General features: G+C 48.1%; 58 protein-coding genes (2 of these 58 cut by a window edge). 11 read left to right on the top strand and 47 right to left on the bottom strand.

Features of this window, described 5'->3' with window-relative positions; translation table 11 throughout:
• On the bottom strand, window positions 1–3,019 hold the 5' portion of the coding sequence (gene smc / locus AC3ZFK_RS01320) for a chromosome segregation protein SMC (RefSeq protein ID WP_487505976.1). It extends 500 nt beyond the left edge of the window; the window shows 3,019 of its 3,519 coding nt (coding positions 1–3,019); the start codon lies at window positions 3,017–3,019; its stop codon lies beyond the left edge, outside the window.
• Window positions 3,020–3,201: 182 nt separating this feature from the next.
• Here smc and queF point away from each other — a divergent pair, with 182 nt between their 5' ends.
• Together queF and AC3ZFK_RS01310 are read left to right on the top strand one after the other, a co-directional pair.
• Window positions 3,202–3,612 (top strand): preQ(1) synthase, encoded by a 411-nt coding sequence (gene queF, locus AC3ZFK_RS01315; RefSeq protein ID WP_487505975.1) that lies wholly within the window; start codon window positions 3,202–3,204, stop codon window positions 3,610–3,612.
• Between the two features lie 13 nt (window positions 3,613–3,625).
• Entirely contained in the window at window positions 3,626–4,921 is a 1,296-nt protein-coding gene (locus AC3ZFK_RS01310; protein WP_487505974.1) for an FGGY-family carbohydrate kinase, read from the top strand.
• 16 nt (window positions 4,922–4,937) lie between these two features.
• On the opposite strand, the gene AC3ZFK_RS01305 is transcribed toward AC3ZFK_RS01310, so the two are convergent.
• The 3 genes from AC3ZFK_RS01305 to AC3ZFK_RS01295 are packed head-to-tail and all read right to left on the bottom strand — an operon-like array spanning window position 4,938 to window position 7,167.
• A complete protein-coding gene (locus tag AC3ZFK_RS01305; RefSeq protein WP_487505973.1) occupies window positions 4,938–5,237 on the bottom strand; it encodes a hypothetical protein in 300 nt (99 codons plus the stop codon).
• A complete protein-coding gene (locus AC3ZFK_RS01300; protein ID WP_487505972.1) occupies window positions 5,234–6,418 on the bottom strand; it encodes an aminotransferase class I/II-fold pyridoxal phosphate-dependent enzyme in 1,185 nt (394 codons plus the stop codon). Before AC3ZFK_RS01300 ends, AC3ZFK_RS01305 begins: the two co-directional genes overlap by 4 nt.
• Window positions 6,415–7,167, bottom strand: coding sequence for an HAD family hydrolase (locus AC3ZFK_RS01295; protein WP_487505971.1), 753 nt, complete (start codon window positions 7,165–7,167; stop codon window positions 6,415–6,417). The genes AC3ZFK_RS01300 and AC3ZFK_RS01295 overlap by 4 nt, the downstream gene beginning before the upstream one ends.
• 216 nt (window positions 7,168–7,383) lie before the next feature.
• On the opposite strand from AC3ZFK_RS01295, the gene dksA reads away from it, so the two are divergent.
• A complete protein-coding gene (gene dksA / locus AC3ZFK_RS01290) occupies window positions 7,384–7,818 on the top strand; it encodes an RNA polymerase-binding protein DksA (RefSeq protein ID WP_487505970.1) in 435 nt (144 codons plus the stop codon).
• Window positions 7,819–7,877: 59 nt separating this feature from the next.
• Here the strand turns inward: dksA and AC3ZFK_RS01285 are convergent, their stop codons facing one another.
• Window positions 7,878–8,186 (bottom strand): DUF3579 domain-containing protein, encoded by a 309-nt coding sequence (locus AC3ZFK_RS01285; protein ID WP_487505969.1) that lies wholly within the window; start codon window positions 8,184–8,186, stop codon window positions 7,878–7,880.
• 77 nt (window positions 8,187–8,263) lie between these two features.
• Between AC3ZFK_RS01285 and gluQRS the strand changes: the two genes are divergently transcribed.
• The 3 genes from gluQRS to AC3ZFK_RS01270 are packed head-to-tail and all read left to right on the top strand — an operon-like array spanning window position 8,264 to window position 10,172.
• The gene (gluQRS, locus tag AC3ZFK_RS01280; protein ID WP_487505968.1) at window positions 8,264–9,151 is read left to right on the top strand and encodes a tRNA glutamyl-Q(34) synthetase GluQRS; all 888 of its coding nucleotides are present in this window, start codon (window positions 8,264–8,266) and stop codon (window positions 9,149–9,151) included.
• An 8-nt stretch (window positions 9,152–9,159) separates the two neighbouring features.
• The gene (locus AC3ZFK_RS01275) at window positions 9,160–9,597 is read left to right on the top strand and encodes a hypothetical protein (RefSeq protein WP_487505967.1); all 438 of its coding nucleotides are present in this window, start codon (window positions 9,160–9,162) and stop codon (window positions 9,595–9,597) included.
• Window positions 9,594–10,172, top strand: coding sequence for a Smr/MutS family protein (locus tag AC3ZFK_RS01270; protein ID WP_487505966.1), 579 nt, complete (start codon window positions 9,594–9,596; stop codon window positions 10,170–10,172). The genes AC3ZFK_RS01275 and AC3ZFK_RS01270 overlap by 4 nt, the downstream gene beginning before the upstream one ends.
• Here AC3ZFK_RS01270 and truD read toward each other — a convergent pair.
• The 25 genes from truD to rpsB form a co-directional block, all read right to left on the bottom strand.
• Window positions 10,149–11,198, bottom strand: a complete 1,050-nt coding sequence (truD, locus tag AC3ZFK_RS01265; RefSeq protein ID WP_487505965.1) for a tRNA pseudouridine(13) synthase TruD — start codon at window positions 11,196–11,198, stop codon at window positions 10,149–10,151. The genes AC3ZFK_RS01270 and truD overlap by 24 nt on opposite strands.
• Window position 11,199: 1 nt before the next feature.
• On the bottom strand, window positions 11,200–11,673 hold the full coding sequence (gene ispF, locus AC3ZFK_RS01260) for a 2-C-methyl-D-erythritol 2,4-cyclodiphosphate synthase (protein WP_487505964.1): 474 nt from the start codon (window positions 11,671–11,673) through the stop codon (window positions 11,200–11,202).
• Window positions 11,673–12,392, bottom strand: coding sequence for a 2-C-methyl-D-erythritol 4-phosphate cytidylyltransferase (gene ispD / locus AC3ZFK_RS01255; RefSeq protein WP_487505963.1), 720 nt, complete (start codon window positions 12,390–12,392; stop codon window positions 11,673–11,675). Before ispD ends, ispF begins: the two co-directional genes overlap by 1 nt.
• The gene (ftsB, locus tag AC3ZFK_RS01250) at window positions 12,371–12,706 is read right to left on the bottom strand and encodes a cell division protein FtsB (RefSeq protein ID WP_487505962.1); all 336 of its coding nucleotides are present in this window, start codon (window positions 12,704–12,706) and stop codon (window positions 12,371–12,373) included. The genes ispD and ftsB overlap by 22 nt, the downstream gene beginning before the upstream one ends.
• A gap of 21 nt (window positions 12,707–12,727) precedes the next feature.
• Window positions 12,728–14,011: a phosphopyruvate hydratase gene (gene eno, locus AC3ZFK_RS01245; RefSeq protein WP_487505961.1), complete on the bottom strand. Its 1,284-nt coding sequence runs from the start codon at window positions 14,009–14,011 to the stop codon at window positions 12,728–12,730.
• Window positions 14,012–14,111: 100 nt separating this feature from the next.
• The gene (gene kdsA / locus AC3ZFK_RS01240) at window positions 14,112–14,942 is read right to left on the bottom strand and encodes a 3-deoxy-8-phosphooctulonate synthase (RefSeq protein WP_487505960.1); all 831 of its coding nucleotides are present in this window, start codon (window positions 14,940–14,942) and stop codon (window positions 14,112–14,114) included.
• 70 nt (window positions 14,943–15,012) lie between these two features.
• Window positions 15,013–16,665, bottom strand: coding sequence for a CTP synthase (gene pyrG, locus AC3ZFK_RS01235; protein ID WP_487505959.1), 1,653 nt, complete (start codon window positions 16,663–16,665; stop codon window positions 15,013–15,015).
• Between the two features lie 167 nt (window positions 16,666–16,832).
• Window positions 16,833–18,254 carry a tRNA lysidine(34) synthetase TilS gene (tilS, locus tag AC3ZFK_RS01230; protein ID WP_487505958.1) on the bottom strand — a complete coding sequence of 474 codons (1,422 nt, stop codon included), beginning with the start codon at window positions 18,252–18,254 and terminating at the stop codon, window positions 16,833–16,835.
• Entirely contained in the window at window positions 18,232–19,191 is a 960-nt protein-coding gene (gene accA / locus AC3ZFK_RS01225) for an acetyl-CoA carboxylase carboxyl transferase subunit alpha (RefSeq protein ID WP_487505957.1), read from the bottom strand. Before accA ends, tilS begins: the two co-directional genes overlap by 23 nt.
• 116 nt (window positions 19,192–19,307) lie before the next feature.
• Window positions 19,308–22,805 carry a DNA polymerase III subunit alpha gene (gene dnaE, locus AC3ZFK_RS01220; RefSeq protein ID WP_487505956.1) on the bottom strand — a complete coding sequence of 1,166 codons (3,498 nt, stop codon included), beginning with the start codon at window positions 22,803–22,805 and terminating at the stop codon, window positions 19,308–19,310.
• On the bottom strand, window positions 22,805–23,389 hold the full coding sequence (rnhB, locus tag AC3ZFK_RS01215) for a ribonuclease HII (RefSeq protein WP_487505955.1): 585 nt from the start codon (window positions 23,387–23,389) through the stop codon (window positions 22,805–22,807). The genes dnaE and rnhB overlap by 1 nt, the downstream gene beginning before the upstream one ends.
• Window positions 23,379–24,521, bottom strand: coding sequence for a lipid-A-disaccharide synthase (gene lpxB, locus AC3ZFK_RS01210; RefSeq protein ID WP_487505954.1), 1,143 nt, complete (start codon window positions 24,519–24,521; stop codon window positions 23,379–23,381). Before lpxB ends, rnhB begins: the two co-directional genes overlap by 11 nt.
• Window positions 24,521–25,300 (bottom strand): acyl-ACP--UDP-N-acetylglucosamine O-acyltransferase, encoded by a 780-nt coding sequence (gene lpxA / locus AC3ZFK_RS01205; protein WP_487505953.1) that lies wholly within the window; start codon window positions 25,298–25,300, stop codon window positions 24,521–24,523. The genes lpxB and lpxA overlap by 1 nt, the downstream gene beginning before the upstream one ends.
• Window positions 25,297–25,746 (bottom strand): 3-hydroxyacyl-ACP dehydratase FabZ, encoded by a 450-nt coding sequence (gene fabZ / locus AC3ZFK_RS01200; RefSeq protein ID WP_487505952.1) that lies wholly within the window; start codon window positions 25,744–25,746, stop codon window positions 25,297–25,299. Before fabZ ends, lpxA begins: the two co-directional genes overlap by 4 nt.
• On the bottom strand, window positions 25,743–26,801 hold the full coding sequence (lpxD, locus tag AC3ZFK_RS01195; protein WP_487505951.1) for a UDP-3-O-(3-hydroxymyristoyl)glucosamine N-acyltransferase: 1,059 nt from the start codon (window positions 26,799–26,801) through the stop codon (window positions 25,743–25,745). The genes fabZ and lpxD overlap by 4 nt, the downstream gene beginning before the upstream one ends.
• Before the next feature lie 14 nt (window positions 26,802–26,815).
• Window positions 26,816–27,361 (bottom strand): OmpH/Skp family outer membrane protein, encoded by a 546-nt coding sequence (locus AC3ZFK_RS01190; RefSeq protein WP_487505950.1) that lies wholly within the window; start codon window positions 27,359–27,361, stop codon window positions 26,816–26,818.
• A 21-nt stretch (window positions 27,362–27,382) separates the two neighbouring features.
• Window positions 27,383–29,656, bottom strand: coding sequence for an outer membrane protein assembly factor BamA (bamA, locus tag AC3ZFK_RS01185; protein WP_487505949.1), 2,274 nt, complete (start codon window positions 29,654–29,656; stop codon window positions 27,383–27,385).
• A gap of 35 nt (window positions 29,657–29,691) precedes the next feature.
• Window positions 29,692–31,053 (bottom strand): RIP metalloprotease RseP, encoded by a 1,362-nt coding sequence (rseP, locus tag AC3ZFK_RS01180; protein ID WP_487505948.1) that lies wholly within the window; start codon window positions 31,051–31,053, stop codon window positions 29,692–29,694.
• 2 nt (window positions 31,054–31,055) lie between these two features.
• Window positions 31,056–32,273 carry a 1-deoxy-D-xylulose-5-phosphate reductoisomerase gene (ispC, locus tag AC3ZFK_RS01175; RefSeq protein WP_487505947.1) on the bottom strand — a complete coding sequence of 406 codons (1,218 nt, stop codon included), beginning with the start codon at window positions 32,271–32,273 and terminating at the stop codon, window positions 31,056–31,058.
• Window positions 32,273–33,082 (bottom strand): phosphatidate cytidylyltransferase, encoded by an 810-nt coding sequence (locus AC3ZFK_RS01170; protein WP_487505946.1) that lies wholly within the window; start codon window positions 33,080–33,082, stop codon window positions 32,273–32,275. Before AC3ZFK_RS01170 ends, ispC begins: the two co-directional genes overlap by 1 nt.
• On the bottom strand, window positions 33,079–33,816 hold the full coding sequence (gene uppS, locus AC3ZFK_RS01165) for an undecaprenyl pyrophosphate synthase (protein ID WP_487505945.1): 738 nt from the start codon (window positions 33,814–33,816) through the stop codon (window positions 33,079–33,081). Before uppS ends, AC3ZFK_RS01170 begins: the two co-directional genes overlap by 4 nt.
• Before the next feature lie 32 nt (window positions 33,817–33,848).
• On the bottom strand, window positions 33,849–34,406 hold the full coding sequence (gene frr / locus AC3ZFK_RS01160) for a ribosome recycling factor (protein ID WP_487505944.1): 558 nt from the start codon (window positions 34,404–34,406) through the stop codon (window positions 33,849–33,851).
• Window positions 34,407–34,438: 32 nt separating this feature from the next.
• Entirely contained in the window at window positions 34,439–35,170 is a 732-nt protein-coding gene (gene pyrH / locus AC3ZFK_RS01155; protein WP_487505991.1) for a UMP kinase, read from the bottom strand.
• Between the two features lie 122 nt (window positions 35,171–35,292).
• A complete protein-coding gene (gene tsf, locus AC3ZFK_RS01150) occupies window positions 35,293–36,174 on the bottom strand; it encodes a translation elongation factor Ts (RefSeq protein ID WP_487505943.1) in 882 nt (293 codons plus the stop codon).
• A gap of 11 nt (window positions 36,175–36,185) precedes the next feature.
• Window positions 36,186–37,001: a 30S ribosomal protein S2 gene (rpsB, locus tag AC3ZFK_RS01145; RefSeq protein ID WP_487505942.1), complete on the bottom strand. Its 816-nt coding sequence runs from the start codon at window positions 36,999–37,001 to the stop codon at window positions 36,186–36,188.
• A 233-nt stretch (window positions 37,002–37,234) separates the two neighbouring features.
• Between rpsB and map the strand changes: the two genes are divergently transcribed.
• The 4 genes from map (at window position 37,235) to AC3ZFK_RS01125 (ending at window position 42,345) form a co-directional block, all read left to right on the top strand.
• The gene (gene map, locus AC3ZFK_RS01140; protein WP_487505941.1) at window positions 37,235–38,008 is read left to right on the top strand and encodes a type I methionyl aminopeptidase; all 774 of its coding nucleotides are present in this window, start codon (window positions 37,235–37,237) and stop codon (window positions 38,006–38,008) included.
• The gene (gene glnD / locus AC3ZFK_RS01135) at window positions 37,998–40,685 is read left to right on the top strand and encodes a [protein-PII] uridylyltransferase (RefSeq protein WP_487541251.1); all 2,688 of its coding nucleotides are present in this window, start codon (window positions 37,998–38,000) and stop codon (window positions 40,683–40,685) included. The genes map and glnD overlap by 11 nt, the downstream gene beginning before the upstream one ends.
• Complete coding sequence (locus AC3ZFK_RS01130) at window positions 40,685–41,032, top strand: hypothetical protein (protein WP_487505939.1); 348 nt, start codon at window positions 40,685–40,687, stop codon at window positions 41,030–41,032. Before glnD ends, AC3ZFK_RS01130 begins: the two co-directional genes overlap by 1 nt.
• Before the next feature lie 74 nt (window positions 41,033–41,106).
• Entirely contained in the window at window positions 41,107–42,345 is a 1,239-nt protein-coding gene (locus tag AC3ZFK_RS01125; RefSeq protein ID WP_487505938.1) for an LL-diaminopimelate aminotransferase, read from the top strand.
• Between the two features lie 182 nt (window positions 42,346–42,527).
• On the opposite strand, the gene AC3ZFK_RS01120 is transcribed toward AC3ZFK_RS01125, so the two are convergent.
• Both AC3ZFK_RS01120 and AC3ZFK_RS01115 read right to left on the bottom strand, forming a co-directional pair.
• Window positions 42,528–42,791, bottom strand: a complete 264-nt coding sequence (locus AC3ZFK_RS01120; protein ID WP_487505937.1) for a type II toxin-antitoxin system RelE family toxin — start codon at window positions 42,789–42,791, stop codon at window positions 42,528–42,530.
• Window positions 42,778–43,011 carry a CopG family transcriptional regulator gene (locus AC3ZFK_RS01115; RefSeq protein ID WP_487505936.1) on the bottom strand — a complete coding sequence of 78 codons (234 nt, stop codon included), beginning with the start codon at window positions 43,009–43,011 and terminating at the stop codon, window positions 42,778–42,780. The genes AC3ZFK_RS01120 and AC3ZFK_RS01115 overlap by 14 nt, the downstream gene beginning before the upstream one ends.
• A 228-nt stretch (window positions 43,012–43,239) precedes the next feature.
• Between AC3ZFK_RS01115 and AC3ZFK_RS01110 the strand changes: the two genes are divergently transcribed.
• Window positions 43,240–43,542 carry a hypothetical protein gene (locus tag AC3ZFK_RS01110; RefSeq protein WP_487505935.1) on the top strand — a complete coding sequence of 101 codons (303 nt, stop codon included), beginning with the start codon at window positions 43,240–43,242 and terminating at the stop codon, window positions 43,540–43,542.
• Between the two features lie 8 nt (window positions 43,543–43,550).
• Here the strand turns inward: AC3ZFK_RS01110 and AC3ZFK_RS01105 are convergent, their stop codons facing one another.
• The 15 genes from AC3ZFK_RS01105 to asd all read right to left on the bottom strand — a co-directional run.
• A complete protein-coding gene (locus AC3ZFK_RS01105; protein WP_487505934.1) occupies window positions 43,551–43,844 on the bottom strand; it encodes an addiction module antidote protein in 294 nt (97 codons plus the stop codon).
• Window positions 43,845–43,847: 3 nt separating this feature from the next.
• A complete protein-coding gene (locus AC3ZFK_RS01100; protein ID WP_487505933.1) occupies window positions 43,848–44,141 on the bottom strand; it encodes a type II toxin-antitoxin system RelE/ParE family toxin in 294 nt (97 codons plus the stop codon).
• A 38-nt stretch (window positions 44,142–44,179) separates the two neighbouring features.
• Window positions 44,180–44,869 carry a tRNA (adenosine(37)-N6)-threonylcarbamoyltransferase complex dimerization subunit type 1 TsaB gene (gene tsaB, locus AC3ZFK_RS01095; RefSeq protein ID WP_487505932.1) on the bottom strand — a complete coding sequence of 230 codons (690 nt, stop codon included), beginning with the start codon at window positions 44,867–44,869 and terminating at the stop codon, window positions 44,180–44,182.
• Window positions 44,870–44,890: 21 nt separating this feature from the next.
• Complete coding sequence (gene yoaA, locus AC3ZFK_RS01090; protein WP_487505931.1) at window positions 44,891–46,828, bottom strand: DNA repair helicase YoaA; 1,938 nt, start codon at window positions 46,826–46,828, stop codon at window positions 44,891–44,893.
• Window positions 46,829–46,830: 2 nt separating this feature from the next.
• Entirely contained in the window at window positions 46,831–47,328 is a 498-nt protein-coding gene (locus AC3ZFK_RS01085; protein ID WP_487505930.1) for a tetratricopeptide repeat protein, read from the bottom strand.
• The gene (mrcB, locus tag AC3ZFK_RS01080) at window positions 47,321–49,648 is read right to left on the bottom strand and encodes a penicillin-binding protein 1B (protein ID WP_489433696.1); all 2,328 of its coding nucleotides are present in this window, start codon (window positions 49,646–49,648) and stop codon (window positions 47,321–47,323) included. The genes AC3ZFK_RS01085 and mrcB overlap by 8 nt, the downstream gene beginning before the upstream one ends.
• Window positions 49,645–50,238, bottom strand: a complete 594-nt coding sequence (locus AC3ZFK_RS01075) for an SPOR domain-containing protein (protein ID WP_487505928.1) — start codon at window positions 50,236–50,238, stop codon at window positions 49,645–49,647. The genes mrcB and AC3ZFK_RS01075 overlap by 4 nt, the downstream gene beginning before the upstream one ends.
• A 96-nt stretch (window positions 50,239–50,334) precedes the next feature.
• The gene (gene folC / locus AC3ZFK_RS01070; RefSeq protein ID WP_487505927.1) at window positions 50,335–51,591 is read right to left on the bottom strand and encodes a bifunctional tetrahydrofolate synthase/dihydrofolate synthase; all 1,257 of its coding nucleotides are present in this window, start codon (window positions 51,589–51,591) and stop codon (window positions 50,335–50,337) included.
• Window positions 51,588–52,454 carry an acetyl-CoA carboxylase, carboxyltransferase subunit beta gene (gene accD / locus AC3ZFK_RS01065; RefSeq protein ID WP_487505926.1) on the bottom strand — a complete coding sequence of 289 codons (867 nt, stop codon included), beginning with the start codon at window positions 52,452–52,454 and terminating at the stop codon, window positions 51,588–51,590. Before accD ends, folC begins: the two co-directional genes overlap by 4 nt.
• Before the next feature lie 16 nt (window positions 52,455–52,470).
• Window positions 52,471–53,277 (bottom strand): tryptophan synthase subunit alpha, encoded by an 807-nt coding sequence (trpA, locus tag AC3ZFK_RS01060; RefSeq protein ID WP_487505925.1) that lies wholly within the window; start codon window positions 53,275–53,277, stop codon window positions 52,471–52,473.
• Window positions 53,274–54,479 carry a tryptophan synthase subunit beta gene (gene trpB / locus AC3ZFK_RS01055; protein WP_487505924.1) on the bottom strand — a complete coding sequence of 402 codons (1,206 nt, stop codon included), beginning with the start codon at window positions 54,477–54,479 and terminating at the stop codon, window positions 53,274–53,276. The genes trpA and trpB overlap by 4 nt, the downstream gene beginning before the upstream one ends.
• A 24-nt stretch (window positions 54,480–54,503) precedes the next feature.
• A complete protein-coding gene (locus AC3ZFK_RS01050) occupies window positions 54,504–55,127 on the bottom strand; it encodes a phosphoribosylanthranilate isomerase (RefSeq protein WP_487505923.1) in 624 nt (207 codons plus the stop codon).
• Between the two features lie 12 nt (window positions 55,128–55,139).
• The gene (truA, locus tag AC3ZFK_RS01045; protein WP_487505922.1) at window positions 55,140–55,904 is read right to left on the bottom strand and encodes a tRNA pseudouridine(38-40) synthase TruA; all 765 of its coding nucleotides are present in this window, start codon (window positions 55,902–55,904) and stop codon (window positions 55,140–55,142) included.
• On the bottom strand, window positions 55,901–56,659 hold the full coding sequence (locus tag AC3ZFK_RS01040) for a type IV pilus assembly protein FimV (RefSeq protein ID WP_487505921.1): 759 nt from the start codon (window positions 56,657–56,659) through the stop codon (window positions 55,901–55,903). Before AC3ZFK_RS01040 ends, truA begins: the two co-directional genes overlap by 4 nt.
• Before the next feature lie 31 nt (window positions 56,660–56,690).
• On the bottom strand, window positions 56,691–57,671 hold the 3' portion of the coding sequence (gene asd / locus AC3ZFK_RS01035) for an aspartate-semialdehyde dehydrogenase (RefSeq protein ID WP_487505920.1). Its footprint extends 132 nt past the window's final position; only the last 981 of its 1,113 coding nucleotides appear in the window; the start codon falls outside the window, past its right edge; its stop codon occupies window positions 56,691–56,693.

Below are 57,671 nucleotides of genomic sequence, written 5' to 3'. Positions count from 1 at the left end.
CACTCTCCAAAGTCTCCAGTGCTGCAATAAGATCATCATTCTGCTGGTCGAGATACTCCTTGCGCTCTGACTCTGTCTGATACTCCTCAATGGCGGCAAGATTAATAGGGCCAAGGCGCTGGATTTTGCGTGCCATCTCATCCACATCATCCTGCCACCTTTCTGCTGTTGCCTCTTCCGGCATCTCGCGAAGTAGTGGCGCCCTTTCGTAGCCACTCTCTTGCAGTTGCTCATCCATGGTCTGACAACGGACTCTTACCTCTTCTCCCTCCAGCAAGAGCTTCTCATGAGCTGAACGGAGATCCTGTACATCCTGCTCAGCCTCCACCCTTGTGCCATCAAGTTCACGTAAATGGTGCTCAATCTCTTCCAGCTGACGACGCGCATCAGCCAACTCATTTTCCACCAACAGCTGTTTTGCCAGATACTCTTCCAGCTCCACCTTAAGCTCCTTGATCGGAGCCTTCATTTCCTCTCTGGAACGTGCAAGATCCTGTCGCCTCTCCTCTCCCGAGGCCAGCTGCTCTTCCATACGTGCTAATCCACTACGGGTGGATTCCAGGCGAGTTCTGGATGACTCAACCTGCACGGTCAAACGGTGAAGCTGATCTCTCTTTTCACGTGCTCGATCTCTGGATCTGTCCATGGTCTCGCGCAACGCTCCCTTCCTTGACTCCATCTGCTCGCGCTGAGCATCACTCTCTTCCATTTCTGACAGTGCAATATCGAGGCGTAGCCCTAACTCATGAACACCTGTTTCTGCCTGCTTAATCTCCTCACGAGCCTGTAACAGCTCCTCATCAATTCTCTTGCTACGATGGTTTGCCTGTTCCTGACTGGCAAGCCTGCCGCTCAACTCAGATTTGCGGGAGGATATATCTGCGGCCTGTTGGTCAATAACAACCTGATATTGTTGCTGCTCCTGCTCCAGCTCCTTCTGCTCACTACGCCCATTTTGCAGAATCTGCTCCAATCTCTTCAGATCTGACTCAAGCTGTTGTTGCTGCTGTTTGAGTTCACGAATAGTCTGCTCTCTCTGCAGTAGACCATCCTTGTGATCATCCTCTCTGACTACCTGTGACCAGCCACGGCCAATCCACAACCCATCCCTGGTAACCAGGGACATTCCAGTATCCAGCTGCGATCTGAGTTGCAGGGCCTGCTGAATGGTATCTACTCCATATACACCCTGTAGCAGCATCTCAATTTCAGGGTTTGCCTCAACACAGTCAACTAGTGGAGTTGCACCAATAAGCTCTATTGGCACTGAGGGTTCAGGTAAACCGTTTTTTGTAATAAAGCGAACCTCACCTTTCTTGAGATGTGCTGCACTTTCCAGCAGATGACTATCATCACCAACCGGGATTGCCTCCAGATAAGAGCCAAGCGCCACCTCTACAGCCTTCTCCCAACCTGTGGTCACCTTGAGCATCTCTGCAAGGCGGAGGGTATCTTCTGCAATATCACTCTGATTTAACCATGACTGGACACTACTCTTGTCACGACCCAATGCGTCTTGTTGCAATGCCTCCAGCGAGGTCAGACGCCCCTTGAGCCCTTGCAGTTCTCCACGCTTTATATCCAGCTGATCTGCCGCCCTATGGTTTTCATCACGCCGCCTGGTGATTGACTCACGCATATCATCATTTTTATTGCGTGCTTGCTCTATCTCGGCCTCACTCTGCTCTAGTTCACTCTGCAGATTTTCAAGCTCACGGGAATCAATGGATGGTAGCCGCTGCTGCTCCTCCTGCAGACGTTGCTGCTGGCGCTTACCATTTTTCAACTGACGCTCCAGTTGCTCAATCCTTGAACGGGTAATTTCTGCGTCACGTTTCGGGTCATTAGCCGAACGATTAAAATCCTCCAGCTCTGATTGCCACTCATGCCAGGCATTCTCCGCCTCTTCCCAGCGTGCCGACAGCGCGAGATCCTCTTGCTGAAGTTTCAGCAATTCAGGATCATCTCTCGATAGTGACTCCTCTAGCTCTACAATACGCTGACGGTCCGCCTTAATCATTGCATTGGCCTCGTGCCAGGCGCTCTCAGCCTTTTGTAGATCATCAGCCAGTTGATTACGTCGCTCTTTCAACCCCTTCAGATTTTGCTCAGTTCTGGCAATCTCTGCACCAGCAGCATAGAAACGACCCTGAACCTCATTAAATGACTCATTTGATTCTGTATGGCGTTGACGTCCTTTCTCAATCTCAGCCTCTATTGATCGTTGCTGCGCCAGCCGCTCCTGCACTGTCAACTCAGCCTGACGAGTTTTCTGGCCCTGCTCTGCCGCCTTCCGATCATACTCCTGCCAACGTAATGCAAGCAGCTGTGCCTGCATTAGTCGCTCCTCCTCCTTGAGCAGACGATAACGTTTTGCGACACGAGACTGTCGCTCCAGACGTCTCAGCTGTTTCCCCAACTCTTCACGAAGATCATTTATGCGGTCAAGGTTCTCGCGCGTATGGCGCATGCGGGTCTCGGTCTCTCGTCGTCTCTCTTTGTATTTTGAGATCCCAGCCGCCTCTTCAATTAGTACACGCAGATCATCCGGCTTGGCCTCCACAAACCTGGAGATCATCCCCTGCTCTATAATTGCATAGCTGCGCGGACCCAGCCCTGTTCCCAGGAAGATATCCATGATATCCCTGCGGCGACATTTGGTTCCGTTAAGGTAGTAGGTTGATTTTCCATCTCTTGAGGCCTTGCGCTTGACAGAGATCTCACTAAAGCTGGCATACTGCCCCTGCAATGTACCTGCAGCATTATCAAAAACAAGCTCCACAGATGCATGACCAACCGGCTTGCGTGCACTGGAGCCATTAAAGATAACGTCCGCCATGGAGTCACCACGCAACTGTTTGGCAGAGCTCTCCCCCATAACCCAGCGAACCGCATCAATGATGTTTGATTTTCCGCAACCGTTGGGGCCAATTACCCCAACCAGGTTGCTTGTGAAGGGTACTGATGTTGGATCTACAAAAGATTTAAATCCAGCAAGTTTCAGGGTTTTAAGTCGCATATCCTCGTTATATCCGACAGGTAGACAAACTACCTATATAGTGATAAAAAATGAGCATCTCAACTACTCATGATTGTGTCGTATAATAGCACCCAAATCAACAATAAACCATCAATGAAATTAGATTAGATTTATAACTTATCTAATTGTTTTATTGGGTATATAAACAGGGATAGATAGAGATGCCAAGCAAGCCAAGTGAAGAATTAGAGACCTTTGAAAGCCCCACCCCGGAACGTGACTATACGATTCGTATTCAGACCCCTGAATTCACCTGTCTATGTCCAAAAACAGGACAGCCAGACTTTGCAACGCTGGAGCTGGAGTACGTCCCTGATCAACTATGTGTAGAGCTAAAATCATTTAAAATGTATGTATGGTCATATCGCGACAAGGGCGCCTTCCATGAAGCTGTCACTAACCAGATCCTCTCTGATCTGGTAGCTGCAACCCATCCCAGATTTATGCGCCTGACCGCTATATTTAATGTCCGTGGTGGCGTGTACACCACGGTTGTAGCAGAACACAAAGCCCCTGACTGGACATCTGCTGCCGTTATTCAACTGCCCGGGGCTACGCCAACCACCTCCTGATCCACGCTTCCGGATGGCCATCCATATAGGAATAGACCTGGGAACATCTGGCTGCCGGGCCATCGCCGTCAACCATAAAAGAGAGGTTCTTGCACAAAACAGCGTATCCCTTCCTCCATCAGAGAGAGAACATGCTGGGTGGTCTGTGCAGGACCCTGATGATTGGTGGCTCGCAACAATAGAGGTTATGGGGCAACTGATCTCAAAACTTTCCACTGAAACAGTAGAGACAATCACTGTAGATGGAACCTCGTCCACCCTGCTCCTCTCCGACCGTTATGGAAACCCATTAACTGCGGCACTAATGTACGATGACCAGAGAGCAGTTGCCGCAGCTGACAGGATCTCGCAAAGGGCCCCTATAAGCAGTGGTGCACACGGACCATCATCTTCTCTTGCAAAGCTTCTCTGGCTACTGGAGAACAACAGTGATATCGACAAATCCAGTGGTCTACTAGCACTCCACCAGGCAGACTGGATCAGCAACAGACTGGGCGGAGTATTCGGTCAGAGCGATGAAAACAATGCACTTAAAATGGGCTACGACCCGATTAAACGCAACTGGCCACAGTGGATGGACAGCCTCGTCCTGCCATCCGACATACTACCTGCCGTCTCTCCTCCCGGAACTCGGTATGCTACCCTGAACAGTCAACTGGCTGTTGAGTGGGGTATACCAAAAAACCAGCGGGATAGTATTCATATCCATACAGGAACCACTGACAGCATCGCTGCCACTATTGCTGCCGGCATCAATAAAACTGGAGATGCCGTGACCTCACTGGGAACTACAACAGCTCTCAAAATCCTCTCCCCTATCCCGATTTTCTCGCCACAAGACGGGGTCTACAGTCATCGCCTGGGAGAATCATGGCTGGTAAGTGGTGCCTCCAGTGCCGGTTCCGGAATTTTGCTTGACTACTTCTCGCGTAAAAAGATAGACGAACTGAGTCAGCTAATTGAACCAGACATCCCGACCGGACTAGATTACTACCCACTATCCACTGCAGGCGAACGCTTCCCCATCTCTGATCCAAATCTACAACCGCGACTGACGCCACGACCAGATGACGATAAACTATTTTTTCAGGGGATTATCGAGGGGCTGACCGCAATAGAGAAACAGGGATATCTGAAGATGCACAAGCTGGGGGCACCTTTTCCAAACCGAATAGTTACCGCAGGGGGTGGCGCAGACAACCAGAAATGGCAAATTATTCGTCAACAACAGATAGGTGTTCCAGTCTCTACTGCCACACAGACCGAGGCCGCCTATGGTGCCGCCATCCTTCCTGCTCTTCGTTTGTAGACAGGATCTGATTGGATCACGAAGTATCTTCATCAGAGACTTCTTCATCAGAGCTTCCTAGCCAAAAAAGCACTCTCAGTAGAATAAAGAGTGCTGTGTAATATATTGCCGGCAGAATAAGAACCAGAGGAACCCCCAACAAAATTGCCTGCATCCCCAGATCATCTGATAGCAGCGTCTGCAGAAAGCCCTTTTCCACCAGTACCCACCAAAACCAGTAGCACACTCCGGCAACGCCAATAAACTGCCCAGCCCTGTGTAGCGCCACAGGTAGTCGCAGCATGCGAAACTGTTGCAATGTTATTTGATGCCTCATCGGCCCATCCCGCCTTGAGTAGAAAGAAAACTTCTGATCCGCTCCACACCAAGCTGTAGCTGATCCAATGAGGTGGTGTAGGCAAACCGTATCCAGCGCCTCGGATCTCTTACTGTAAAATCTTTTCCGGGAGTAACCGCAACCCCCGCCTGCTCCAGCAGATCAGCCGCAAACTGACTACTGTCAGATGACAGGTCACTACAGTCTGCATATAGATAAAAGGCACCATCCGGCACTCTATCTATCTTGAGCCCAAGCTCCAACAGAGCCGCATAGAGAAAGTCCCTGCGTCTTCTAAAACGGTCACAGCGCTCCTGCAGTACTCTTTCAGTCTCTGGCTCAAATGCCACGAGCGCCGCATACTGAGATGGTGTTGGTGGAGCCAGAAACAGATTCTGAGAGAGCCGATCCAACCCACTGACTGCCTCCATATTTAAGGAGACCAGCCAACCAAGACGCCACCCTGTCATCCCATAATATTTGGAGAAGCTGTTTACTACAAACACTGTTCCAGGAAGATCTATAGCCGTATCTCTAGACCCATCATAAATCAGCCCCTGATAGATCTCATCCACAATCAAGACCCCACCACGCTCCTCCACCAGCAGGGCAATTTTTTTCAGCTCATTGGCCGCAATAACACTACCTGTTGGATTTGATGGAGAGGAGATCATTACCACTCTGCTCTTTTCGCTCCAATACTTACCAACCAATTCTGCGGTCAATTGAAATCTGGTGGTAGCATCAACCGGAACTGAAACCGTCACTCCTTCAAATATACGAACAAAATGACGATTACATGGATAACCCGGATCTGCCATCAAGACCTCATCACCAGGATTAACCAGAAGAGCTATCAACAACTGAAGCGCACCTGATGAGCCGGGTGTTACTACAATCTGTTCTGCCAGAACTTTTTTGCCGTAGGTACTATTATAGTGATCTGCAATTTTTTCTCTAAGTTCTGTTAGTCCAAGTGCCGGGGTGTAATGATGGTGCCCCTTGTTTAACGCTTCAACTCCAGCCCTGACAATGGACTCCGGGGTATCGAAATCCGGCTCCCCAACCTCCATATGAACTATAGTTCTACCCTCTCTCTCCAGTTCGCGCGCACGAGCCAGCAACTCCATCACATAAAATGGCTCAATTTCTTCTACTCGATCACTTGGACGAAAACTCATCTACTCCACACCGACTTAACCCACTCGAGATCAAGCACTGTTTTTTTCTCTCTATCTCCCTGCAATACATGGCAATGGTCATTTGACTCACCCATCTGATCCAGAACCAACGCGGCCCCGGTAAAATCCTCCGCCTCAGTATAACCATTGACTGTCACAATGGTTGTTAACCCCGCCTCAAGTGAGGAGCTGAGCCCATTGTGAGAATCCTCAATGGCTATACATTCAGCAGCAGAGAGGCCCAGCTCTGCCAACACATAGTCATATATATCAGACGAAGGCTTCTTGTTGGGGACGATATCACCAGCACCAATAATCTTGAACCATGATTCTGCCCCAGGAAACATGGCATGCTCCAGTAGTGCAGAGACATTTTGAGGGGTTGTGGTGGTAGCAATCGCAAGAGTTACTCCAGCCTCATGTGCCTCAGTCAACAGTCTTCGTACACCACTACGCAGAGGGATCTCTCCAGCTTGTAGCAGAGAGACGAAATGTTCTGTTTTTGATGCGTGAAGAGACGCAATCCATGCACTCAGATCATCCACAGTTGGATACTCAGGCTCCTCCAACTCAATGTAATGTCTGATTCTCTCCTTTCCACCAGTAACAGCCAGAAGCCTGCCGTACATCTCTTCGCTCCATACCCAGTCAAGCCCGGCATCTGCAAACGCCAGATTAAATGCAACTCTATGTCCATCTCTCTCTGTATCCGCCAGGGTGCCGTCAACATCAAAAATTATCGCCTTCATTCTATCCCTTTTTTCCTGTTCATTTAAAAGATGAGAAACAACTGTTTTTCTCATCATCGTGATATCATACCCGACCATTATCTCATGGAGAGGAGATCTGAAAACCATCTTGCAAGATCTCTTCCTGTTTTTAGAATAGGCACATTTAGGTTGCCAGAATGAATTCAATCTGGTATCAATGCGCTCTTTTCTCATACTGTCAGGAGCAATAACGGCATGGCCGCAAAGAAGAAGAAGTCAACGCTATTAGTCGGTGGCATCAAACCATACAAGCCTAAAAAGGGCGAAGAGTACATGAACGATAACCAGAAGAGCCACTTCGAAGAGGTACTTCTAGCCTGGAAACATCAGTTAATGGAAGAGGTTGATCGTACTGTTCACCACATGCAGGATGAGACTGCCAACCTACCAGACCCTAGTGACAGGGCCACTCTGGAAGAGGAGTTTTCACTGGAGCTGAGAACCCGTGACCGTGAACGCAAGCTAATCAGAAAAATAGATAAAACCCTCCATGAGCTGGATGGTGATGAGTATGGTTATTGTGAATCCTGCGGAATAGAGATTGGCATTAAACGACTGGAAGCACGCCCAACCGCAACTCTCTGCATTGACTGCAAAGAACTTGAGGAGATCAAGGAAAAATCAAATTAAGTAACCCCTGAAAAATCTTATGGGTCACGAAGTGCCTTAATCAGAGCTTCCTTAAGAGATCACCCCTCCTTTGGGGCTGAACACTCCTCTCTGACCTTGAGGTTATTTGTATCCGCAAACTCTTTAACAAAAGCGTAGGCATCGGGATCCCTCACACTTAATCGCTGCTCAATCACCAGACATTTTTCGCCATTAATTATGCGTGGACGTGCGCAATCACGATAACCAAGACTCCTTCCTCTGCCATACTGTGCAATCTGCGATGAAATCCGTTCAATCCAGTCACTGGGACGAAATTTATCCCCATCCCTGTTGCGGCTCTCGATTATAGTTCTACAATCTTCTCTTTTTTCTCCGCTATTCTGCATAATATTTAGGCCTTTGGGTATAGATCACACATAATCATGTATTCTATTATTTTAACAAATATCAATAAAACTTGCAAGTGGTAGATATCAATCATACCAATTATCGAGGGCGTTTTGCCCCTTCTCCAAGTGGTGACCTCCACTTCGGTTCACTTGTTGCGGCTACCGGAAGTTATCTTGAAGCAAAAACCAATAGCGGTGAATGGCTGGTTCGTATCGAAGATCTTGATTTACCAAGAACAGCTCATGGGGCTACTGACTCTATTCTTGCTACTCTGGAGCGACACCAGATGCAGTGGGACCACTCTGTAATTTTTCAGAGCACACGTAACGAATATTACCAAGAGAGCCTGAAGCTGTTGCTTGAGTCGGACCTGCTGTTTGCATGCGAATGTAGTCGCAACCAACTAAAAGGGATCACTCCCTATCCAGGGAGTTGCCGAAATAAAAATCTACCACTAGAGAACCATGCAATACGGATCCGAGTTGATGATGAGGTTATTACACTCAATGACAAATGGCAGGGAAGACACCTATGGAACATGAAAAAAAATATAGGTGATTTTATAGTTCGACGCAGAGATGGGATCTATGCCTATCAACTTGCAGTAGTAGTTGATGACTATCTTCAGGGAATCACCCATATTGTACGCGGCAGTGATCTACTGGAATCAACCCCAAGGCAGATCTATCTACAACAGCAACTGGATTATACAACTCCCAATTATGCCCACCTGCCAATTGCAGTAGATAACCATGGAATCAAACTAAGCAAACAACACCAAACACAACCGATCAACCGGGATAAACCTGTAGAGAACATATTTAATGCTCTTGAATTTCTGGGGCAAAATCCGCCAAACGAACTTCTTACATACCCATTAAACAGTGTATGGGAGTGGGCACTAGAGAACTGGAGAAGCAACAAGAGTCTTGAAAAACCTGCCCGCAAGAGTCAAGTATAATTCAACAGATGAATCAAGCGCGATCAACCTACCGACAAACCTTTAATGGTTCATTCAGTAGCCTGCTACAGTGGGATGACTTAACCACTTTCTGGCAGCGCCTACTTGAGGAAGAGTTAAGTGGATGGTATATCTACGCTGTAGGTGAAAAACCGCCGGCAACCACCTCGTCACCAGATGATCTCCGACACTTCATCACCAAAATTGATGCGCTTCTGCGCAAGGATCACAATGAACGAGTCTGTGGGATTGTCTATACCGACCACCCTCATACCCCTTCAATGATCAAGATTTATGATCCCAACAACCTGGGGGTCTCATGTGGATCAAGTGAGACGCCACCTCTACCAGGATGGGTTCTCTCAAAAGAGCAACCTGAAGATCTGCAACCGGTGCGACACCTGCCTGGTAATCGCAAACGGTGGTGGAGAGATCTGTTTTCATGACAGATTCAGATAGCGACCATAAAATAGAGAGTGAAGATGCCGCACTATTTCGCGAGATAACTCGAGATGTACGCCCACTAAATAAAGATAATCGGGCAGATACATATTCTCAAAGAGCACGCTCAGAGCACATAAAAGATAGTTTTTCGGAGCTGAGCCTGTCCGAAGAGCACTCTTCAATTATTGCCACAGACAAAAATGACCCCCTTTTGGAGATGGTACAACCGGAGGAGAGGCTATTCTATCTGCGCGGAGAGCTTCCCGGTTCTACCTTGAAAAAATTTAAACGAGGTGATTTGTGCTCCAGAGACGAACTTGATCTGCACGGTCTGAACAGTGTGGAGGCAGCCAGGGAGTTGGCCTCATTCATCAGGTTTGCATTGCATAATGGGGTGCGCTGCTTTCGACTAATCCATGGCAAAGGAACTCGCTCTGCTGACAAGCTTCCAATACTCAAAAGCATGGTGAACATGTGGCTCAGACACCATGGTAGTGTTCTGGCTTTCTGTTCTGCTCGTCAACGAGATGGCGGTAGTGGAGCTCTCTATGTGCTACTGAAGAGGCCGGACATCTGATACGATCTCTCTCATTACAACAGTGGCATAACTACCGGACGGCAACCAAAAATCAAGCTCCAGATCTGTACCATCCAGCCAGCTCCAATTCATGTTATCAGGAACCACCCTAAGAGCTCGACGATCCTGTGACAGGCCTGCATATTCTAACCCGCCACACATCTCCTCCATCCCCACAATAGCTGACTCCTCAAAAGCTTTTGCCTCTGCTGTTGAATCAAGCCGGCCCCTCCCCCAAAGAGGTGCCGTTGGGTGGATATCATGTTCAGCAACCCTTCTGAGGATCTCTTCATCAACCTCATCCTCGTGAAACCAGGCACGACTTCTTGCCAATGCATAAACCTCCCCGCCCAACGGATGGTTCCAGATCCCTGCCTCTACCCGTTTTGCGCATATCCGATTAAAAATCTCTGAGCGCACCGATGAAAGCAGAAGTCCTCGCTCATGCTTTCCTCTTGGGCGATATCTCTTGTTGAACATCTGCAGGGCACGCTCCACATTGCCGCCACCCCTTCCAAAACGTTGTTCACCAAAATAATTTGGGATCCCTTCGTTCTTGACCATCTCCAGACGCAACTCCAGCTCCTCTCGATCTCCCTCAACATCACGCAAAATCAACTTAAAGCTATTCCCTTTAAGCGCCCCTCTGCGTATTTTTTTTGCATGGTCATGAACCTGAATAATTCTTAATGATTGGCCCTGCTCCAGATCCATCTGTTCAAGAGTGCGCCAATCAGGAATTTCTCTACCAGCAACATCCACAGAGAACCACTGTCTGGTAATAGCGAAACGATCTTTCAGGCCGGCCATACCTACATCCCTACGCTTCACTCCAATATACTTGGCCAGAATAGATGCGACCTGATCACTGTTCATCTCCCTCTTCTCAATCTCGATCATCTGATGCTGACCATGACCAGACGGGGCAAAACCGAGATCTTCAATTACCTGAAAATCCTCAGGAAAACTTCTTATTTTTGCGGTTGCAGAGGGGGCACCATATGCATATGGTAGTGGTTGTACCATTCTATTTTGCAGCCAAAAGAGCTACTGAGTGTGCAGCGATACCCTGTCTCTCTCCAACAAAACCAAGCTGTTCTGTTGTGGTTGCCTTCACATTGACTTGATCAACCCCGACTCCAAGATCCAGTGCCAACAACTGCCTCATCGATTGAATATATTCAGCCAGCCTTGGCTCCTGGGCAATAATTGTTAGATCTATATTCTCAATCTGATAGCCTTTCTCACCCACCATCACCATAATCTCCCTCAGAAAAAAACGGCTGTCCATCCCTCGGTATTGATCATCACTATCTGGAAACAGTTGTCCAATATCGCCCAGTGCAACCGCCCCAAGCAAGGCATCACAAAGCGCATGAATTGCCACATCTCCGTCAGAGTGGGCCTTGAACTGTCTGCTGTATGGCACCCTGATACCACAAAGCATCAGGTGGTCACCATCCTCAAATGCATGAACATCAAAACCATGACCAATTCTCATCAACTCTTGCCTCGCTCTCTTTGCATGATCTCTTCCGCAAGCAGAATGTCTCCGGGATGAGTGATCTTCATATTTCCCGCATCCCCCTCGATAATTTCAGGTTGAAAACCAAGATACTCTATTGCCTGTGAATCATCAGTAACAGAAACACCATCTTCCATGCTCTGTCTCAGCGCACTCCTCAACATCCCCAGACGAAACATCTGTGGCGTAAGTGCGCGCCACAGCCCTGAACGGTCCACCGTCTCCACAATCTCCCTGTTGGTGCCAGAACGTTTTATTGTATCTGCCAGTGGTGACGCAAGAATTCCTCCAACAGGATGATTCCACAATTTACCAACCATATCCTCAAGGTCATCGCCTCTAAGACATGGGCGTGCTGCATCGTGAACCAATACCCAATCATCATCAGATGCTTTATCAGCCAACAGATTCAGTGCATTCAATACTGAATCAGATCGTTCTTTTCCACCTTCGACAACCAAAATTTTCTCAGCTTTATGATCATCAAACTCAACCTCAGGCCACCATTGATCAGCTGCTGCAATGGATACCACCACCCCCTGGATCCTGTTTAGTGAAAACAGTGCATCAATACTGTGTTTGATTACCGGGGAGCCGGCAAGATCGAGATACTGTTTGGGGCGGTCTGCCATCATCCGTAACCCAATACCGGCAGCCGGAACAATTCCCCAGATTACTGGCTGGTCTGTATGCATGGGTCATTCTCAGATATATTGTGGCCTGAAACTTCTGTAGAATTTACCACTGAGACAAATAGTTCGCCAGGTTTTACCATTCCAAGATCACTTCGGGCATGCTCTTCCAGAGCCTCTCTTCCTGTTTTAAGGTCAACCACCTCAGCACGCAGCTCCTGATTACACTGTTCCAGCCTGACATTCATCTCATGCTGTCTGGCAATTAACTGCTCCATATCCCAGAGCCGCGGAATCCCTTTTTCAGAAACCCATAGCTTGTACTGCAACGAGCCAAGAAAAAAAATGAGCACTATGATCAACAGACGAATAGTCATCGCCCGACCATCACCTTATTATCAGGGAAGATTGTAAAATGCGCCCATCCCTGCATATTGTGCTTCTGCCCCCAACTGCTCTTCTATTCTGATCAACTGGTTGTATTTAGCAATACGGTCAGAGCGAGATAGAGAACCTGTCTTGATCTGACCAGCGCTGGTTGCTACTGCCAAATCTGCAATAGTCACGTCCTCAGTCTCTCCAGAGCGGTGTGAAATCACGGCTGTATAACCTGCATCTTTCGCCATCTGAATGGCCGCAAGAGTCTCGGTCAATGTACCAATTTGGTTAACCTTGATCAGAATAGAATTTCCAATACCCTTCTCAATTCCTTCACTCAGTATTGCGGTATTGGTTACAAACAGATCATCACCAACCAGCTGCACTTTCTTGCTCAAGCGCTCAGTCAACTGTTTCCAACCGTCCCAATCCCCCTCATCCAATCCATCTTCAATTGTAAGGATAGGATATTGATTGACCCAACTCTCCAGCACATCAATCATTCCGGTTGAATCCAGCACCTTACCCTCTGATGCCAGGTTATATTTTCCATCCTGGTAGAACTCTGAACTTGCCGCATCAATCCCGATAAATATTTCACTGCCTGCCTTGAAGCCCGCCTTTTCCACTGCCTCAAGAATCACCTCGATAGCTGACTCATTGGAAGAGAGGTTTGGAGCAAACCCACCCTCATCACCAACTGCTGTATTCATCCCCTGAGATGAGAGCACGCTCTTCAATGCATGAAATATCTCAGCCCCATAACGTACAGCCTCGGCAATTGAACCTGCTCCAACTGGCAGGATCATAAACTCCTGCAGATCAATACTATTATCTGCATGCTCTCCACCATTGATGATATTCATCATTGGCACCGGCATTTTATATGGTCCAGCTGGTGTCAGATATCGATATAGCGGAACCCCTTGCTCATTTGCTGCAGCGTGTGCAGATGCCATTGAGACTGCCAACAGCGCATTGGCACCAAGCCTCCCTTTATTATCTGTACCATCAAGATCAATCATGATCTGATCAATCTCACTCTGTGCCTCTACATCCTTGCCCGTCAATGCATCCCTGATCTCGCCATTGGCATGAGCTACGGCCTTGAGTACACCCTTGCCGCCATAACGGCTCTTGTCATTATCACGCAGCTCAACAGCTTCTCGTGATCCGGTTGATGCTCCTGACGGAACAGCTGCCCGCCCCATTGCACCAGAGGCAACTGTTACATCCACCTCGACGGTTGGGTTCCCTCGAGAATCGATAATTTGACGAGCAACAACATTGGTTATTTCTGACATATTAATTCCATTTTAATTTCACAATACTATTTCTATTTTAAGGAAGCTCCGGTTCAGTCACTACGTGACCCAATCATATCCCCCTCACAAGTACAGAACATTATCCCTGTTCTGCAAACCCCATACTCTTCACACTCAAATCAATCGCCTTCAGGGTCTCCAACAGGGGCTCCATCTTCCCCAAAGGCCATGCATTAGGCCCATCACTAAGGGCTTTATCAGGATCTGGATGAGTCTCCATAAACAGCCCGGATACTCCAACTGCCACTGCTGCCCGTGCCAACACAGGAACAAACTCGCGTTGCCCTCCTGAGGTACCACCCTGTCCACCAGGAAGCTGTACCGAATGGGTCCCGTCAAATACGACAGGACAACCTGTTTCACGCATAACTGCAAGTGAACGCATATCGGAGACCAGATTGTTGTAACCAAAACTGGCTCCCCTCTCACAGGCCATAATATTCTCATTCCCTGTAGCCTTGGCTTTCTCGGTGACATTTTTCATGTCCCATGGAGAGAGAAACTGTCCTTTTTTAATATTGACCGGCAACCCTTGACTGGCAACACTCTGAATAAAGTTGGTCTGGCGACAGAGAAATGCCGGGGTCTGCAACACATCAACAACCTCGCTTACCTCATCAAGCGGGGTATCCTCGTGTACATCAGTTAAAACCGGCACGCCTATCTGCTCCTTGACAGCGGAGAGAATACGCAACCCCTCCTCTATCCCAGGGCCACGATAACTTGATACCGAGGTACGGTTGGCCTTGTCAAAAGATGATTTATAGATAAACGGGATTCCCAGTCGATCGGTAATCTCCTTCATCTCACCCGCACTGTCCAGTGCCAACTGCTGACTCTCTATCACGCACGGTCCCGCAATAAGAAAGAGCGGCTGATCCAATCCCACCTCAAACCCACACAATTTCATATTCTATATTCCTCTGGATTTCCGGTTAACATCTATTTTGCTACTCCTAGCCTTTCAAACCACCATCCCATTAAGCTTTTTCAGAGGTTCTTTTATGATATTGCAGTGCTGCTGATACAAATCCACTAAATAGAGGATGACCATCTCGTGGAGTTGAGGTGAATTCAGGATGGAACTGACAAGCAACAAACCATGGATGATCCTTGAGCTCAACCATCTCTACCAACTCCCCATCTGCAGAACGACCAGAGAAGATCATCCCCGCATCTTCCAGCCTGGCAACCAACTGGCTATTGACCTCGTAACGGTGACGGTGGCGTTCAACAATCTTGTCCTCTCCATAGAGCTGACGTACCAGAGATCCCTCTGCCAATTGGCACTCCTGTCCACCAAGACGCATGGTGCCCCCCAAATCAGAATCCTCGTTACGCTGCTCAACCGAACCATCAGCCGATAGCCACTCAGTAACCAGGGCAACTACCGGATACGGGGTATTTGGCTCAAACTCTGTACTGTGTGCCCCATCCATACTTGCCATATGACGTGCATATTCGATTACGGCAACCTGCATTCCCAGACATATTCCAAGATATGGGATTTTGTTCTCTCGTGCAAACTGTACAGCTGCAATCTTCCCCTCAACACCCCTCTTGCCAAAACCACCCGGAACCAGAATTGCATCCAGGCCATCAAGACATGAGATGTCACACTTTTCCAGGTCCTCGGAATCCAGGTACTGTATCCTGACCTTGGTATCTGTATGAATACCAGCATGAATAAGTGATTCTGATAGCGACTTGTAGGCCTCGGTCAAATCCATATATTTACCCACCATACCTATGGTGACCTCATACTGCGGGTTCTGCTGATTATTAACTACATGTTCCCACTCACTCAGATCAGCCTCCGGCAGATCCAGACGGAATTTGCTGGCGACAATCTCATCCATCCCCTGCTGATGAAGCAACATTGGGATCTGATAGATACTCTCAACATCAACTGCCGAGAAAACAGCCTTCTCCTCCACATTGGTGAAGAGTGCTATTTTTTTACGCTCTCCCTGAGGAATCGGACGGTCAGAACGGCACACCAAGATATCGGGCTGTATTCCAATACTTCTCAACTCCTTTACAGAGTGCTGAGTTGGTTTTGTTTTTAGCTCTCCGGCAACTGATATCCATGGCAACAGGGTTAGATGAACGTAGAGGGCACGCTCGTGTCCAACCTCAAGACCGAGCTGCCTGATAGCCTCCATAAACGGAAGTGACTCAATATCACCAACTGTTCCGCCAATTTCTACCAACGCTATGTCAATATCCTCATCTGCAGATGCTGCACCAGCAATGATAGATTTTTTGATCTCATCAGTTACATGAGGAATGACCTGAACCGTTGCGCCCAAATAGTCTCCACGGCGCTCCTTCTTCAGCACAGAATCATAGATCTGACCTGCTGTAAAATTGTTGTTTTTGGTCATCTTGGTGCGGATGTAACGCTCATAGTGACCAAGATCCAGGTCTGTCTCTGCACCATCCTCGGTAACAAACACCTCACCATGCTGAAATGGGCTCATGGTGCCAGGATCCACATTAAGATATGGATCAAGCTTCATCATGGTCACCTTCAGACCACGAGCCTCAAGAATTGCGCCTAGTGAAGCTGCTGCAATTCCCTTTCCAAGAGAGGAGACCACACCACCAGTAATGAAGATGTATCGAGTCATAGAGTTACCCAAATAGATGCCATGAATATGTTTGGAGAGAGACTTCTCATGGAGAGTCATTGTACCTCAGGAGCCTGTTCGAGAATAGAAGCCTTAACCCCAAATCCTCATATAGAAACATGAATACTGCACGATCAGATAAGTAAACTTTTTCAGAGGTTCCATAACTATTCCGGAACACTCTCAATCAACAACCCCTCCCCTTCTAGATCTCTATTCTCCCCCATATCTGACTGATTATCTGCAGAATAAGGGGCGCAAATAAAGTGGCCAACCACCTGAACCAGCTCATTGCCAACAAAAACAAGGGGGATTTGCCCTCTCTCCCAAGGAGGAACACCTCTCTCCCTTAGTATGTTTTTTAGTGTTCTGCGCTGTTTTGCACCACCAAACTGGCAACGCTCACCACCAACTCTTGAACGGACAGTAACCTTTTTGCCTTGCAACAGATCCTTCCTGATACCGCCACTGGAGACTGTTCTGACAACCAGCTTGGCCCCAATCTCAGAGAGATGCAGTGGCTGCTGCAGATCCCACTCGATACAGAAGTCTGAAGCTCTACCGCCCCCCTTATCTATCTCCAGACCTTTGCCTATCTCTATATACAGGAGCCCTTGAAATCGTCTAACTGTCACCTCTCTACTGTGACGATTTTTCCAGCGCACCACTGGCACCGCATCATCCCTTGCCTTAATCACCTCATTGATTATTCTCTGCAGATGTACCGCATCAGGTAATCCTGCGCCATTCATCTCAAGCCAGTAACGTATTCTCGCTTTACTATTTTCTACTGACTCATCAACTATCAGGGGCATGGGGTCACCAACAGAGAGTTCCATCAACTGCTCCTCTGCCCATTTTTCAACCAATTGCGAGGCCTCTGCACAGTGTCTTGAACTACGAGATAGTGTCAATGCTGCTGCAGGCCATCGTCTCTCCAACCGCGGCAAGATTTCGTGACGAATAAAATTTCTGTCTGCAGATTGCTGGTGATTGGTGGGATCCTCAACCCACTCCAACTGCTCTCTAACTGCATACTCCTGCAGTGATTGTTGTGAAAATTGAAGCAGTGGACGCATCAACTTTCCTGCAGCAAATGAAACCACACCACCCATAGCAGAGAGTCCACGCGGACCAGCTCCACGCAATGCCTGCAACAGAAATGTTTCAGCCTGATCCTCTCGATGATGTGCTGTAAACAGTTGGTCACCCTTCTGTATCTGCCCTGCAAAAGCGCTGTAGCGTGCTCTCCTGGCAGACTCTTCCGGACTCTCTCCAGTTTTAGATATTGCATCAACCGCAACAACATGAAGAGGAATATTCCGGTGGTTACAGAATTTTATGCAGTGATTTTCCCACTGGCCTGCCTCACTCTGAAGTCCATGGTTAACATGAATGGCCTCCAGCGCAAAATTACCGCCATCTTTATCTCGCAACTGTGCGAGCGCATGAAGAAGAGAGGATGAATCAACACCACCACTAAAGGCGACAAACATAGTCCCGAACAGGGGATATCTGCTTAAAAATGGTACCAACTGTTGGGGAGAGAACTCTCCACGTACAAGGTCAGCTGGAGGTGAAATTTCCATAGCTCATAAGACGCTGATAACGATCTTCCAGCAATTTATCGGCATCAATATTCTTCAGTATTTCCAGCTGAGACAACAGCTCTTTCTTGAGTGCTGCTGCCGCATCAGAAGGCTCCCTGTGAGCGCCGCCCAACGGCTCTTCAATAATAGAATCCACCAACCCAAGCTCCTTGAGCCTGGGGGCAGTTAGACCCATTGCTTCGGCTGCATCAGATGCCTTATCTGCGCTTTTCCATAGAATAGATGCGCACCCCTCAGGAGAGATAACCGAATAGGTGCTGTAGGACATCATATTGACCCGATCACCAATACCAACCGCCAATGCGCCGCCTGATCCGCCTTCACCAATTACCGTACAGATAATTGGAGTGCGCAGACGTGCCATGACAAAAAGGTTTCTTGCAATGGCCTCACTCTGCCCACGCTCCTCTGCATCCATCCCGGGATAGGCCCCAGGGGTATCAATAAAGGTAAGTATCGGCAGCCCAAAACGTTCTGCCATTCGCATTACTCGCAACGCCTTTCTATACCCTTCAGGACGAGGCATCCCAAAATTACGCCTGACTTTTTCCTTGGTATCCCTGCCTTTCTGGTGACCAATTACCATAACTGACTGCCCTTCCAGACGGGCCATACCACAAACCAGGGCTGCATCATCAGCATAGGCACGATCACCATGCAACTCCTGAAAATCTGTCAATATGCTATCAATATAATCCAGTGTATATGGACGTTGCGGATGTCTTGCCAACTGAGATATTTGCCAAGAGCTCAGGGATGAAAAAATTGAGCGTGTAAGTTCCCTGCTTTTATCCTCGAGCTTGGAGATCTCATCACTTATATTTAGCTCACTATCATCACCCACATAGCGTAGCTCCTCAATTTTTGCCTCCAGCTCGGCAATGGGCTGTTCAAATTCCAGAAAATTCAGGTTCATAGTTTTAGCAGCTTTCTTCTATTGATCAGTTTGTTATCTTAAATCGTACTATACCGCAAAAAAAACAGATTCCCTAGAGAATAGAGATCCTCCTGGATGTGATGTAACTATTCAGATCAAGGATAATCCGGCTCAACACTCTCTTCTCCCAGATGCTCTCTGAGGCGGTGAAACAGATTCTCACTGGGCTGCACATTCCACTCGGCTCCAAGATCCATCTTTACAACAGCTTGTGGTTGCTGATAATGAATCTGTACCGGACAGCTTCCCTCACAAAATGGCTTCAGTATATTGGCCAGGTAACCAGCAGGATTACCAACCATTTGCCCCTTATCAAGATGAATTATCAATCTCCTCATATGGCTAGCCCTGGCACCATCAAGGTTCCATAGCTCCTCTACGTTCATCCTCAATCCACCACTATAGTCATCCTCTGTAACTGTTCCTCGAACAACAAGAATAGAATCTTTCTCCAGAAAATGGCGGTACTTTTCATAAGACTCATCAAAAAGCGTCATCTCCAATCTACCTGTTCTGTCATCCAGAACCAGAATTGCCAGCGGCTTTCCTGTTCTGGTTTTCACCACGCGCATTGATATCATAAGCCCTGCAATAGTAACCTGCTTATCACGATCCGAGATTAGCTCACTAATACGCTGAGTGATCATGTGGCCCAACTCTTCCTCATGCTGCTCAATGGGATGACCAGTAAGGTATAGTCCAAGAGTATCTCTCTCTCCGATCAACCTCTCATTCTCTGTCCAGGGAGAGGCCTGTTTATATGTGATATCTACTCCATTATCACTATCCTCCTGTTCGCCAAACAGATCCCACTGCCCGCGCTCCTGATCACGAACATGCTGCTCTGCTGCCTTCATTGCATCTGGTAGACTCTTCATCAGAGTGGAACGACCGTCCCACACCTCTCCATCCATAAACTGTTGAGCAATCTCATCAAGGGCACCAGCACGTATCAGGGATTCCAGCACTCGCTTGTTGGCCTTGCGAAGATCAACTCGACGACAAAAATCGAAGATATCGACATAACTACCACTGCTCTCACGCTCTTCAATAATACCCTCAATGGCTGCCTCACCAACTCCTTTGATCGCACCCAAACCATACACCACATCTCTATTGTCAAAGACTGTAAAGCGAAAGTGGCTGCGATTAATATCTGGCGGATGAACATCCAGCTTCATCACACGGCACTCCTCTATCAGCGTAACCACCTTATCTGTGTTATCCATGTCAGCAGAGAGTACTGCAGCCATGAATGGGGCTGGGTAGTGCGCCTTCAACCATGCTGTCTGATATGAGATCAATGCATACGCTGCGGAGTGTGACTTGTTGAATCCATATCCGGCAAACTTCTCAACCAGATCAAAAATCTTCATTGCCAGCTTGCTATCAACCCCATTGGCAACTGCACCTTGCTCAAAGATAGAGCGCTGCTTCGCCATCTCCTCCGGTTTCTTTTTGCCCATGGCTCTGCGCAGCATATCTGCCCCACCAAGAGAGTACCCTGCCAATACCTGAGCAATCTGCATTACCTGTTCCTGATAGAGAATTACCCCATAGGTTGGTTCCAGTATGATCTTCAAAGAGTCATGCTGATATTTGGCATCCGGATAAGAGATAACCTCCCGACCATGCTTTCTATCAATGAAGTTATCAACCATCCCCGACTCCAATGGACCCGGACGATAGAGTGCAACCAATGCGACAATATCCTCAAAACTGTCTGGTTGCAGTTTACCGATCAACTCCTTCATGCCGGAGGATTCCAGCTGGAATACCGCTGTGGTCTGACAAGATTGCAATAACTCAAAGGTTTTCCTGTCTGCCATATTGATCTCTTCAATCAAGAGCGGCTCCTCCCCTCCGCCCTTACGCTGCTGGTCTATCATCTCTACAGCCCAATCAATAATGGTCAGGGTTCGCAGCCCGAGAAAGTCAAACTTTACCAGCCCAACAGCCTCTACATCATCCTTGTCAAATTGGGTAACCAGACCTGTCCCACTCTCTTCACAGTAAATTGGAGTAAAGTCATTAATGTCAGAAGGTGAGATAACCACCCCACCAGCATGTTTTCCTGCATTTCTGGCAACACCTTCCAGAGATTTAGCCAGATCTATCAACTCCTTTACATCACTATCACTGTCATATCGCTCTCTCAAATCTTCTGATTCATTGAGGGCCTTCTCCAAAGTCATCTTGAGATCAAATGGAATTAATTTGGCTATGCGGTCAACCATGCCATAAGGGTGTCCCTGGACACGACCCACATCCCTGACCACAGCCTTGGCATTCATTCGTCCATAAGTGATAATCTGGGATACCCTGTCATGCCCATATGTATCTGCGACATAGCGAATCACCTCATCACGTCTGTCCATACAGAAATCCACATCAAAGTCTGGCATGGATACCCGTTCCGGATTGAGGAACCGCTCAAACAGCAACTCATATTTCAGTGGATCAAGATCAGTAATTTTTAGTGAATATGCCACCAGAGAACCGGCACCTGAACCACGTCCTGGCCCAACCGGGATATTATGTTCTTTGGTCCAGCGAATGAAGTCGGCGACAATCAGGAAATAACCAGGAAACCCCATTCCATTAATCACATCCAGCTCAATCTTTAGTCGTTCATCGTAAGGTGCTCTCTTCTCCTCAATAGTCGACGCATCACCAAAAAGTTGCTTCAACCTCCACTCCAGACCGCTTTCAGATTCTTGCTGGAAAAACTGCTCAATGGTCAATCCAACAGGGATTGGGAAGTCAGGGAGATAATTTTCACCCAGTGATAGTGATACATTACATCTACGGGTTATCTCCAGGCTATTCTCAATAGCTTCCGGGATATCCTTAAACAGCGACTCCATCTCCTCCGCTGAGCGGAGATACTGTTCAGGTGTGAAATTTTTTGGGCGACGTGGATCATCAAGAACACGGCCATCATGAATACAGACTCGTGCCTCATGAGCATCAAACTCATCTTTGTGCAGAAAGTGAACATCATTGGTTGCCACTACCGGTAGATCAAATTTTTCCGCTAATGCAACAGCCGCATGATTCCAGTTCTCATCTCCACCACGTGCTGTTCTCTGAAGTTCCAGATAGTACCGACCAGGAAACAGGGCCATCCATGACTTTATGTGTGAGATAGCCTCTCCCTCTTCATCCGCCAACAGCGCCTGCCCAACATCTCCACTGCGTCCACCAGAAATCGCGATTAACCCATCTGTATATCCATCAAACCACTCTCTCTCCAGTTGAGGAACACCTCTATGCTGACCCTCAAGATACGATCTGGAGATTAATGTCTTAAGGTTCTTGAAACCACTATTATCCTGTGCCAGTAGCACCAGACGTGATACTGCACTACCCTCGGAGAGAGTACGCACCCTGATCTCTGCCCCAATAACTGGTTTTATCCCGGCAGCTACCGCTGCCCGATAGAATTTTACAGTTGCAAACATATTCCCAATATCTGTTACTGCAACTGCGCTCATCCCCCCGCTCTGTAGTGCTTCCATCAATGGGGCGATACGAATCAGCCCATTCTCCATGGAGTACTCTGAATGTAAGCGCAGGTGAACAAATGACATTACAGCCCCAGAGCCTTTCTAACCGGCCTGAATGATCGACGGTGCTGATCCAGAGCCCCATGCTGCTGCAGGGCCGCAATATGTTGTCTTGTTGGATACCCCTTGTGGCTATCAAAGCCATATTGTGGATGATGTTGATGAAGCTCAACCATCATCTGGTCTCGTGCCACTTTGGCCAAAATAGATGCGGCACTTATCGACTCAATCTTGGCGTCACCTCCTACAACTGCCTCAGCTGCCATAGTCAGTCCAGGGGGAATACGATTCCCATCCACCAGCACCAGCGAGGGGGCACATTGTAGCGTCTCAACAGCTCTTCTCATCGCCAACAGTGATGCGTGAAGAATGTTTATCTCATCTATCTCTTTCCTGCTTGCCTCTGCAATAGCCCATCCTATAGCATGGTCCATGATCTCTTTAGAGAGCCTCTCTCTTTTTTTCGGTGTCAACTTTTTGGAATCTGCGAGCCCCTTAATCCCATGATCTTCAGGTAACACCACCGCAGCTGCAACAACCGGCCCTGCCAGTGGACCACGCCCCACCTCGTCCACCCCTGCAATCAACTTTTGCCCATTACTGTTCATGCAACATCTCTTCAACCAAATCTGCCAACCTGCTAGCCGAATCTCCACTACCCAAGCGACTCTTTACATCCCTTAACCCACCCACCACTCTTCTCCTCTCTTCTCCATCATCCAGAATAGAGAGAAGATATGGAGCAATCGATGACGCTGACGCATTCTCCTGTAGAAGTTCTGGAACCACCTCACGCTCTGCGACAATATTTACCAAGGAGATATATTCTGTCTTGATAAGATGGCTAAGCAACCAGTAGCTTATGGGGGAAACACGGTAAATCACCACCATTGGGGTCTCAAGTAGTGCCATCTCCAAGGTAACCGTACCTGATGCTGTTGCAATAGCATCACAACCACGAATCACCGTATGTACATCACCTTTGACTATAGTTAGAGGAACATCATCAAACAGCTCTACCCCAGAAAAAAGAGAGGATGAGAGATCTGGAGCCTGAGATATGACAAACTGAACTTTGCTGTCATGCACATAGATCTCCCGTGCGCTCTTCAACAGATCAGGCAACAGCTGCTGAACCTCTCCTCTACGACTACCAGGAAAAAGACCAATGGTTTTTTTGTCAGGATCAATTCCGATCTTCACCCGTGCCTCTTCAACACTGTTACTGGAACTTACCTCCCCAACCAATGGATGCCCAACGTAGGTTGCCGCCACTCCCACCCTCTCATAATAGGGAGCCTCAAATGGAAAAATCAGAGCCATGTGGTCCACTCTTTTTGCAATCTTATGAACTCTGCCTACTCTCCATACCCAGATCTTTGGGCTTACATAGTAGAGCACCTTTATTCCAAGTTTTTTAGCAGTCTTTGCCAACAACATATTAAAGCCGGGGTAATCAACCAGAATCAACAGGTCAGGAGGGTCAGTTTTCAACAGGGCACGCATCTTTCTGAGTACCCCAAAAAGATATGGAAAATGACGCACTATCTCTATCAATCCCATTACCGCCATCTGCTCAATCCCGACAACCGCATTAAACCCCTGTTGCCGCATACGTTTGCCACCAATACCATAACAGTGGAATTGGTGATCTCTTAGATTAAGTTGTTGCAGGAGACGTGATGCATGAAGATCTCCGGATGGCTCACCAGCAACCACCATAATACGGTATTCAGACATTAGCGAATCACGCCGTTTTTACTCTCGCTGTGCTCTTTAATGAAATCGTGAAAAATAGCTAATTCCTGGTGCTGATATGATAGCTCACCAATATCACTTATAACCTCTGAAAGAGAGTCATGGGAATGAAACATCATCTTGAATGCCTGCTTCATTGCCTTGCGTGCCTCACTATCAAACCCTTTTCTTTTCAACCCAATCAGATTCAGGCTAACAGGTCTGGCCAGGTTTCCAGAGACCAGAATATATGGCGGAATATTCTTGTTGATTGCGCTACCCATGGTAGAGAATGCGTATGAACCAATAGTAATAAACTGGCTCACCAGGGTAAATCCGCCAAGAATGACATGGTCATGAATGACCACATGGCCAGCGAGTGATGCATTATTTACCAGAATCACATGGTTATTGATAATACAGTCATGGGCAATATGTACGTATGCCATGATCAGGTTGTGATCTCCTATCCTGGTTACTCCTCCCCCACCAACAGTTCCACGATTTACTGTACAACATTCACGAAATGTATTGTTATCACCTATCTCCAGCAGAGTAGGCTCCCCATGATATTTCAGGTCTTGTGGATCCTCACCAATAGAGGAAAATTGAAAAAAGTGGTTGTTCTCACCTATGGTCGTAGGGCCCTTGATGACCACATGGGACTCCACTTTGGTTCCTGCACCAATAGCTACATCAGGACCTATAACTGAGTATGGGCCAACCTCAACTCTGTCAGCAATTATTGCTGATTCATCTATTATCGCTGTTGGGTGAATCACGACTCCAGTTCTTTCTCTGCACACATCAGGTTTGCACTGGCAACCACCTCACCATTTACGCTGGCAGTTCCCTTAAATTTCCAGATATCACGAATTCTACGCTCCAACTCAACCTCGAGAATCAATTGGTCGCCGGGCTCTACCGGTTTACGAAAACGTGCCTTGTCTATTCCCACAAAATAGTAGAGTGACTTGGCAGTAGGGAGGTTTCCTGTGGTCTTGAATGACAGTATTCCAGTTGCCTGTGCCAGTGCCTCCATAATCAAAACTCCGGGCATAACAGGCACATGGGGAAAGTGGCCCTGAAAAAATGGTTCATTGATAGTTACATTTTTTATTGCCCGCAGACTCTTGCCCACCTCAAACTCAAGCACCCTGTCAACCAACAGAAAAGGGTAGCGGTGCGGCAGATGCTTCATTACCTCATTAATATCCATTTGAGTCATTTCTCTTTTCCTTTTTCCATTAATTCAATTTTTTCTTCCATATCACTCAATCTGGGAGCCAGACCACGCAACTCTCTTATTGATTCATCCAGTTTTCTGAACTGCACAACATTTCTTCGCCACTTTCGATTTGGATCTGCAGGAGTTGCTGATGAATAGAGACCAGGTGTATTTATGGATTTGGTAATCAGCGTTCTTGCTGTACAGTGGGTGCCATCAACAATCTCAAGGTGACCCACCACTCCAGCCTGCCCTCCAAATGTGCAGCCAGCTCCTATCACCGTACTTCCGGCTATACCAACCATTGCAGCCATGGCACTATTCTCACCAACTCTGACATTATGGGCAATATGGACCAGATTATCGATCTTCACTCCACTCTCAATTACGGTATCTTCCAGAGCTCCTCGATCAATAGTGCTGTTGGCACCAATCTCCACACCATCTCCAACAATCACCCTGCCAAGTTGTGGAATTTTTACCCACCTTCCATCTTCATTGGCAAAACCAAAACCATCACTCCCAAGTACTGCGCCTGGGTGAATAATGCAATCCTCTCCAACCACAGTACCTGCCATCAAAGAGACATTGGCCATCAGCCTGCTTCCTCTGCCAATTGTGCATCCCTCCTCAATCACAGATCCTGCCCCCACAAAAACTGACTCTCCAACCTCAACCTGCTCCATTACCACACATTGAGGACCAATCCAGCCCCCTTCTGCGATTGATGCTGTTTCATGAATGGTGGCAGACGGTGACCTCCCCTGTTCCTTGAAAATATACGGATTAAGAATTGATGCAACCTTTGCATAACCAAGATATGGGTCATCCATCAATAGTCGATTTCCATCAAACTGATCCCGTCTATCTTGGTGAAGAATTACCGCTGCTGCCTCCGTTGATTGAAGCTGGGAGAGAAACTTGTCTGAGGAGAGAAATGAGATCTGATTACTGGTCGCACCCTCAAGGGCGGCAATCTCTTCAACAACACAAGCAGAGTCGCCCACAAGTTCGGCGTTTATAAGCTCTGCAATCTCACCCAGAGTTGTTCCCATAGAGCTCCTGCCCCCTACTGTGCTGTCTCTACAGATGCGCCGTTATCACCATTTCCTGACATTGATTTCAGGGCATTTAATACAGTACGAGATATATCTACACGAGGTGATGCGAAGATAACTGACTCATTTACTATAAGGTCAAACTGTTCATCTTTCGCCACTCTATCGACCATTTTGAACACAAGTTTCTGTAACTTTTGAAGCTCTTCAGCCTGTGCAATCCGCAGATCTGCCCCATACTCCTCATCCATCAACTTCAACTCACTACTACAAGAACGTATCTTCAGGAGCTTTCTCTGTTTCTGTTGCTTACTCAATGCAGCACCCTCTTTCTCCAGATCCTCCCCCATCTTTTTACACCTTTTCTGAAAATCAAGAACCTCTATCTTTCTATCACCAAATGCCTCTTCCAGACGACTGGTTGCAGCTTGTGCCTGAGGTGCCTTTTGTAGTAAAAGATTAATATTCACAAATCCAATTCTGCTCCCCTCTGCGTACACATTGACTGTACTGCAAAGCATCATTACAAAAATAGTTACTGTTTTCTTTATATTCATCCCCATCCCCTGAAATAATTACTAAAACATCTGCCCCAATCTGAACTGGAATGATTCCAGATCATCCCCAGACTTTTTTCTTAACGGTTTTGCCCAACTAAATGTCATTGGACCAACCGGGGAGAGCCACTTCGCAGTCACACCTGCAGAGGCACGCAACTCACCACTCAAATCACTGGCCTTCTTCGCAACGGTTCCCAAATCCACGAAACCACTTACTCTGGTTGATTTTACCTCCTCAAGAAAAGGAACTAGAAGAATAATCTCAGCATTCACAACTCCTTTCAGATTTCCACCAACAGCATTTCCTGCATCATCGGTCGGGCCTACGGAGTTACCTTTAAAGCCACGAATTGAGCCCTCACCACCTGCATAGTAACGGGTGAAAAATGGTAGTGTATTCTGGTCTCCATAGCCATCACCAATACCAATGTCTCCTTTCAGTAACATGGTGTAATCCTCAGATATAGGGTAGAAGAAGCTGTGTCTGTAGTCAGCCTTGTAGTACTCAACGCCGCCTGGAGTACCTAACTCCGCCTTGAAACGCTGATAACTGCCCTGGTCGGGAAAAATTGATCTGTTACGACTATCTCTACTCCAGCTTGCGGTGAACTCAAACACATTAAAAGAGCTCCCCTCAGCCGCCAGGAAAGTATCACATTCGCTGCTTGTTGATGATGTTCCGCAAGTGGCATCACTCATATGTTGTGGTTCAAACCCGACAAAAAGTTTATCGTATTCGCTGGTTGGAAGACCCAAATCAAAATTCATGCTCATTGAGTCATAGCTATATGTACTCTGTTCGTCTGATGAGTCTCTCTGTTTATAGTGAATTCCACCACCAAGACTAACTCCATCCTCTGTAAAATAGGGATCCCTGTATCCTAGCCCATAGGCACTCTCGGTACTGCTGTTATTGAACTCAACATCCACACTCTTGCCAGAACCCATGAAATTGTTCTGCTGAAGATTCAGACTCATGACCATACCATCAGTTTGAGAGTAACCGGCACCAATCATCATACTTCCTGTTGGATTCTCCGTAACCTGGTAATTCAGCTCCACCTGATCTGTGGTTCCAGCCACTGGAACTGTCTCTACCGCAACATCCTCAAAATAGCCAAGCTTGCGAATTCTGGTCTGGGAGCGCTCCACCTCTTTGTTGGAGAACCTGCTCCCCTCATACTGGCGCATCTCTCGTCGAATAACCATATCCTGAGTTTTAGTATTGCCAACAATATTGATTCGATCAACATATACACGATTACCGGGGTCGACAAAGAAAACCAGATCAACCAGATGCTTCTCTTTATCCAGCTCAGGAATCACATTGATATTGGCAAAGGCATAGCCATCCTCGCCAAGACGGTTGGTAAGTGCCTCATTCACAGAAGCAATCCCCTTTCTGGAGAACACCTCACCCTCATTAAGAGACACCAATTCCAACAACTCATCTCTTGGTACCACCATATTACCGGCCAACTCGACCTTGCCCAGGGTAAACCTGTCACCCTCGCTCATATTGATAGTGATGTATATCTGCTGTTTATCAGGGGTAATAGAGACCTGGGCAGAGTCGATCTCAAAATTGATGTATCCACGATCCATATACCAGGAACGTAGTGCCTCCAGATCACCTGTAAGCTTCTGCCTCGAGTAACGGTCACTTTTGGTAAAGAAAGAGAGCCAGTTTCCAGTATTCAACTGAAATAGATCCCTCAAATCGTCGGTCTCAAATGCCCTGTTTCCAATCAGCGTTATCTGCCGGATTCGTGCACTCTCACCCTCTTTTACCTTAATCCTGACTGCAGAACGGTTGCGTTCCAGTGGGGTAATTGTGGTTTTAATCTCAACCCCGTAACGCCCCATCCCAAGGTATTGGCGACGAAGTTCTGCCTCAATTTTATCCAGCAGAGCACGATCCAGCACTCTCCCCTCGGCCAGCCCAATCCCCTTCAAACCCTCTTCAAGATCCTCTGTCTTGATAACTTTATTGCCATCAATCGTAATATCAGCAATTGCGGGGCGCTCAATGACCGAAACCAGCAGAACATTTCCATCCTGCTCAAGACGAACATCCTTGAAAAAGCCTGTCTTGAACAGTGATCTTACCGCATCTGCTGATCCACGAGATGTAAGCTCATCTCCAACACTCAATGGAAGATAATTAAATACTGTACCTGCAGAGATACGCTGTAACCCCTCCACTCTGATATCCTCTATCACAAATGGAGAAAAGGCCCATGAGGAGAGCGAGGAAAACAGAATAAATAGTGAAAAAACAATACGTTGCATAATTGCCTGACTTTATTACCTAACTGTTGAACATATCACATTAAACGCAGCAGATCATTGTATAGTGCCAACGACATCAATCCAACCAGAAATAAAATTCCCACCCGTTGTCCCAATGCCATTACCCGCTCTGAAAGAGGTTCTCCTCGCACCCACTCTACAAGGTAGTACAACAGGTGACCGCCATCCAGCATCGGAATTGGCAACAAATTCAGCACCCCAAGACTGAGACTAATCAACCCCAAAAATGAGATGAACGGAGTTACTCCAGCCTCCATAGAGGCTCCAGCATAACCGGCAATACTGATAGGGCCGCTCAGTCCGTCAGTAGAGGTAGTACCAGCAACCATGCGTCCCATCACCTGAATGGTCATTGACGCCATCTCCCAACACTTTTCTGCCCCACGCACCAGTGCATCCAGTGGCCCATACCTAACCTCTCGGTAATATTCCTGACGATATTTGGTTAGATCAACAGATGCCCCGATTCGGCCTATAATTTTTTGCTCCAACTCAACTGCAGCTGGCACCAATTCCAATGGAAACACCACCTCATCACGCTCAATAGTCAATGTGAGTGGGCGCCCAGGGCTATCCTGTATCCACTTAACCCAATCTTGCCATGACAGCACATCCTCACCATCAACGGTCAGCACCAGATCTCCAGACTCAAACCCTGCCAGCTCTGCAGCACCGCCAGATACCAACTCGCCAATCCTTGGAGGAACATGTGGGCGATTAATTGAAAATCCTAGCTGTTCCAGCATCTCCGGACCCTCCGGAATATTCTCACCAAATGGGTTCTCTAATACCATCTGCTGGTGCAGACCAGACGAACTGACGACCTCCAATGCAATCGGAGTTCCCAGTACCGCAGACCCAAGAACCCCCTCTAGTGCCTCTTGCCAGATTCGTACCGGATTTCCATTTACTGAAACAATCTCATCACCCTGTTCCAGGCCGGCTGATGAAGATATGGAGCTTTCAGCCACCTCTCCAATAATCGGTTTCATCCCACTGACACCAATCATCTGTACTGCGGCAAATGCAATAACTGCAAACACGAAGTTAAATAGTGGCCCCGCCACTACAATTGCCGCCCGTGCCCCCAGTGATTGATTATCAAAAGAGCGCTCTTTTTCCGACTCCGTAACCTCTTCATCCCCCCCCTCTCCAAGCATCTTCACGTAACCACCGAGTGGCAGGGCAGCAATTACATATTCAGTCCCATCCCTCTGCCCTGTTCGCTTCCATAACGGGCGTCCAAACCCCACTGAAAAACGTAGCACCTTTACCCCTACGCGACGTGCCACCCAAAAGTGGCCAAATTCATGTACGGTTACCAAGATTCCAATGGCGACGATAAAAGCCAACAGTGCATACAGTCCTGATCCCATCTTTATTGCATCCTGGAACCTGGCAATGAACGCCGTTTATCAATCTGCGCAGTGGCCACTGTACGTGACTCACTATCCTTGGCAAGCACCAGATCAAGATCAGTCACCTCCTCCACAGCCACCATACTTAGAGTCTCCTCAATCACATCTGCAATCTCCATATAACCAATTTGCCCATTCAGAAATGCCTCAACTGCAATCTCATTTGATGCATTCAGTACCGTGGTTGCACTGCCTCCTCGCCTCATTGCATCAATTGAAAGTCGAAGACATGGATAACGGCCGAAATCAGGTTTTTCAAAATTCAACTCTGCAACCTCAAACAGATCCAGATGCTCCACCCCCGACCCAACTCTTTGCGGCCATCCCAACGCATGCGCAATTGGGGTTCTCATATCCGGATTCCCCATCTGAGCCAGAACAGAACCGTCACTATACTGAACCATAGAGTGGATTATGCTTTCTGGATGAATGACCACCTGAATTTGATCCGGAGTAGCCCCGAACAGCCAGCAAGCCTCAATAAACTCAAGCCCCTTGTTCATCATTGTTGCAGAATCGACAGAGATCTTTTTTCCCATACTCCAGTTTGGGTGGGCAATCGCCTCCTCCGGTGTAACTGTAGACAGTGTATCTGTTGCACGATTACGGAATGGGCCACCAGAACCAGTCAACAATATTTTCTCCACCCCATGCGAAAACTTCCCCAGCGCCGCATCCTGGGGCAGGCATTGAAAAATAGCATTGTGTTCACTATCAATGGGAAGAAGTTGGGCGCCACAAGCCTCAACCTCATCCATAAAAAGGTGACCCGTCATCACCATAGACTCTTTGTTGGCCAGTAAAACACGCTTGCCTGCACGTACCGCAGCCATTGTCGGGTGTAGACCCGCTGCTCCGACAATTGCAGCCATCACCTGATCAACCGAGGATTCGGATGCAACTCTCTCCATCCCTTCGATACCAGAAAGAACCTCTGTCTCTGGACTAATCTCAGACAACAATCCTGACAATTTCTCTGCACTATCAGCCTCGGTTACCACCGCAAATTCAGGATGAAACTCTCCACACTGCTCTGCAAGCAGATTAATCTGCTTATGTGCAGTAAGCGCAACAACCCGATATTTGTCTGGGTGCCGAGATATAACATCAAGGGTGCTCCTGCCAATAGATCCAGTTGCACCCAGCACAGTTACCCCCTGCTGACATCCATCCCCCATCATAGCCCTCCAACAACAGTCAGCAGGAATAGAAAAATCGGTGCTGCTGCAGTCAGGCTGTCTACTCGATCCAGCATACCTCCATGCCCAGGAATCAAGCTACCACTATCCTTTATTCCTGCGTTACGTTTATACGCACTCTCTACCAGATCACCAACCACCGAAAATATAACCACTCCTACTGCTATCAACAGGAAAAGAGGTAATCCCATATCTATTTTTACCAGATAACTATAGGCAATAATTGCTGTAATTAATGCGAAACCAACTCCGCCCAACAACCCTTCAACGCTCTTTTTTGGACTCACATTAGGGGCCAATTTTCTGTTGCCGAATTTGCGTCCGACCAGATACGCGCCCGTATCTGCGCTCCAGACTAACAATAACAATGACAGTAAAAACTCGACTCCATATTGATGAATCTCACCCAGTGCATGCCACGCAGGAATCAACACGATTATTCCTGCAACATGCCCCATGTTGCGACTAAAAACCCACTTCGTTCTTTCAGGAAAATATCGCAACCAAAAGAGTGCGGAAACCCACCAGATAAGTGCAATGCTGAGTAGCACCCCCAATGGGATAAAACTGCCAAAATAGAAGAGAACAATCAATATTGTAGTGTAGACAATGCGAGGTAAAATCAGAGTCTGTCCAGATAGGCGTCCCCACTCCCATGCTGCAGGAACAAGCAACAGCATAAGCAGAACAAAAAACTCATCTCCCTGCAGATAGAAGATAGACCATAACAGCAATGGCCCCAATACCAATGCACTAATTGTACGTTGAGCAAAGGGCGACAGAATCAATCCTCTTCCTCCAACAACTGATCCCCGGTTCTACCAAACCTGCGTTGTCTGCCCTCAAAAGAGCTGACAGCCAAATCCAGAGCCTGGCGATCAAACTCTGGCCAGAACAGATCTGAAAAATAGAATTCACAATAGGCCATCTGCCAGAGTAGAAAATTACTTACCCGCTTCTCTCCCCCGGTACGAATAAACAGCTCTGGATCAGGTAGGTCACTCAGAGTAACTTGCTCATGCAATATCTCTTCAGTGATCTGCTCCGGAGCTAACGTTCCATTTGCCACCTGATGACACAGTGTACGAGTTGCCTCTGTAATATCCCAACGTCCGCCATAATTGGCTGCAATATTCAGAGACAACCTGGAATTATCTTTGGTTAACTCCTCTGCCTCTGCAATGGTAGCCTGAAGCTTTTCCGAGAAACCACTCTTGTCTCCAATAACACGGAGACGAATACCATTTTTGTGTAGACGCTTAACCTCTCTCTTTAGTGAAGACATAAAGAGATCCATCAAAAACGAAACCTCCTCCTCAGGTCGTCTCCAGTTTTCTGTACTAAAGGCAAACAGGGTAAGGGCCTCAACCCCCAAATCAATACAGCCTTCTACAGTGGAACGAACTCGCTCCACCCCACGCTTATGCCCCCAGAAACGTGGCCGTTTCTGCCTGCGCGCCCAGCGTCCATTACCATCCATAACGATGGCAATATGGCGCGGAATTCGGTTTTTCGGTGGCACGTGTGGATTATAGATTGAGGCTTGAGATACGCCTATATCTCCATCAGGTCATCTTCCTTAGCCTGAACTATTTTGCCCACCTCGGCGACATGCTGATCAGTCAACTTCTGCACATCATCAATGGCATCATGCTCTTCATCTTCAGAAATCTCCTTCTCCTTAAGCAGGTCCCTGAAATCACTATTGGCATCACGACGAATATTGCGGATAGCCACTTTGGCAGATTCACCCTCATGCTTGACCACACGAACCAGATCACGGCGCCTCTCTTCTGTCAACGGTGGCAGTGGAATACGTATAATAGTACCTGCAGTTGCAGGATTAAGGCCGAGATCAGCCTCCATAATCGCCTTCTCAATTGGCTGAACCATGGTTTTCTCCCATGGAACTATTGTCAATGTGCGTGAATCTGTGGCTGTAACATTGGCGACCTGATTCAAGGGGGTACTACTACCGTAGTAATCCACACTTATCTGTTCTAACAGGCTGGGGTGGGCACGACCAGCTCTAAGCTTGGAGAGCTCCCCCTTAAGCGATTCAACACTCTTCCCCATGCGCCCCTTCGCATCCTGTTTGATCTCATTAATCATTCTCAGAATTCCTTTCTAAACATCTTTAACCATCAAGACGCGGAAACCACCAATGTTCCCTCATCTTCACTCATCAACGCGCCACGCAAACCACCATGGCGCACCATATTAAATACCCTAAGCGGCATATTATGCTCCCGACAGAGAACAATTGCAGTCAAATCCATCACTCCAAGCTGCCTCTCGAGCACCTCATCATAACTTATACGCTTGATCAGTGTTGCATCTGGCTCCTTGACTGGATCTGCACTATACACTCCATCAACTTTGGTCGCTTTCATCACTACATCTGCCTTTATCTCAATACCTCTCAGGCATGCCGCAGTATCGGTTGTGAAAAAAGGATTGCCTGTACCAGCCGCAAACAGTACCACCTCTCCATTATCAAGTGCCGCAATCGCATCACGAGTTGTATATTCATCACAAACCTTGGAAATTTTGAATGCAGACATGGCTCTGGCAGCAATTCCAGCCTGATCCAATGCATCCCTCATTGCAATTGCATTCATGACAGTAGCCAGCATCCCTATCTGGTCACCAGTAACCCTGTCTACCCCGGCCTCTGCCAGACTGGCTCCACGACAGTAGTTACCCCCACCAATTACGATCGCTACCTGAACACCAAGTTTTGTAATTGCAGATATCTCCTCAACCATCTGTGCAAGAATTGTCGGATCTATACCCTGACAACCCTCTCCCATAAGAGCCTCCCCGCTCAGCTTAAGTAAAATGCGTCGATAGATTGGTCGATCTGACATCACAATTTCCTCTTCAAGTACAAAACATTAACCCATAAGGAGTCTGTTACTCCTACATATTAAAGTCAAAAAAAAGCCTTCCATAATAGAAGGCTTTCTCAAAACTCTAACAGCTAAAAAAGATCTCTCTAACCATTAATCTGAGCCATAACCTCATCCGCGAAGTTCTCTTCTCTCTTTTCGATTCCTTCACCCACCTCAAGACGTGCAAACTCCACGATGGTAGCCCCATTGGATTCCATCAATTGTGCGATAGTCTGATCTGCATCTTTTACAAAAGGCTGTCCAAGCAGAGTAACCTCATTGACAAATTTCTTCATTTTTCCAACCACCATCTTCTCAATGATGTTTTCAGGCTTGCCGCTCTCTACTGCCTGGGAAGAGAATATCTCTTTCTCCCTGGCCAAAACATCTGCCGGAATATCATCTTCAGAAAGTGCTATTGGACGGATTGCTGCCACATGCATGGAGACATCCTTGGCCAACAGAGCATCACCACCCTGCAGGGCAGTCATCACACCAATACGACCACCATGAGAATAGAATCCTATTACTCCACCTCTGGAATCAATTACAGAGAAACGACGCACTGTCATGTTCTCTCCCAGTTTCGCAATCAACTCCTGACGACGAACCTCAACGGTAGTAGACCCACCAGCCAGATCCATATCGGAAAGTACCGCCACATCCGCTGGTGATCCAGCCAGAACTGTTGACGCAATCTGATTGGCAAACTCAACGAACTCATCACCCTTGGCAACAAAGTCAGTCTCACAGTTCACCTCAACCATTACCCCACGTGAACCATCATCACTTACACTAATTGCCACAACACCTTCGGCTGCAACTCTTGATGCCTTCTTGTCAGCCTTGGCCAAACCAGATTTTCTCAGGTTCTCAATAGCTACATCTATATCACCATCAGTCTCAACAAGTGCTTTTTTGCACTCCATCATGCCGGCACCAGTGCGTTCTCGCAGCTCTTTTACCTGACTTGCTGTAATTGCCATCCCTTATCTCCTTATCCTTGCTCAGACTCTTCTTCAGTGGCAGCAACTGCTGTCTCTGCAGGCGCATCTGCTGCTGCTTCAACCTTCTCTTTCACTGGCGCCTTCTCTGTTGCTGGCGCCTTCTCTTCAGCAGGTGCTGCTGTAGTTGTTGCCGCCTTGGCATCTAAAATCGCATCTGCAGCCGCACGAACATAGAGTTGAATTGCACGAATTGCATCATCATTTCCAGGAATCACATAATCCACATCCTCAGGATTATTATTGGTGTCTACAACCCCAATAACCGGAATTTTCAACTTTCTGGCCTCATTGATCGCAATACCTTCATGACCTGTATCAACCACGATAATTGCTGATGGCAGACCACCCATATCCTGGATTCCACCCAATGTATGCTCAAGCTTATCCAGCTCACGAGACATCATCAGCCCCTCTTTTTTGGTCAATCTTTCCAGACGACCATCATCACGCATCGCCTGAATATCTTTCAAACGACGAATAGACTGCTTAACAGTCTTGAAATTTGTAAGCATTCCACCAAGCCAGCGGTGGTTAACGTATGGCATACCCGCACGCTCTGCCTCTTCGCGCACAGTCTTTTGAGCAGCACGCTTGGTTCCAACAAACAGGACCTTGCCATTCTTGGCTGCAACACCACCAATGAAGTTCATTGCATCCTGAAACATTGGCAATGTCTTCTCAAGGTTGATGATATGGATTTTGTTACGATCCCCAAAAATATATGGGGCCATCTTTGGATCCCAAAAACGGGTCTGGTGGCCAAAATGGACACCGGCTTCAAGCATTTGTCTCATAGAAACGGACATATTTTTTCTCTCTCTATATTTTCGCAACTGTTTGACTTGATAGTTAAATAACAGTTACTTTGGGTTTAGCCTCCGCATACCTGATGACCCCAATCACCTGTTAAAGCGACACCCGGGCTCATAATGACAGCATGCGTGTGAATTAAATTTACACTTTCTCTCACAGAAAATGCGCGCGAAGTATACTACGCACTACCTTTTTAGACAAACATACTTTCTGTAATTACCTCATTATGAGCATCATCATCAAAACTGACGAAGAGATTGAGAAAATGCGCGTCGCTGGACGGCTGGCCGCTGATGTATTGGTCATGATCGAACCACATGTTGTCACAGGTATTACTACAGAAGCGCTTGACCAGATATGCCATGACTATATCGTCAATGTGCAGAAGGCAACTCCTGCCCCTCTCAACTACCATGGCTTCCCCAAATCAATCTGCACCTCAGTCAACCACGTTATCTGCCATGGAATTCCCGGCAAGAAGAGGTTAAAAAAGGGAGATATCATCAATATTGATATCACTGTAATAAAGGATGGGTATCATGGTGACACCAGCAAGATGTTTACCATTGGCAAGGTCCCAATTCGGGCACAGCGTCTTGTTCAGGTATCGAGAGAGTGTCTACTCAAGGGAATTGCACTTGTAAAGCCAGGAGTCCACCTGGGAGATATCGGCCACATCATTCAGAAACACGCAGAGAAATATAATTTCTCGGTAGTTCACGAGTACTGTGGTCATGGTATCGGTAAAGAGTTCCATGAGGAGCCACAAGTTTTACACTATGGTGAACAGGGAACCGGCCCGATATTGGAAGCGGGGATGATTTTCACCATAGAACCCATGATAAATGCCGGAAAACGTCACAGCAGACTTAATCCAACTGACAACTGGACTGTCACCACCAAGGATCGTAGCCTATCTGCACAGTGGGAACATACCCTACTGGTGACCGAGGATGGTGTTGAAGTCCTGACACGCAGAGAGGAAGAGGATGACCTCTAACCCACTGAGTGATTCGCTGAATCAAGCACTCACTGAGGCGGTTGGTGGCAAGATTGTTGACTCACTCAAAATTCGGGAAATCCTCAAAGCTAGCCAACAAAACATAGCCCGACAGTTTCACGATGGCCATTCCGCCCGTAACCTTATCAGGGCTCGTAGTGATGTAATTGATCTTATATTAAGGAAGATTTGGGGAAATTTAGCCTCCAATAAATCTGCCGCATCTCTCATTGCAGTTGGAGGATATGGTCGTCGTGAACTTCACCCCTTTTCTGACATTGACCTGCTGATTATTCCCCAAGAGGGGGAAGATAGTAAACCAATTGAGTCTTTCATCACCCTGCTTTGGGATCTGGGTCTGCAAATCGGCCATAGTGTACGCTCTCTCCATGAATGCATTGAGGAGGGACGTGCGGACATTACCGTGGCTACCAACCTGCTGGAATCACGCCTGCTATCAGGGTCGGAAGAGGTATTTACCAAACTACAGCAACTCATCACTGACGACTCCATCTGGCCCAGTGGCCCTTTTTTTATAGCCAAGCGAAATGAACAGAGGGCACGACTGGAGAAACAGAATGACACCGCCTACAACCTGGAACCAAACATCAAAGAGGGGCCTGGCGGACTACGAGATATCCAGAATATCATCTGGGTAACACGTCGCCACTTTGGATCCAGCGGAAAAGAGCACCATCCAGATAGCACAGCTGTCAGGTCTCAATATCTTGATGAACTGATTGACCACAATTTCCTGACCGAAGAGGAGTCTGCTGATCTTAATGCCGGACAAGAGAGGCTATGGGAGATCCGTTTTGCACTGCACCTGATTGCAGAACGTGCGGAAGAGCGTCTTCTATTTGAGCATCAGCCAGAGCTGGCAAAATATTTTGGGCATCTCGATAGCGAACGAGGCATTGGGGTGGAATCTTTCATGCACAGCTATTTCAGGATAATCAGAGAACTCTCTCTGCTTAATGAGATGCTGTTACAACTATTTGAAGAAAAGCTGTTGACCCCATCCGAGGATAAGGCCCCTGTCACTATTGATAAACACTTTGGAATCAGTGGGGGCTATCTCACCATCTTGCACAAAGACTCCCTCAAGAGAGACCCGTCCCTGATTCTTTTGCTCTTCACAACCCTTCGTGACCATCCAGAGATCAAAGGGGTAACTGCAGAAACCATTCGTCATATACGTACGGCTCGCCATACTATTGATTCAGACTTCAGACAGAACAACAAAAACCAGCAACTATTTCTGCAACTATTCTATCAACCAGAGGGGTTAACCCACACTCTACGTCACATGAATAGGTACGGAATACTTGGAGCCTACCTTCCAGCTTTTGAGCGCATAGTTGGTCTAATGCAGTATGATCTTTTCCATGCCTACACAGTTGACGAACACACGCTGTTTGTAATTCGTAATCTTAGAAGATTGACAATTCCCGAGTTTCACCACGAGTCTCCCAAGCTAAGTGAGCTTATTCTCAAAATCAGCCACCCCGAACGTCTCTATCTAGCCGCACTATTTCATGATATTGCCAAGGGACGTAACGGAGACCACTCACAACTTGGTGTCCAGGTAGTTCAGGAGTTCTGCCAACAACACCAGATCGACAAAAAGAGCACTGATGAGATTTCATGGTTAGTTCAAAACCATCTCACCATGTCCACAGTTGCACAGAGAAAAGATATTGATGACCCTGCAGAGATTCACGCCTTTGCAAAAAAAGTTGTCCAACAGTCGCGTCTTGAGAAGCTCTACCTTCTTACAGTTGCAGATATACGTGCCACCAACAGCACGCTATGGAACCACTTCAAAGACTCCCTGCTATCACGCCTCTATCAACAAACATGCAATGTCCTGAAACAAGATACAAGCCCCGATGTTATTGCCGAAAGAGATATGGTGGAGCATCGCAAGGTGGAGGTAATGGGCATCCTGACACAGAAGGGAGTACTAACCAGAGATATAGAACAACTTTGGAAGAACTTTGAGGAAGAGTATTTTCAAAAGCATGACTCCAGAGAAATATACTGGCATACCCGCTCCATACTAAACACCAAACAGCTTCCACTGATCCAGTTCAATAGAGAGAGCCACCATGGAGGAAGCGAGATTCTTATATATGACAGAGATCGTCAGTTCCTGTTCTCAATTCTGGTCCACACTATGGAGTCTTTAGGTCTCAATATCCATGCTGCAAAAATCAACACCACACTTGATAGCCATGCACTGGATCTGTTTACCGTACTTGATCAACACGGAGAAACCATCCAGGACAGAGAGTGGATGGACAAAATCAGGGCGACTATTCGTAGTGAGATCAACCATCCAACCCTGCTGTCTCAACCTGTAAGCTTCCGTCACTCTCGTCATCAGAAACACTTTCGCGGAAACAGTAGCGTCACATTCCGTCAAGACAGAAGAAAACAGCAAACCATTCTCGAGATCAATACAACTGACCGTCCAGGCCTCCTCTCCACTATCTGTCGCTCCCTGATGAATTGCAATATTCGAGTACATGCCGCAAAAATTGCAACCCTGGGGGAACGGGTAGAAGATCTATTCTGGGTTACCAACCAGAACAACTCACCACTTGATAACAACGAACAGAACCTCTCAATCAGCAACCAAATCAGAGAGGCTCTGGACTGCAACAACCAATAATGGACAACAACACAGACAACCCATTTATGGCAGAGTGGTCAGAACAGGGACACACAGTCTGTCTTGGACACTGGCAGATTAGCTATAAAGGAAAACCAATCCAGCTTCCATTGGCAAAAAGAGATGAGGAGATGGGAACCTTTGGAATCTATAGCTATCTCTATCCAGATGATCCGGAATTTGCTGAAGGGCTGGAAGAGGACGAATGGATTCTGGAGAACATGGAGTGGATCACCAACTTTTTTGAGACAAACAATATCCCCCTTGATGAGCAACATCTGAGCTGGTTCTACCAGGCGATAAACCAAAATGACTGGAGCTGCGGGAGCTGCGGTGGGTGCATATAACCCGAGTAATCGTTACAATCCCGCAACAATTTTCAACGTACAGATAATTTTCAGTAAACAAGGATAGAAAAAACATGGAAAGCTATATCCAGCAACTATTCGCCGACCGCATCGGTGGCAATCAGTTTGGCAAAGACACCAACATCTACAAGTTCGAAAAGATCAAACGGGCAAAGCGTGCAGCCATGGAGGCCAACCCAGAGACAGAGATGATCGATATGGGTGTTGGGGAGCCAGACTGGATGGCAGAACCTGAGGTTATCGAGGTGCTATACCAAGAGGCCAAAAACTGGGAGAACCGTGGCTATACCGACAATGGAGTACAGCCCTTCAAGGATGCAGCTGCCGTTTACATGGATAGTGTGTTCGGGGTCAAAGGGCTGGATCCAAACAGTGAGATCAACCATGGAATTGGCAGCAAGCCTGTTCTTGCACTACTCCCTATGGCCTTTATCAACCCCGGAGACATCACCATCATGACTACCCCGGGATACCCACTGCTGGGAACAACCACCCAGGGAGTTGGAGGTGAAGTAGTCAACCTTCCGCTGCTAGAGGAGAATGACTTTCTTCCCGATCTGGACGCGCTCACTGACGACCAGAAGAAGAGAGCGAAACTGCTCTACCTCAACTACCCAAACAACCCCACCGGTGCAGTTGCTACCGAGACCTTCTACAAGAAGGCGATCCAGTTTGCCAAGGAGAACGGCGTCATGATCGTCTCCGACGAGGCCTATGCTGCACTCACCTTTGATGGCGAGAAACCATACTCCTTCCTCAATGTGGAGGGGGCAAAAGAGGTTGGTGTTGCCATTCAATCACTATCCAAGGCCTACAACATGACCGGATGGCGTCTGGCATTTATTGCCGGTAACGAGCTAATGGTAAAGGCGTTCGCAGCCATCAAGGACAATAACGACTCTGGCCAGTTTGCCGCCATTCAGCAGGCTGGAGTCTACTGCCTGCAACACCCCGAGATCACCGAAAAGACCAGTGCCAAATACTCCAGAAGGCATAATCTACTGGTTGATGCACTCACCAGTGCAGGATTTGAGATCAAGAAACCCAAAGCCACATTCTACCTCTACGTAAAGGCCCCAACTGGAACCAGAGATGGAATCACATTTGACAGTGGTGAGGCATTCTCCCAATACCTGATCAAAGAGAAGATGATCTCCACCGTACCCTGGGATGATGCAGGTAACTTTATCCGCTTCTCCGTCACCTTTGTTGCCAAGGATGAGGCCGATGAGGAGAGGGTAATTGGAGAGATCAAAAAGAGACTTGGAGGTGGGGAGTTTATTTTTGACTAAAATCCTCAACCGATAAAAAGGAAAAAGCCCCATGAATAAACATCATGGGGCTTTTTTTGTAATGTCTATTATCGACCCTTTTCTGCCTTTCATAAAAAACAACATGGCTTTCGAACGCCTACAATCACCCGACGCGTAAGGAACGCAGCGACTGTGGTGGTAGCAGTCGGGGCATTGTATTGTTAGCTGCTTTTATATACTTTACTACGATGTGCGACCTTGACTACAAATACTACAAGCTCTGCATCCTGGATCTCATACAGAATTCGATACACACCATGCCTTATTCTATATTTTTCCTGCCCTGAAAGTTTAATGGAACCTTTTGCTCTTGGGTTTTTGCACAATGATTCAATCCGTTTCAGGATTTGTTTTACATCATGATTAGGGATGCTACGTAAATCTTTAGCTACAGATTTTTTGAAAGCAAGGCTATAGCTTGCCATGGGACGATAAATCTTTCAAAAGCTCTTCATAGCTTAGGATTGGCTCATCTGCTCTTTTTTCAAAAACACTCAAATCTTCCTGATCCTCTTGTAAAGCAATACGTACAGCCTCATTAACCACCTCAGATACTGAGATATGGGCTGTTGCTGCTTTCATTCGCAAAGCGAGGTGAATGCTGGGGTCAAAATAAACTGTAGATCTTTTTGATAACTCACTCATAATTATAGTCCTCTTCAGCGAAGAATAGCGTTATGACGTCATAACGTCAATCTTTATTTTATAGCTAACGAATAAGGATAGATCGTGCGCAGCCACGATCTATCCTTATTCGTTAGGGCCCGCCGCTGTTGAAGGTCAGGTCGAACACCGTGTCGGTCATCCAGCGTTTAAAGCCCGCGTTGTCCATGTGGTGAGGTTATCGAGTTTGACTACAGAAACTTTGGAGGAATGATCGATAGGAGTCGTGAGCTGATCAATTCTGGTGCGCAGACCATCTATGAGGCCACGTTCAGCGAAAACAGTGTGCTGGTGATGGTCGACATCCTCCATCTCGGGGATGATAGCTGGGAGCTCTATGAGGTAAAGTCATCCACCGGGGTGAGGCCGTACCATCTGGATGATGCTGCAATTCAGTGGCATGTTCTTAAACATGCAGGACTCAAACTCTCAATGGCTGCAATTGTGGTGCTCAACAACCAGTACAGGCGCAAAGATGAGCTTTTCACTAGACGGGGGCGAAACCGGTATTAGCGCAAGGTTTAAATTGTTGGTTGCACTGTAAACTTAAATCCCAACGCCTTTGCTACTTTAGCTACTGTTGAAAATGTGGGATTACCTTCTGGAGACAACGCCTTATAAAGCCCTTCACGAGTAATGCCTGTTTCTCTGGCAAGCTGGCTCATATTTTTAGCACGTGCAATAACTCCCAAAGCATGAACAATAAATGCTGGATCATCTCCTGCTTCTTCTAGGCAGGCTTCTAAGTACAACTGGATCTCTTCTTCGGTTTTAAGATGTTCAGCTGAATCCCAACGAGTAGTAGTAATGGTCATAATTCAATCCTCAATCTGCTTAGCAATTTCTTTGGCTCTTGTAATATCTGATGTTTGTGTGCTTTTATCACCGCCGGATAGAAGTATGACTACAACAGGGCCTTGTTGTATGAAATACACTCTGTAGCCTGGGCCATAAAAGATGCGTAATTCACTGACACCTTCTCCTACCGGAGCAACATCACCGAAATTACCCATTTCCACCCTATCAATACGGGCTTGGATACGCGCTTTAGCTCTTCGGTCTCTTAAACCATCAAACCATTTGCTAAATATCTCTGTTTTTCGGATTTCCATTACATGTTAACTGTAGTTAACATGTCTTCATTTGTCAACTATAGTTCACTATTGTGGTGAACCACCTGGTTCCTTAAATAGACGGGTTGTGCCTCTTCTGGGCTTAACACCCTTCCACATTCAAACTCATGAAGAGCCAACCGGGCAATCTCTTTTGCATGGGGGAGTGCATCACCATCCATCTGAACCAGGTTCTCCCCAAGGTGTTCCTTAAGCTCTTCTCTGTAGCTCTCAAACCCACTGCCTACTCCAACCCATGGGCCTTGCAGTTTTTTAATCTTGTTTGGTGGAAGCACAGATTCTTCGCCTATTAATTCGGGAAGGGATTGATTGTTGATCTGATAGTAACCACAGTAGACCTCTCCCATTCTGGCATCAATGGCCGCCAAGATATTCCTGTTTTGATTTTCCCTGTATGAGGCAAAGGCAAGGGCTGCCAGTGATGAGACCGGGATTACCGGAAGACTAGCCCCATAAGCCAACCCCTGCACTACTCCTGCTGTAATCCTCAGTCCGGTAAAACTACCAGGCCCCCTGTCAAAAGCGATGGCATCCAGTGCGGTGAGTTGGAGAGCTGCCTCTGAGAGTAGCTCATCCACCATTGGCAGTATCCGCTGGGTGTGGCCACGCGGTGTTATCTCAAACCTCTCTACCACCTCATCTCCCACCAGCAGTGCAGCTGAACACCCCTCGGTGACTGTATCGATGGCCAGTATTTTACTGCTCATGCTGCCGCCTCTCTTTTCTGCTCATGCTGCCGCCTCCCTATGTTCTCTGCCAAAGAACTCTCTTACATCCTCAATATCCCTGGTTCTTGCCATATCCGGAAGACTGTTGAGGAAAGTATGGCCGTAGCTTTTCTTCAGTAGACGAGGATCACAAACTACGAAGACACCTCTATCCTCCACGTCCCGAATCAACCTCCCTGCCCCCTGGCGCAGTGCAATTACCGCCCGGGGCAGCTGTAGCTCCATAAATGCATTTCGCCCATCGCTATTGAGGGCATCAATCTTTGCCTGCAGTACCGGGTCACCCGGAGAGGCGAAAGGAAATTTATCAATAATCACACAGGAGAGCGCCTCCCCACGGACATCGACACCCTCCCAGAAACTGGAGGCTCCAAGCAGCAGTGCATTCCCCAGTCGACGAAAACGGTCAATCAGTCTGCTCCGAGGGGCCTCTCCCTGAACCAGCAGGGGAAACTCTATATCCCTCTCGCGCAGATATTCTGCCGCATAACGCAGCGCACGGTGACTGGTGAAGAGAAGAAAGGTACGCCCCTGGCTGGCCTCGATAACCGGCAGCACGGCCTCCATCATTCTCTCGCCATAGTCTGGGCTATTGGGCTGCGGAAGCCCCTGTGGGTGAAAGAAGAGAGACTGGTTCTGAAAATCAAAAGGGCTCTCCCAGTGGAATGTCTCCGCCTCGTCAATCCCGAACTCGCGCAGGAAGTGGTCGAAGCTCTCACCTACAGTCATCGTGGCCGAGGTAAATATCCATCCACAGTTCCGGGCCGCCATATGGCTCTGAAATGTCTCACTGATCTCAAGCGGGGTGTGATGTATAGAGAAACCGTTTTTACGCAGTTCCATCCAGTGAATCTGTCCCGCTGGTGCCACTCCCGTAAGACGAATAAAGCCATCTAGCAGCTCCTTTCCGCGCTGTGCACACCCCTCCAGCCCCTTCCCTCGATCGGCAACTTTTTCCAATTCAACAGCAATCTGTCTGATCGCCTGCTGGAGAGCCTCGGCCTCATCATGAAATTCTGGTTTAGCGGAGAGTTGAGCCCACGGGTAACGCCCTATTCTGTCACCCATGATAAGGCGGAAGTCGGCCACTGCCTTTTTCAGGTCATCTGCACACTGTTGAAGTGGCTTGTGGTCTGGCGCATCGGTTAGATACTCCGCAACAGTGTCTTCTGCCAACTCCTGTAGCTGGCGGTGGCTGATACGCTCTCCAAAGAAGCTCGTTGCTGTCTCTGCCAGCTGGTGAGCCTCATCAAAAATAACCGCATTGGCGCCCGGCAACAGCTCCCCAAAACCCTCATCTCTCAGCGCCATATCAGCAAAGAAGAGGTGGTGGTTGACCACTACCAAGTCAGCCTCCTGTGCCCTGCGTCGCGCATTGGCCACGTGACATTCATCCCACTCCGGGCACTCCTGGCCAAGACAGTTGTCTGCAGTAGATGTAACTCTGGGCCAGAGTAGATCACCCTCTTCCACATCGCTCATCTCGGAGATATCACCACTAACAGTCTCCATCGCCCAGCGTCTGATCTTCATGAATTTGGCAGATTCCCTCCTGGAGTAGAATCGTCCCTGATCTTCAGTAAGATTTAACCGATGGATACATAGATAGTTGGATCGCCCCTTTAGCAGCGCAGTAATTGATGAAGCCCCCAGAATCTTGCGTACTGTTGGAAGATCTCGATGATAGAGTTGATCCTGCAGATTCTTGGTTCCAGTAGAGATAATGATCCGCTTGCCAGAGAGCAGCGCTGGCACCAGGTAAGCATAGGTCTTTCCTGTCCCCGTTCCCGCCTCAGCCACCAGAACTTTCTCTTCACCTATTGCTGCATCTACCGCATCCGCCATCTCCATCTGCGGATGACGGGGCTGGAATCCATCTATTGCATCAGCAAATGGACCTTTTTCACCAAGAACTTCTGAAGGAGCACTAAAATCCACCGCTAGTTACCTGCTCTGCGCCTTGCCTGAATTGCCCCTGACGAGTCTCCAAGTGCATCCTTTGCCTGCGCAATCAGAGACCAGTTCTCCTGTTGCAGAACTGGTTTTCCGGTTGCCAGCCGATTTGAGCGCTGCGCCAGAGTTACACTCTCCTCATAAGATGACTGCCTGTAGCGAATTCTGGCAAGATCATGCCAAAGAGTTGCCCTCTGTGAATCAATCCGCAGCGCCCGTTCCAGTAACACCTCTGCTTTTGAATCATCCCCCTGCTGCAGCGCAGACTCAATCTGTCTGAGTATCTCCTGCAATGGATCCGGGGTCTCTCCCGCTACTGGCGGCGACCGTCTGACCACTGCCTTAGCTACTGGATATTTAATTGACGGCGAGTACCCTTCTCCGGTCGAGAGCGAGTGATCCTCAACCGGTATCCTTGAGGTTGCCGCACAACCGGCAATCGACAACAGGCCAATTATTAAAATCCATTTCAGTACGCTATCCATTTGCGCCACATTGTACCGCTCTATTTGGCTCACTGCCCTCGATAAAGGGAATCTCCATGGAATCTGGACATTCTCTGGCTGTGCTTGACCCATCCGCATCAACCCACACCTTTACCACCCCCTCGGGATAGAGGAGATTGAGCGGGGTTACTGGTAGCCGAGACATCAATTTACCCCATACCCGCAGTGCCCCAGATGAGCCGGTAAGGCCTGCCGGATTATTATCATCTCTACCCATCCAGATCACGGCCAGGCGATCACCACTAAACCCTGCAAACCAGCTGTCCCGCAACTCATCTGTGGTACCGGTCTTGCCTGCCAGACCCATTGATGGTGATACCACCTTGTTTAGATAACGTGCCGTTCCAGATCTAACAACCTGCTGCATCCCCCACTGCAACAGGGCAATGGCTTTTGGTGAGGCAACCTCTTCAAGATGCAGTGGATAACGGTTGAGCGGCGCCCCATTACGGTTCATTACTGCACGTATGGAGCGCAGTGGTGAGCGCACCCCTCCACCTGCAAGAGGCTGATAAAGCTTTGCAACATCAAGTGGTGACAGCTCCAGGGAGCCAAGAAAAATTGATGGGTAACGGGGGATATCACGTTCCACCCCAAGCCGCTTCAAGGTGTGGGCAACCCTTCCAACTCCAAGGTCCACCCCCAACCTTGCTGTAGAGAGATTATAAGAGTGGCTCAGTGCACGGTGGAGCTGAACATCTCCATGATACTTGCGGTCATAATTCATCGGTCGCCACCGATTCTTGCCTTTTCCAAGCTCAAACGGTCTATCTACCAATGGGGTTATCAACGTATAACGTTCCGGCTGTTCCAGGGCTGTCAGGTAGATTGCCGGCTTTACCAGTGAACCAATTGGACGAACAGCATTCAATGCGCGATTGAATCCGGCAGCACGAGAGTCCCTTCCTCCAACTATCGCCTCCACCTCTCCATTATCCGGACTGATTACAACGACAGCCCCCTGTAGATTACGCTTGCCTCCATTTTTGAGCTCGCCAATTCTCTCTCTCAGACTCTCTTCCGCAGCAGACTGTACCTCTGGATTGAGAGTTGTGAAAATCTGCAAACCTGCAGATACAAGATCCTCTCTGTTGTAATCGCGCAGAATCTGCCTACGTACAAGGTCAAGAAAAGCTGGGTGGCGTGACTCGCCTGATGGAGCCTGCTCCAACACACCAAGCGGAGAGTGCTTTGCCATCACAGCCTCATTTTCAGAGATCTCTCCCTGCTGCAGCAGAAGATCAACAATCATATTTCTACGCTGCTTGGCCCTCTCTGGATGTCTCCTCGGGTTATACCATGATGGCCCCTTTAACATCCCAACCAGCAGTGCCGATTTGGCAAGCGTAAGCTGGCCGGCATCATGCCCAAAGAAGAATCTACTGGCCATCCCTACTCCGTGGATTGCACGGCGCTGATCCTGTCCAAAGTAGACCTCATTCAGATAGGCCTCAAGAATCTCGCTCTTCTGAAAGTTGGACTCCAGAATAAAGGTGATCAAAAGCTCCTGGAACTTCCTCCATAAAGTACGTTCTCTGGTCAAGAACATATTCTTGGCCAACTGCTGGGTCAGCGTGCTCCCACCCTGAACTGCCTTTCCAGCACGTAGATTGGCAAATAGAGCTCTAGCCATCCCTGCCGGACTGACCCCTATGTGATCATAAAAAGATCGATCCTCTACCGTAGTAAGGGTGCGGACAAAGATATCTGGCACATCCTCCAGGCGAAGAAGAATCCTGTCCTCCCCATGAGATGGATAAAAACTGCCGATGGGCAGAGGATCCAGCCTGACAACCCCGACATCATCCCCCTCTATCAGATCAACTATTCTGGAGATTTTCCCCCGGTTGATAGAGACCCGAATCTGCCTGGACTTCTCTATCCCGTCCCAGAAATGAAACCGTCTGCTATGGAGTGAAACGGTATCTTCTTGATGAAGATAACTGCCCTCATTGCGAGAAAGAGAGCCGGGTTTTTTTTGGTAACCCAACTGATCAAGTGAATTAACCAGTTGATCAGCATCTATTGTCTTCCCGGCATAAAGCTCAAGTGGAGAGGCGTATACTCGTGCAGGCAGCTCCCACCGTTTGCCTTCAAACTGATCACGAACCGTAAAATCCAGCCACAACGTATAGAGCAATAAAATTGGCAGCAAAACAATAGTGCCAAACTGGAACAATCTGCGTAACAGCATACGTAACCACCCACGTCTGGCGAGGTGGCGCTTATTGCCTTTTTGTGGCCCTCTTTTTTTTATCGTTTTCTTCTGATGACCAGATCTGTTTCTGGCACTGCTCACTTAAGGGAACGAACCATTGATTTAACCTGATCTACCTTGAATTCCCGATCAATTTTCTTACTCATCTCCTTAGCCTCTTTTTTTGAGGCCAGAGACTCGGTAACAATACGCAGACTCTTTTTACCTTTTCTGGTTATCTCGCTCAGTCTTACCTTGTACCCCTTGGACTGCATCTTCTTCAGAAAACTCTCAGCCCGCTTTCTGCTCTTTGCTCCATAACTTACCACCTGTACCTCATATCTCTTGCCACTCTCCTTGGCCTTACTCTCCGCTACCGGAGTACTCTTCCCTGGTTTACTCTCTGGCTTGGATTTTGGTTTAACCTCTGGCTTGGGTGTGGCCACTGGCCTGGAAACAGGTTTGGAGGCAGGCTTCGGCTTGGCAGGCCGCTTTGGAGTTGGCAAGAAATCATCATCACTAATCTCAATAACCGTCTTGGGAAGATTATCAGGCCATGGAGGGATATTGCTCTCCATCAGCTTCACCTCTTCACGAGGATCATCCATCAGAAAAGGGACCAGAATAACAGCCAGTGAAACCAGAACAATTCCACCAATAATGCGTTGTTTTAATTCAACTTTCTGAAGCACAATCGACCCCTCTCTCCAATATAAATAGTTACAAAAGCAATGATAACACTACCGTACTACAGCATAGACATCAAAAACAGAGGCCAAACTTCTTCCCTATTGGAGGTCAAGAACAGCCGCAACTGTATAAAATGACCCAAAAACAATAATTCGATCACCACTATCTGCCAATCCTATGGCAGATTCAAAAGCCAGCTGAACAGTCTCGAATGAGTCAACTCCTGAATCACCAACCGTGGATACTACCACCTTCTCGATCTCACTTGAGGATGCTCCTCGTGCCACATCCAGACCTGCAACCATCCACTGGTCAATCTCTGGAGAGAGGGCCTCAATAACAACCTTCAACTCCTTGTCTTTCAGCATGGCAACCACTGCGATGGTTTTTCCATCCGTTGCGGTTGATGCCAGATTCTCGGCAACTGTTCTGGCCGCCTGTGGATTATGGGATACATCCACAATAACCTCTGGAGCATGCTGAATGGTTTGAAAACGCCCCATAAGGGCTGACTGTGATAGCCCCTCAGCAATCTTCTCCTCACCAATCTTATCCATCCATCCCAACTGCTCTATAACCTCCAGCACTGCTGCACTGTTCTGCACCTGAATCTCTCCATACAAAGCTGGAAATGGCAAATGGTATATCTCTCGGTCACTTGATCCGCGCCATGACCACCCACTTTCATCCGTTACAAAGCAGAAATCTCTCCCTATTTTAAACAACGGGACACCCACTGTTCTGGCGTAGTCAGAGACTGTTAAAGGTATATCAAAATCCCCGATTACAGCAGCTCGGCCACTTCGAAAAATTCCCGCCTTCTCTCTCCCGATCTCCTCCCGACTCTCGCCAAGCCACGACTGATGGTCAAGATCAACTGTAGTTAGTAGCGCTACATCTGCATCAATGATATTTACCGCATCCAGCCGACCACCCAATCCAACCTCCAGCACAATCAAATCCAGGGGCTGACGCCTAAAGATCTCCAGCGCCGCAAGTGTACCGAACTCAAAATAGGTAATGGATTCCTGCTGGCGCGCCTCATCAACAACCTCAAAAGAGTCACACAACAGATCATCAGTCACAATCTTGCCGTTGACTCTAATCCGCTCGTTGTAACGCAAAAGATGTGGCGAGGTATAGACCCCAACCCTCAATCCTGCTGCAAGGGCGATGGATTCAAGAATAGCGATAGAGGAGCCCTTGCCATTGGTTCCAGCAACTGTAACAACCTTTGGTTCAGGGGAGAGTATATTCAGTCGCGTAGCAACTCGGCGAATACGCTCCAGACCTAACTCAATCTCCTCAGGGTGTAGCGTCTCCTGCCAGGAGAGCCACTCATCCAGAGTTCTCAAGCTGCCGATGAGTTCTGACTGTTTTCCATCATCATGGAGAGCAGGGAAGAGAGTTTCTCTCGCATCTCACGGCGGTCAATAATCATATCAACGGCACCATGCTCCACCAGAAATTCACTACGCTGAAAACCTTCCGGAAGCTTCTCACGAACTGTCTGCTCAATCACCCGTGGACCGGCAAAACCGATCAGGGCCTTAGGCTCTGCAACATTGATATCCCCAAGCATGGCAAAACTGGCGGAGACTCCACCCATGGTTGGATCGGTCAAAACAGATATGAATGGAAGACCACGGTCTGCCAGTCTGGTCAATGCAGCACTGGTCTTTGCCATCTGCATCAGAGAGAAGAGTGCCTCCTGCATACGGGCACCACCACTGGCACTAAAACAGACGAGAGGGACATTCTGTTCCAGGCTGGCATTTACCGCCCTTACAAAACGCTCCCCAACGACAGAGCCCATTGATCCACCCATAAACTTGAACTCAAATGCAGCAGCTACCAGAGGAACATCCTCCACTCTGCCCTGCATCACAATAAGCGCATCCTTCTCGCCTGTACTTTTCTGTGCCTGGGCAATGCGATCCTTATACTTTTTGAGATCCTTAAAATTCAGGTGGTCTACTGGGGAGAGGTCCGCTGCAATCTCCTGCGTACTATCCTTATCAAAGAATAGCTCCAGACGACGGCGCGCACCTATTCGCATATGGTGGCTACATTTTGGGCAGACATCCTGGTTGCGCTCCAGTTCTGCGCGATAGAGTACAGCCTCACAGGATGGGCACTTGATCCATACCCCCTCAGGAACTGCCTTCTTGCCACCTTCCGTTCTGATTTTTGGAAGAATTTTTTCAAACCAGGTCATATTGCTATCCCTTACTCTAATTCTTGTCCAGTGCTACCCGCATCTCCGAGAGGATACCACCAATTGCCTCTGGAATCTGATCTGGAGTCTCACGCATTGACTCCATTTTTGAGACTAGCACACTTCCCACTACAACCGCATCTGCCACTGCACCAATTGCAGCCGCTGATTCTGCATCCCTTATTCCAAACCCAACCCCTACAGGAAGATCGGTCTGTTGGCGAATAGCATTAACCTTGTCTCCGACCTCTGATATATCTGGAGCCTGTGAACCAGTCACCCCTTTTACGGAAACATAGTAGATAAAACCCCTGGCCGAATTGGCAATCATGCCAATCCTTTTCTCAGTACTGGTTGGAGCCAACAGGTAGATGGGGTCAAGACCATGTGCCTCACAAATCTGCTCAAACTCTGCCCCCTCCTCCGGCGGCATATCAACCGTGAGCACACCATCAACACCAGATGCCTCCGCAGCTGTGGCAAATTGCTCCACACCCATATTCTCAATTGGGTTGAGGTATCCCATCAACACAACTGGCGTAGTCTGGTTGCTCTCTCTAAACTTTTTCACCATCTCAAGCACATGGTGAATACTGGTGTTCTCCTCCAGTGCGCGCTCACTAGAGCGCTGGATAGTTGGGCCATCTGCCATTGGGTCTGAGAATGGCACTCCCAGCTCAATAATGTCGGCACCCGCATCCACCATTGCACTCATCACTGGCACCGTAACTGAACGATCGGGATCACCTGCAGTCACAAACGGGATCAGCGCAGTACGTCCAGCTGCCTTGCACTGTTCAAAACAGGAGCTGATTCTGCTCATACCTCGACCCCCTCAATCTCTGCAACAGTATGAATATCCTTGTCCCCTCGCCCGGAGAGATTGACGATAATAATCTGATCCTTGCTCATGGTTGGCGCCAGCTTGGTTACATAGGCCAGTGCATGGCTCGACTCCAGTGCCGGCAGGATACCCTCAATACGGGTCAGGTCATGGAACCCCTGCAGTGCCTCCTGATCATCAATTGCCACATACTCAGCCCTCCCCTGGTCCTTGAGCCAGGAGTGTTCCGGACCTACTCCAGGGTAATCGAGCCCAGCAGAGATTGAGTGGGTCTCGATAATCTGCCCATTCTCATCCTCGATGATATAGGTACGGTTGCCGTGCAGTACCCCCGGCTTTCCTGCATTGAGTGTTGCTGCATGCTTGTCTGTATCCAGCCCCAGACCAGCTGCCTCAACCCCATATATCTTGACTTGATCATCATCGAGGAATGGATGAAAGAGACCGATCGCATTTGAGCCGCCGCCCACACAGGCTACCAGTGCATCTGGAAGTCTGCCTGCCTGCTGCTGAATCTGCTCTCTCGCCTCTCGACCAATAATAGTCTGAAAGTCACGCACCAGCATCGGGTAGGGGTGAGGGCCGGCAACGGTCCCAATGATGTAGAAGGTGTCGTCCACATTGGTGACCCAGTCCCGCATCGCCTCATTAAGGGCATCTTTCAGGGTTTTGGAGCCAGAACTTACGGGAACCACCTTGGCCCCCAACAATTTCATGCGGTAGACATTGAGCTTCTGGCGCTCCACATCCACCTCTCCCATATAGACCACGCACTCCAGACCCAGTCGTGCCGCCACTGTCGCTGTAGCAACCCCGTGCTGACCCGCACCAGTCTCCGCAATAATTCTGCTCTTTCCCATGCGCTGAGCAAGCAGCGCCTGGCCAATGGTGTTGTTTACCTTGTGTGCTCCGGTATGGTTCAGATCCTCACGCTTGAGCCAGATCTGTGCGCCACCAAGATGGTCACTCCAGCGTTGAGCATGGTAGAGCGGACTTGGACGACCCACATAGTGCTGCAGATCCTCATCCAGCTCACGCAGAAACTCCTCATCCTCCATATAGCGCGCATACGCCTCGGTCAACTCCTCCAGTGGAGCCATCAGGGTCTCTGAGGCAAAAATCCCTCCATAGATCCCAAAATGCCCATGGCTATCCGGCTGATCTGTCCATCGATTACTCACATCCTGCTCCATTCATCTTGTTGTCTAGTCCTTGACTCGCCTCACATTATCTATAAAGCGATATACCTTGAGGTGATCCTTAACCCCTTTCTCTCGCTCTACACCACCACTTACATCTACAGCCCATGGCCGAACCTGCCTTATTGCCGACTCAACATTATCGGCATTGAGACCACCAGCAAGCACCAACGGCTTATCCATCCCGGATGGAATCCTCTCCCAATCAAAAGTCTCACCAGTTCCACCCGGCACTCCAGGCTGATAGGCATCTACTAACAGGGCTCTGGCTGTTGCATATCTTGCGGCCTCTTGCTGCAGATCAACATCCTCTCGCATCCGAATCGCCTTCATATAGGGGCGAGAGAACGAGTCACAATAAGCCGGGGATTCATCACCATGAAACTGCAACAGATCCAGTGAAACCTTACTAAGAACCTCATTTACAAAACCTGCCTCTGCATCAACAAAGAGCCCTACTGTAGTCACAAAAGGTGGCAGGGCACCAATAATCTCAGCTGCCTGCTCCACAGTTACAGCCCTGGGACTTGGCTCATAGAAGACCAGACCAATCGCATCTGCACCACTCTCAGCCGCATAGATGGCATCCTCTTTAGAGGTTATTCCACAGATTTTCAAACGGGTTTGCATCGCGCAATATTATCACACTGAGGGGATATCAAAATGGTCAGGATACTCCACAGAGACCAGAGAGAGCCCCTCTGGCGGAGCTGTAATTCCACCCTGGGTTCGGTCTCTCAGATCCAGCACCTCTTTTGCCCACTGCGGCTCATTGAGTCCACTCCCGATAGAGATCAAGACCCCTGCAATATTCCGCACCATATGGTGGAGAAATGCATTGGCTCTAACCTCAATCCAGACCTCTTCCCCATGACGGGTCACATTCAGGCTGTGGATAGTACGTACAGGGCTATGGGCCTGACATGCCACCGCTCGATATGAGCTGAAGTCATGCTCCCCCATAAGGTGGTTCGCACCCTGTTGCATCATCTCCTCATCGAGAGGCCGATAGACCCAGGTACGCTCATCGGCAGATATGGCTGTACGCACAGGGCGGTTAAATATAATGTAACGGTAGGAGCGGGAGAGTGCAGAAAACCGGGCATGAAAATCGTCCGAGACCGGCTTGATCCATGCAATACAGAGATCCCTTTCCAGGTTGGCATTGGCGCCATGCACCCATCCACGTTCACTGCGTTCAGAATCACTATCAAAGTGGATAATCTGCCCGGCCGCATGGACTCCTGCATCAGTACGTCCTGCAGTTGTTACCCTGACAAAGTGATCTGCAACCTTTGACAGAGCCTTCTCTACCTCCCCCTGGACTGTACGAACATCCGGTTGCTGCACTTCCCATCCATGAAAATTGGTTCCACTATACTCAACTCCAGCGGCATATCTGGTCACTTGACATCCCCACTATCAGGTTTCTGAATTCTACCCTCAATCCGTTCAACCTCATGATAGAACTCCTTCCATATATCACCACTGTTGTCCTCATCATGGCTACTGCTACCGGTTAATCCTCTATCGCGAGTTGAAAAATTGCCATCCTGATCTGTGATAGATACAGGATCAGCCGCCCTCCACCAACGTATAAATACCAATGCTATCAACCCACCCAACAGGATAAAGAGAGACCATTTTGAGACAACAGGAAGACGCCCTGGTGAAAAAACCTGCTCTACATCGGTTAGCCATGACCCCTGGTCGTCTGCAACCCCTGGCCTGGAAACCATTACTTCACGTACTTCCAGTGCACGATTTCTATCATGCAACAGCCCCTTTATGTAAGTAGCACTTGAGTTTGGTGCCACAGGATCAAGAAATATAGTGAAGTCACGTTCAATCCCACCATCACCGGAGACAAGTTTTAGCTCAAGAATTGGCTGGTTTATTGGAGAGAGTGAAAGCAGAAGCAGTGCGCCCCTGTCGGTTATTCTCTCCACCTCATACTGTTGTACAGAGTCACCTTTCCCGGTTATGGAAAATTTCTTTATCTGTAATTCACCTGGTAGCAACTGGATCTCTGCAATCAAGGGAGAGCCCAGTGCAGAATAAATCTTTATAGATTCATCTGCCTCTGTTTTACCAACAGACAGAATAGAGAGAAGAGCAATCCAACTTATCGTCTGTAAAGATGCACGTTGTAATTTCTGCATCAATCGTTACCAAAACAGTATAGCGAACCTGCTACAGCTCTAATGCAATTCCCATCAGGCGACGCAGTGGTTCTGCAGCGCCCCATAACAGCTGATCTCCAACAGTAAATGCGGATATGTATTCTGGCCCCATGGTTAGCTTGCGTACTCGTCCGACAGGAACGCTCAAGGTTCCAGTTACCTTGGCCGGTGTCAGCTCAACCATGCTCAGGTCGCGGTCATTTGGGATCACCTTCACCCAGTCATTGGCCTGGGCCATGATCGATTCAATCTCTGATACCGGAATGTCTCTCTTCATCTTGATGGTCAGTGCCTGACTGTGGGAGCGCATTGCACCAATACGGACACAGAGTCCATCAATAGGTACTGGGTTATCACTGCGACCCAGAATCTTGTTGGTCTCTGCCTCTGCCTTCCACTCCTCTCGACTCTGCCCACTTGGAAGCTGGGTATCAATCCATGGGATCAGGCTGCCAGCCAGTGGCACCCCAAAATTGTCTGTTGGATAACCATCACTATTCATATGTGAAGAGACGGTACGATCAATCTCAAGAATTGCACTGGCAGGATCATCAAGCAATCCACCGACACTATCCCTGATGCTTCCCATCTGGGAAATAAGTTCACGCATGTTGCGCGCACCCGCACCCGATGCAGCCTGATAGGTCATTGGTGAGATCCACTCAACAAGATTCTCCTGCAAGAGTCCGCCAATTGCCATCAACATCAGACTGACTGTGCAGTTACCTCCTACAAATGTATTTTTCCCGTCACTCAGAGCGTTATCAATTACAGTGCGGTTGACTGGATCCAGCACCAGAGTGGCCTCATCATTCATTCTCAGAGATGAGGCTGCATCAATCCAGTAACCATTCCAGCCTGACTCACGCAGTGGGCCGATCACCGCCTTGGTATAGCTGCCACCCTGACAGCTGATGATGGCATCCATCTCTACCAGATCGGAGACATCATTGGCATCCCTGAGTGATGGCACCTCCTTGCCTACATCAGG

The sequence above is a fragment of the Candidatus Thiopontia autotrophica genome, from assembly GCF_982804495.1.
The sequence above is the reverse complement of the archived record's forward strand: the minus strand, read 5'-3'. Positions and strand labels throughout refer to the sequence as shown.

Bases quoted from the DNA above. Each gene is read 5' to 3' on its own strand.
- glnD (WP_487541251.1), top strand. From the start codon at position 37,998: ATGACCTCTAACCCACTGAGTGATTCGCTGAATCAAGCACTCACTGAG.
- trpA (WP_487505925.1), bottom strand. From the start codon at position 53,277: ATGAGCAGAATCAGCTCCTGTTTTGAACAGTGCAAGGCAGCTGGACGT.
- AC3ZFK_RS01190 (WP_487505950.1), bottom strand. From the start codon at position 27,361: ATGAATATAAAGAAAACAGTAACTATTTTTGTAATGATGCTTTGCAGT.
- tilS (WP_487505958.1), bottom strand. From the start codon at position 18,254: ATGGAAATTTCACCTCCAGCTGACCTTGTACGTGGAGAGTTCTCTCCC.
- AC3ZFK_RS01105 (WP_487505934.1), bottom strand. From the start codon at position 43,844: ATGACCATTACTACTACTCGTTGGGATTCAGCTGAACATCTTAAAACC.
- dksA (WP_487505970.1), top strand. From the start codon at position 7,384: ATGGCCGCAAAGAAGAAGAAGTCAACGCTATTAGTCGGTGGCATCAAA.
- AC3ZFK_RS01295 (WP_487505971.1), bottom strand. From the start codon at position 7,167: ATGAAGGCGATAATTTTTGATGTTGACGGCACCCTGGCGGATACAGAG.
- ispC (WP_487505947.1), bottom strand. From the start codon at position 32,273: ATGGGGGATGGATGTCAGCAGGGGGTAACTGTGCTGGGTGCAACTGGA.
- AC3ZFK_RS01100 (WP_487505933.1), bottom strand. From the start codon at position 44,141: ATGGAAATCCGAAAAACAGAGATATTTAGCAAATGGTTTGATGGTTTA.
- accA (WP_487505957.1), bottom strand. From the start codon at position 19,191: ATGAACCTGAATTTTCTGGAATTTGAACAGCCCATTGCCGAGCTGGAG.
- fabZ (WP_487505952.1), bottom strand. From the start codon at position 25,746: ATGACTCAAATGGATATTAATGAGGTAATGAAGCATCTGCCGCACCGC.
- rpsB (WP_487505942.1), bottom strand. From the start codon at position 37,001: ATGTCCGTTTCTATGAGACAAATGCTTGAAGCCGGTGTCCATTTTGGC.
- AC3ZFK_RS01050 (WP_487505923.1), bottom strand. From the start codon at position 55,127: ATGCAAACCCGTTTGAAAATCTGTGGAATAACCTCTAAAGAGGATGCC.
- AC3ZFK_RS01040 (WP_487505921.1), bottom strand. From the start codon at position 56,659: ATGCAGAAATTACAACGTGCATCTTTACAGACGATAAGTTGGATTGCT.
- AC3ZFK_RS01110 (WP_487505935.1), top strand. From the start codon at position 43,240: ATGATCGATAGGAGTCGTGAGCTGATCAATTCTGGTGCGCAGACCATC.
- tsaB (WP_487505932.1), bottom strand. From the start codon at position 44,869: ATGAGCAGTAAAATACTGGCCATCGATACAGTCACCGAGGGGTGTTCA.
- tsf (WP_487505943.1), bottom strand. From the start codon at position 36,174: ATGGCAATTACAGCAAGTCAGGTAAAAGAGCTGCGAGAACGCACTGGT.
- AC3ZFK_RS01120 (WP_487505937.1), bottom strand. From the start codon at position 42,791: ATGGCAAGCTATAGCCTTGCTTTCAAAAAATCTGTAGCTAAAGATTTA.
- AC3ZFK_RS01310 (WP_487505974.1), top strand. From the start codon at position 3,626: ATGGCCATCCATATAGGAATAGACCTGGGAACATCTGGCTGCCGGGCC.
- lpxB (WP_487505954.1), bottom strand. From the start codon at position 24,521: ATGTCTGAATACCGTATTATGGTGGTTGCTGGTGAGCCATCCGGAGAT.
- dnaE (WP_487505956.1), bottom strand. From the start codon at position 22,805: ATGTCATTTGTTCACCTGCGCTTACATTCAGAGTACTCCATGGAGAAT.
- rseP (WP_487505948.1), bottom strand. From the start codon at position 31,053: ATGGGATCAGGACTGTATGCACTGTTGGCTTTTATCGTCGCCATTGGA.
- truD (WP_487505965.1), bottom strand. From the start codon at position 11,198: ATGGTACAACCACTACCATATGCATATGGTGCCCCCTCTGCAACCGCA.
- bamA (WP_487505949.1), bottom strand. From the start codon at position 29,656: ATGCAACGTATTGTTTTTTCACTATTTATTCTGTTTTCCTCGCTCTCC.
- AC3ZFK_RS01085 (WP_487505930.1), bottom strand. From the start codon at position 47,328: ATGGATAGCGTACTGAAATGGATTTTAATAATTGGCCTGTTGTCGATT.
- AC3ZFK_RS01285 (WP_487505969.1), bottom strand. From the start codon at position 8,186: ATGCAGAATAGCGGAGAAAAAAGAGAAGATTGTAGAACTATAATCGAG.
- map (WP_487505941.1), top strand. From the start codon at position 37,235: ATGAGCATCATCATCAAAACTGACGAAGAGATTGAGAAAATGCGCGTC.
- frr (WP_487505944.1), bottom strand. From the start codon at position 34,406: ATGATTAATGAGATCAAACAGGATGCGAAGGGGCGCATGGGGAAGAGT.
- ispF (WP_487505964.1), bottom strand. From the start codon at position 11,673: ATGAGAATTGGTCATGGTTTTGATGTTCATGCATTTGAGGATGGTGAC.
- AC3ZFK_RS01130 (WP_487505939.1), top strand. From the start codon at position 40,685: ATGGACAACAACACAGACAACCCATTTATGGCAGAGTGGTCAGAACAG.
- ftsB (WP_487505962.1), bottom strand. From the start codon at position 12,706: ATGACTATTCGTCTGTTGATCATAGTGCTCATTTTTTTTCTTGGCTCG.
- AC3ZFK_RS01300 (WP_487505972.1), bottom strand. From the start codon at position 6,418: ATGAGTTTTCGTCCAAGTGATCGAGTAGAAGAAATTGAGCCATTTTAT.
- pyrG (WP_487505959.1), bottom strand. From the start codon at position 16,665: ATGACTCGATACATCTTCATTACTGGTGGTGTGGTCTCCTCTCTTGGA.
- kdsA (WP_487505960.1), bottom strand. From the start codon at position 14,942: ATGAAATTGTGTGGGTTTGAGGTGGGATTGGATCAGCCGCTCTTTCTT.
- ispD (WP_487505963.1), bottom strand. From the start codon at position 12,392: ATGCATACAGACCAGCCAGTAATCTGGGGAATTGTTCCGGCTGCCGGT.
- queF (WP_487505975.1), top strand. From the start codon at position 3,202: ATGCCAAGCAAGCCAAGTGAAGAATTAGAGACCTTTGAAAGCCCCACC.
- eno (WP_487505961.1), bottom strand. From the start codon at position 14,011: ATGTCAGAAATAACCAATGTTGTTGCTCGTCAAATTATCGATTCTCGA.
- AC3ZFK_RS01125 (WP_487505938.1), top strand. From the start codon at position 41,107: ATGGAAAGCTATATCCAGCAACTATTCGCCGACCGCATCGGTGGCAAT.
- AC3ZFK_RS01270 (WP_487505966.1), top strand. From the start codon at position 9,594: ATGACAGATTCAGATAGCGACCATAAAATAGAGAGTGAAGATGCCGCA.
- lpxD (WP_487505951.1), bottom strand. From the start codon at position 26,801: ATGGGAACAACTCTGGGTGAGATTGCAGAGCTTATAAACGCCGAACTT.
- AC3ZFK_RS01115 (WP_487505936.1), bottom strand. From the start codon at position 43,011: ATGAGTGAGTTATCAAAAAGATCTACAGTTTATTTTGACCCCAGCATT.
- AC3ZFK_RS01305 (WP_487505973.1), bottom strand. From the start codon at position 5,237: ATGAGGCATCAAATAACATTGCAACAGTTTCGCATGCTGCGACTACCT.
- rnhB (WP_487505955.1), bottom strand. From the start codon at position 23,389: ATGAACAGTAATGGGCAAAAGTTGATTGCAGGGGTGGACGAGGTGGGG.
- accD (WP_487505926.1), bottom strand. From the start codon at position 52,454: ATGACCTGGTTTGAAAAAATTCTTCCAAAAATCAGAACGGAAGGTGGC.
- AC3ZFK_RS01275 (WP_487505967.1), top strand. From the start codon at position 9,160: ATGAATCAAGCGCGATCAACCTACCGACAAACCTTTAATGGTTCATTC.